This is a genomic window from Telluribacter roseus (assembly GCF_017355915.2).
GTDB lineage: Bacteria > Bacteroidota > Bacteroidia > Cytophagales > Spirosomataceae > Telluribacter.
The window spans coordinates 1-57,671 of the sequence record NZ_JAFEUV020000014.1; the positions used below are offsets into that span (position 1 = coordinate 1).

Below are 57,671 nucleotides of genomic sequence, written 5' to 3' on the forward strand. Positions count from 1 at the left end.
GATCAGATAAACTTGCTGGAGGAAGATCCAGCCTTAATTCAAGTATTCTTCCGCAAGAAGGAAGTTGCATTCTTTACGGATTAATTCACGCATCAATAATATAGTAGTGTAAGCAGCTTACATATAAAATAACGCCTTTGAAGCCGCCCTACAGAATCTATATGTATACAAGTATAAATCCCAATCTAAATTCACTAGGCGAAGGCTTTCCTACTCAACTGTCAAGGAAGAATCACCACCATTACACATCACTTCCATCTCTGCTAATGCAGATTGGAAGAGGCCCTAAATATAAAATAATTGCTGGAAATAAATTTAGCTTGGCTTTGATAAAAGATAATCTACTTACTCATCATGCAAAATAGCCCCCCTTTTTAATATACCGTTAAATAAGATAATGTACCATTTGATAAAATTCATGTAGGCAGAAGCGCTGAACAATATACGTTTACCCTTAGCTCATTGATATAATGGAAAATATTAAAAAAAAATTAAAATTATAAATAGGCTATATTGTATAATCATATATAGCTACATTTATATAAGCAGAGAGTGCTACTTAATGATGTACTTTGCGTATAAAAAGAATAAATGATAGTATATAAATATTAGAATCCATACGCTTGCGATGGCTGTTCAATTACCTCATTAATACAAATAGTAAAATTGAATTGTAGCATCTAAATGGCCTAGCTAATGAAGGGCATATATGTACATACAAAGGACAACTCTCACGATAGATTACTGCTTTACAGGCAACGCATGGCCATACCTGTTCCAAATAAGCTATATCATATATTATTCTCACTATGTCTGAGGATACTGAAGCTAATAGCCAGGCAAGTACAACTAGGAAACCCTAGTCTGAAGGCACCTTCTATAGTCAGTGTACCTGAAGAGCAACTGAATATATCTTCCAGAATAGAAGGACCAAAGGTTTGGTCGTTCCGGGAAGCCTTATGCAGTGGCCTATATGGAGGAGCCATCATCAACGAAAAAGATCAGGTATATGAGCAATTTCTCCATTTTCCGTGGGGAAGAGAACTGCACCCTAGCGTTACATCACCTTATCTGGGACTCGTAAAACATACCATCAACAAAGGAGTATTTCTTATTACACCAAACGCAAAAGGTAATTATTTTCACTGGATAACTGACCTTCTCCCCAGATTGATTAAAATCAAACAAGAGGTAAAGGATATGAACGATCGTATTCTGATACTACACCATCCTGCAACGTCTTATGAGATAAGCTCCCTTTCTGCCCTGGGATTCGATGCAAATAAAGTTATAAGGCTTCATCCTTTCGAACTAGCGCGAGTTAAAGATCTTGTAGTAGCTGAATATATAGATTGTGGTAGATCTTTTCCGATATGGAAGAAAAACCTACTTGATCAACTGTATCAGCTGCCTTTATACAAAGAGGATACAGGAGAAAGAAGTAAAATTTATTTAAAAAGGGGAAGAGAGGCTAAAAGGCAGCTCATCGGTGAGGAAATTCTTTGTGGTGAGCTACAAAGGCTCGGCTTTAAAATCATTAACCCAAGATACATATCTTTTACAGAACAAGCTAGTTTACTATCCAAGGCTAGCGTTGTTGTTGCTTTACACGGAGCAGCACTAACAAATATAATTTTTTGCAAGCCTGATACTACTATTATTGAGATTAGAAGCGAGTTAAGCCCTCCTGAACACTATTCGGCCATTGCCAAGGCCTACAACCTTAGATTTCAGACTATAAGTGCTCCCCCTCAAAAATCTAGTCAAGTACGACATTTGGCTAATAAACAGCATTTAGTCCTAACTGAACAAGCATTATCACGAATACTTAATCTTGTAAGGGAAATCGTACAGTAAACTTCATGATATATTCTCTCATGACTTAACGAACTCAAGCATGATGATAAATTGTAATAAAACTCATCATATTTGGACTGATCTAACCCCTTATTTCCTGGAATCAGATTCTACAAATTGATACAAATTAACATTCTTTGAATAATCTATTTTCACGGCGTTTTCCTATTAATGAGGGGGTATTTTCATGCCTAGTTTGAAAAAGTACTGGTTGGGGCTAAGATACCCAATACCAGAGTGCAGCCGCTCGCCATTGTAAAAATAAACGAACTGCCGGATGATCTCACTAGCCTGATGCAGGTCGAAAAACTCGTACACGTTGCAGACAGCCTTCTTGACAATGTGATGATAAGACTGCGCCGGCAGCCCGGTCAATATGGCCGTTATCCTGCGGGGTGGCCACATGGCTAAATCGCTCGGGCGCCCCCGTCTTGATGGATGTGCATTTCACTAAAGCATTCACGCACCATCCTGGCCTCAAACTGCGCGCCGTTGTCACTCCGGACGGTAACTTTCAAAGGCAGACAGTACCAGGCGGCGATGGCCCGCATCAGGCTGACCACATCGTTCTTGCGGATGCTGTGCTGCAAGATCCATCCCAGAATGGCCCGCGTCTTGATGTCGATCACCGACAACAGGTAGGCCATCCGTCGGCTCCCGTGAATCCAGATATACTTGATATCGACCTCCATGTGCTCCAAGGGTAGCTGCGGTTTGGGCACCCTGAACTTAATGAACGTCTTGCCCTTCTTGCCCCTACAGTGTTGACTGTAAGGCAGTTTATTCTCCTTCATGAGCCGGTAGACCGCGCGGCGGCCGCTTTCTTGAAGTTGATGATCACATTCAAGTTCTGGCGCAGCCATCGGAGCGCCGATGCGATGGGTGACCTTGATGTAGCCATAGTCCACGAAATCCTGCTGCAAGAGCTCCTCAATCCGCCTGACGATCTCCTGGTTGGGAAGCAGCCAGTCGTCCAATGTCCGGGTATGAGTACTGGGCCTTAGCCCCTGTCTGCCGCCGGTGCTCTGGTAATACCAGCTGCTGGTAGGAATCTGCAAGAGACTCAGAACCTGCTTGGTTTGATAGCCCTGGCTGATGAATCGGACCGCCGACGCGGTGGGAGGCTACCATTAGCCGGCCTTGTTTCTCGATTGCGTTTTTTTAACAATTCCTCCTTCACGGCAAGAGCTAGCTGCTTCGGCAGTCCGATCTTTTTCAGCAATTAGCTTCTTTGAAGCCAGATTTTCTAACTGTAGACGCCGCAGTTCGGGATCAACGCGCTGATAGGACTTAAGGCCTTCCCGGCCCCCGGTCTCCAACTGCTCCCGCCAGCAGTAGATCATCTTGGCGTAAATCCCGTGGCGGCGGATAGTCTGGGTAATCCCAGTGGCCTCGGCCTCTTTTAGGATCGCCAACTTCTCTTCGACTGAAACTTTCCTCCTAGACATAGTCCTACTAATTTAAGGGGTTTAATTAGTAGAATCCAGTTCCAGGTTTTTAGGGGGGCTAGTACAGGACTGAAGATCTATTCAAAATTCTCGGCGCTACTTTTTAAAGTCCTCTAAGTATACGTATACCTAACACTTTTAGCCCCGTATATACTTTTCTTCTAAATTATGTCATCAGCGTTACCAAGTTATGATAGCGCCCCCCTAAACGCCAGCTAAAGGCTGTTTTAACTGTTTTCAACAGAATCTACTGACATCTATTTAAGCCTTTCCTAAAACCATAATTAGGTACTGACCATTTGATAACATGCTGTACCACTTGATAATATTCAAGTGCCTTAAATCAGCTTATTAGGTTAATTTAACATCGATATCAAGGCATGACTTAAGGTCACCATTGTTTATTATGATTTATTGAAATCAAGACAACCTATTTGTCATATCAAATTGATCATAAGACGAGCTATTTACCAGTAGTCAGCCTAAATACTTTGTATTAGCATTCTACAATAAGTATTTAGAGGAATACGACGGAACAAAGATAATACAACTCTTACAAGAGAAGATTAAAAATAGCTTTTACATTGACCATCTCACGTTGAATGAGATGGAAGAGTTCTAATGTCCCCTTAGCAAAATTCGTCGCCAAAATGATAGACATATCCGTATTGATTTTAACAAAGAATGAGGAACAGGATTTACCTGCATGTTTAGATTCGGTTTCTTGGTGTGACGATTTACATGTCTTTGATTCATTTAGCCAGGATAGAACCGTGGAGATCGCTGTTAGAGCAGGCGCGAAGGTAACACAACGGGAGTTTGACTCTTATGCCTCCCAGCGAAACGCCGCACTTGATAACCTAGACTTTAAGTACCCCTGGATATTGATTCTGGACGCTGACGAAAGGATTCCTGAGTCTTTGCCGGTATTGTTGAATAAACATATCAGCAGAGCCTCTCTAAACGTCAGCGGCTTCAGAATTAGAAGGAGGGATTTTTTATACAATAGCTGGCTAAAACATGCACAAATCTCTCCTTTTTACATCCGGCTTGTAAGAAAGGGTAAAGCTCGGTATCATAGAGATATTAATGAAGTATTGGAAGTAGACGGAGTAGTAGAGGACATTGATGGCTTTTTCGACCACTACCCGTTTTCAAAAGGTATCAACCATTGGCTAAGCAAACATAATCAATATTCCACAATGGAAGCTAAGCGATGGTTAGAGGAGCAAAATGGACTGACTACATTCTCTTTGCAAAAAGCCCTCTTTAGCAAAGATTTTAATGAAAAGCGTTTTCATCAAAAGGGAATATTTTACAAACTACCCGGACGTCCAATTCTTAAATGGCTTTATATGATATTATATAGAAGAGCCTTTTTAGACGGCAGAGCAGGAATCATCTATGCAACATTGCAAGCTATTTATGAATATTTTATTGTATTGAAGGCAAAAGAGAAAATGCATTTTGACAGCCTGAACAATACTAACAAAGCGGTAAAACCTCTAAAATATAGTTAGACATAGTATACTTGTAAAGATCCTCCTCCTCAAACAATTTGTTGATGCCACGCTCCAAAACCGGCAACTAATTATAAAACTGTATTAGTCATATCTTGCAGCACACCTCCTGCTGAATCTCTAATTATACTATTTAGCTATTGAGCAATTGGTATGGTAAAGTTCTGGCATTTACATATAGTTTTATGATGTAGTACTATCGGCTTAGCTGATAGACTTTAAAAAAGTACTATCCAAACTTTTGATATATGAGAGTTCTTATTTACGGCATCAACTATGCTCCGGAGTTAACCGGAATAGGCAAATATACAGGAGAAATGGGCTGTTGGATGGCCCAGCAAGGACATGACATTTCTGCCATTACAGCCATGCCTTACTATCCGGAGTGGGAAGTTCATCCAATGTATAAAGGTAAAGCTTGGCATACAGAAGAAGTAGATGGGGTAAAAGTCCATCGCTGCCCGCTGTACGTTACCAATCCTACCTCAGCAGCCAAACGTATAATCCATGAGTTCTCCTTCGTATTCAGTTCGCTAGTATTCTGGCTACCTATTTTCTTCGGAAGGGGGTTTGATGTAGTTTTATGCATTAACCCTCCTTTTCACCTGGGCTTTTTGCCGCTCTTATACTCTAAACTCAGAGGCGTACCTTTTATATGCCACATTCAGGATCTACAGGTGGATGCAGCCCGGGACCTGGGAATGATCAAAAATCAGCGCTTCCTTAATCTGATGCTCAAAGCTGAAAGGTATCTGCTAAACCATGCAGAAGCTGTGTCTACCATTAGCATTGGTATGCAAATGAAGATCGAGAAGAAGGGTATACCTTTACCGAAAATCATTATGTTCCCCAATTGGGTAGATGTGCACACCATACGTCCACTTTACAGAGAAGAGTCTTTAAGGCATGAACTAGATATAGCTGATGACCAGAAAGTCGTACTTTACTCAGGAAATTTGGGAGAAAAACAGGGACTGGATTTGCTGATTCAAGCAGCACAACACTTGCAGGACGCCAGTATATGTTTTCTGATAGTAGGATCAGGAGGGGGCAAAATACGACTTGAGGAGTTGGTGAAGCAGTATGGTTTAACAAATGTTCGTTTCTTGCCCTTGCAGCCTTACGAAAAGCTATCGGCCCTACTGGCCACGGCGGATCTGCATCTGGTACTTCAAAAAAAATCCGCTGCTGACTTAGTCATGCCTTCCAAACTTACTAGTATACTGGCCGCTGGTGGTTGCCCCTTGGTTACTGCGCTTCCCGGTACCACACTATATGATATTGTAAATAAAAATGAGATGGGAATCCTTGTCGAGCCTGAGTCAGTAGGGGCTCTTGTGGAGGGAATCAATTACGCACTCCATACGGATTTAGATATGTATAAGGCCAATGCTCGCAGTTATGCTGATAAGAATATAGATAAGGCCGGTATTATGAGTGATTTCGAAACTAAGCTGTTACAACTTGTAACTCCAGAAGAAATTGAACGGCCTGTCGCGCAGGAGGTATAGTTACTGTAGAGTACAAACTGATTGGGTTATTTAATATACCTGCCATACTATAATTTAAGGTAAAAACGCAATAGCCTACCGCTGTTTCGTCCCAAATGTCAAAAGTAGTATTGTCATACACTATACCACACTATTTATGAAAAGTCGCTCAACTAGCCTACCTTCCAAAACTCATCTTTGGACGGACATTTTGCTACTTAATGCTTCCTTTCTGGCGGTACATCTGGTATGGTTTGATAACACATCAATAGAGTTAGACAATCGCTTCATCAATTTATTACTGGTAGGTAATCTGCTGTGGATACTTACTATCTACAGCTTAAAGACTTACCATTTTACCCGTTTGTCGTATAACTTCAATGATCAAACCGGCAATTTTCTAAAAGCAGCCTTATTGCATGCTTTTAGTCTGATGGCTTTTTTATACCTGATCAAGCAGGGTGAGGTATACTCGCGGCTCCAGATGGGGTTATCCTATACATTGTTTGTCCTAACTGCAACTGTAACCCGGGCTGGCCTACTGCTGTCACTCAAACTATACCGGCAGGCAGGCTACAATTTTCGTAGCTATGCTGTAATTGGTAGTGATGAACTCATCGATGTAATTAAAGATTTCTATACGCAGCGCCCAGAACTGGGTTACCGATACAGCGGATTATTTGAGTTCAGAAGCGACACGACCGACGAAGCGGCTTTAGAACAGTACATGGAACTGAACAAGCTCAATTACATCTACTGCTGCCTCTCCCAATTGACAGATGAGCAGGTACGCTGTATTATTAGAGTGGGCGAACGCCAGCGCACTCAGGTGCGGCTGGTGCCTGACTTCCGTGGCTTCATGACCAATCTGGCTACCATTGAGTATCATGATGTCTATCCCGTCATCGAAGTTTCTACTAAGCCTTTCTCCAATATGAGAGAACAGACGGTAAAGCGAGTCTTTGATCTGGCTTTTTCCTTGACAGTTATGATGGTAGGATTCCCGGTGTTTCTGCTAGTGATACTGGCCGTGAAGTTAACATCGAAGGGGCCGGTGTTCTTCCTGCAGGAGCGTTCAGGACAGTGGGGCCAGATCTTCAAGATCTACAAGTTCCGCTCTATGTACGTGGATGCTGATAAGATGGGAATGCAACACTCGCAGGGGGATCATGACCCACGCATTACACCAATAGGACACTTTCTGCGCCGCAGCCGTCTGGACGAGCTACCGCAGTTCCTGAACGTGATTAAGGGGGATATGTCCATCGTAGGCCCCCGGCCGCTATTCAAGTACGATGTGGACATGCTCATGCAGGCGGCACCACATGAGTTTAAGAAGATCCTGACCGTAAAACCAGGCATCACCTCCATCGGACAGATCAAAGTAGGTTATGCGACTAACATAACTGAGAACGTGAATCGGCTCAAGTACGACCTGCAGTACCTGAGCAAGTATAGCCTTCGACAGGACATCAGCTTAATCTTTCAGACGGTGATGGTGATGGTTCTGGGAAGAGGAAAGTAACATAGTTTTGAACGCACAAATCCTAGGTCTGCAACGCCTTATAAGCTATACTTTTATATACCAAGAGAGACGCTATATGTATATTTGTAGCGTCTCTCTTCTCTAAACTATTGTTTTTACCAATTACTTCACTTTATTAGCTGAGAACTCGTCACTAGTCACTGAAACTACTTTCCTCCTCCCTGGTTGTGGCAGGCGTTGATGATGGCGTTGGCAATGCCGGTGGCTTTGTCGGCTTCCTGCTTGTAGCCGGCCTCGATCTTCTGCTTGTTGTTGTTGAAGGCAGCCATGGCAGCGGCTTCACGCAGGGATACGGCCTGATTACAGGCGGCCAGCTCCTGCTGGTAGAGGGTATTGATGCCATCCAGCTCGGCGTAGAACAGCGCGTTGAGGGCCGCGGCACTGGTGGTGTTTTTCTTGTTCTTCTCCAGGTCGCTGTACAGCTTCTTGTACTTTTTGTCTAGTTCCTGTACGGCCGACTTGCGGTTCTTTTCGGCTTCGCACTTGTCTGCGGTGCGGGCTTCTTTCAGATCTTTCTGGTACTCGGCTTCGGCTTTAGCCAGCTGGTCTCCCTTTTTGTCCTGTAGTTTCTGGAGTACCTTCTGCAGGGCTTCCAACGCGGAGCTCTTACAACCGTCCTCTCCTTTAGTGACGGCCTCTACCGTAACGGGGGCGGCAGTTCCTTCAACCGCTCCGGTACGGGCGGCGGCGGGCTTACCCTGCACGACGGGTAGCGTGAGCTGAGGCAGGTACCCTGCAGCCTGGGCCGGCAGCTTTTTGAAAGAACTGATGAAGCCCTTCTGCGCTCCGGTATAGGCCTTCTGGTTCAGGATCTGGGCCAGGGTAGCGGAGGTTGTTTCGCGGATTACGGCACTGGCTTCGGCCTGAGGCGCCGTACGGACCACGGCATCCGCAAATTGCTGGGTAGAAGACGATAGGGTACCGGTACCCGATAGCTCGGTAACGGCCGCAGCCCCCAGAGCGGTTACTTTGAGTGCGCCGGGAGCCACCGTGATGGGAGCCGGACGCTCAAAGCTAACTTCGGGCAGGCTTACCTTTTCTAGGTCTTTGACCGAATAACCAAAGGGATCAACGGAGGATAAATCTTTGGTGGAGCAGCTATACAATAGCGCCACTACACCGGCTGTGTAGAGTAGAGATTTTCTCTTCATAAAGATACGAGGATAACGATGAGTAAAGCACAATAGGGTGCCTGCCACAAAGAACTAAAAGAAAATCCCGAAACCACGACCGTTCACGAAATCAATGACCGCTAGTCAATGACCAGTGACCAGTAACCAATGATCAAAGGAGGAAAGCAGGAAGGGAGGAAGGGTAAGAAAGGAGGAAGGGCGGTGTTTACGACTGATCATCGCAACAAATAAAACCCATACTCAGCAGCTGATAGCTAAGGGTATGGGCTTTATTCTTTTCTAGTTGGAAATGTTTGTCATTGTATTTATTCAATCGCAGCGTGAAAAGAGGCAGTATAGTCCAGGGTAACGCAGCATTTTACTTTCCTGCTTTCCTTCTTTCCTCCGCGCGGCGGCCGCCTTTCCTGCTCCCATTGGTCACTGGACACTGGTCATTGGTCATTAATTACCGCTCATTCAGCACCTCCGCTACTTCTTTGGCGAAGTAGGTCAGGATGGCTTTGGCGCCGGCACGGCGGATGCTCAGCAGGACTTCCAGCATGGCCCGTTGACCGTCGATCCAGCCGTTCTGTCCGGCGGCCTTGATCATGGCGTACTCACCCGATACGTTATACGCAGCGATGGGCAGGTCGAAGTTGTCGTGGAGCAGGCGGATGATATCCAGGTACGACAGGGCGGGCTTGACCATCAGGAAGTCAGCGCCTTCCTCCATATCGAGCTGGGCTTCGATCAGGGCCTCGCGGCGGTTGGCCGGATTCATCTGGTACGTCTTTTTGTCGCCGAAGCGGGGAGCCGACGCGAGCGCATCCCGGAAGGGGCCGTAGAACGCGCTGGCGTATTTGGCGGTATAAGACATGATGCTGACGTTGGAGTAGCCTTCGGCGTCGAGCAGGTCGCGGATGTAGCCCACGCGGCCGTCCATCATGTCACTGGGACCGAGGATATCGGCACCGGCTTTGGCCTGGGCCACGGCCATCCTGCCCAGTACCTCAAGGGTCAGGTCATTGACAATCTGCCCGTTCTCGACTACGCCGTCGTGGCCGTCGCTGCTGTACGGGTCCATGGCGATGTCGGTCATCAGGGCCAGGTCGGGGAAGCGGTCCTTAACGGCTTTGAGGGTGTCGAGGTAGAGGGTACCTTCTCGGTGGCTCTCGGTGGCGTACTTGTCCTTCTTGTCTTCGGGGTACATCGGAAACAGGCAGATGGCCTTGATGCCCAGGTCGGTCACTTCCTTCAGCTCTTCGAGCAGCGCGTCTTTGGAAAAACGGTAGATGCCAGGCAGGGATTTGATCTCGGTACGGAGGCCGGTGCCTTCCTGCACAAACATGGGGAATATCAGATCCGAAACCTGCAGGGTAGTTTCCTGCGCCAGCTCGCGAATGGCGGCGGACTTACGGTTGCGGCGGGGACGACGGGGTATATAGATCATTTTGTTAGAGCTTTGGGCTATATGCTGTATGCAATAAGCTTTTAGTAATAAGTACTAATAACAAAAACGGCTGAAAACCGATTCAGCCGTTGCAAAGATAGTTTGTAGGAATTCTGAATGCTGAATCAGGAATGCTGAATTTAGACTACGCGTCCTTTGCTCGTTTTACCACAGAGTAAAGAGAGTACCTCACAGAGGACCACAGAGTTTGATTATGCTGATTAGAAAAAACGAGAGTATCTCCTCCTTACCTTGCGGCCGCCGGAGGTTTGCCTCCCACAGCGGTCATTATTTACTTCCTCCATTCTTACCATTCCTCCGCGCAGCCGTCACTCAATCGCTCATTCACTCATTCACTCAATCACAATTAACTAGCTGCTCATCAGTTTAAAGCCTTCGCCGTGGAGGTTCATGAGCTGGACGTCGGGGTCGTCGCGGAGGTGCTTGCGGAGCTTGGTCACGTACACATCCATGCTACGGGCGTTGAAGTAGGAGTCGTCTCCCCAGATCATTTTGAGGGCGTAGCTGCGGCTGATGGGCTGGTTGAGGTTCTGGCAGAAGAGCTTGAGCAGCTCGGATTCTTTGCTGGTCAGGCGGGTGGTGTCGCCGTTGCGGCGAAGCTGCTGGTGGTCGTAGTCAAAGGTATAGGTACCTACCTGGTAGATGTGCGAGTCGGGCGTGCTGTCGGCCACGCCCCGGCCCGGTTGCCGGCGGTACCGGCGCAGGATCGCCTCGATGCGCAGGAGGAGTTCGTCCTGGTCGAAGGGCTTGGTAACGTAGTCGTCGGCGCCTACCCGGAAACCCTGGATGGTATCTTCCTTCATGGATTTGGCGGTCAGGAAGATGATAGGTACATCCCGACCGCTCATGCGTACCTCCTTAGCCAGCGAAAAACCATCTTTCCGGGGCATCATGACATCAAAAATACAGAGATCGTACTCCCTATCCACAAAAGCCTGCCACCCCTGCTGCCCATCGGTAGCCAGGTCGGTGGGGTAGCCTTTGTGGGTCAGGTACTCCTGCAGGAGCCCCCCCAGATTCGGATCGTCTTCAACGAGAAGTAAACGCATTGGTAGGTGTTAGTTATTAGGTGTTAGCTATTAGCTGTATATAGTAAGCCCTTCTGTCAAGTGTTGGGCTAAGAATATAGTTTTACATTGAAATTAGCACACGAATATAGTTAACCACAGAGGTCAATGAGTTATAGCACCGAGTAACATAGAGTTTTCCCTCCTACTGCGGTCATTATTCACCCTGGCAGCGGCTTATATAAACTACTATTTCCCACTGGCGGTCGGCCAGGTGGTTATCATTGATTGCATAGATTGTAGGCCTTTTGATGGTATCACCCCGCTGGGGTTACATTCATGAATAGGCCTATTTCTACTAAGGTTCTGCCCCTCCGGGGCTCTGCTCTTCACAAACTATTCAGTTAACACTAAGAGTACTGGTCATCGTAAACAGGTTACTAGCGGGCCGCTCTTTCACCGCATCGGCGCCCGCTCATTCACTCATTCACTCATTCACTCATTCACTCACTGGTCATTGAAGCCACTGGTAATTGAATACTAAACTGGCTTCCCAGCCCCGGGCGGCTTTCGACCTGGATGGTGCCTTCGTGTACCTCTACCATTTTCTTGACGTAGCTGAGGCCCAGCCCGAAGCCTTTGACGTTGTGCAGGTTTCCGGTAGGTACGCGGTAAAACTTGTCAAAGATGCGGCTCACCTGATCGCGCGTCATACCAATGCCCCGGTCGGCAACGTCAATCCGGATGCCGGGCCTCCCCTGGCCAGGGCCGATAGGTTCGTTGCGGGTGCGGATGGTCAGGTGCAGCTGGTCGGGAGAGTACTTAATGGCATTGTCCACGAGGTTGTAGAGTACGTTGGTCAGGTGCAGTTCGTCGCCCAATACCAGCTCCTGATCGGCCTCGAAGTCCAGCTCTACCTCGCCCTGCCGCTGCTCAATCTGAACACCCAGGTTGTCTAGTACCTTTTCGATGAGGTCGTGCAGGTTGACCTCGGTCTGCTTCAGCTTCACGTCGCCCCGGTCCAGCAGGGCCATCTGTAGTACTTTCTCGACGTGGGTACCCAGCCGCTTGTTCTCTTCGCGTATGATACCCAGGTAGCGGTTCAGGCGCACGGTCAGGTCGGGCGCGGGTACTGTGCCGACATTTTCCTGGGCCATATCGGTTGCCAGGGCAATGGTGGATATAGGCGTCTTGAACTCGTGCGTCATGTTGTTGATAAAGTCGTTCTTGATATCCGACAGCTTTTTCTGCCGCAGGATGGTGGTAACGGCCAGGTAGAAGCACGCCAGGATCACCAGCACCAGCACCGCCGAACCCGCCAGCATGGCGCTCATCTTGCTGAGGATGTACTGCTGCTGCTCCGGGAAGTACACGTACAGGAGGTTGTTGCCGCTGAGCATCTCGCTCGGAAACAGGGATGCCTTGTAGGCGTGCTGCTCCCAGTCGCCGGCCTTGAGCTCGGCCGTAGCCAGTACGGGACTACCTCCGGCCTGCGTACGTACCGCAAACTCGTAGGGTAGCGTGATGCCATTCTGCGCCAGTTCTTTCTTCAGGAGTGAGTCCAGCAGGAAACGGTTGACACGCTCCCGGATGGGGCGCTGGGTGTACATGAGGTCTTTCATCACGTCCCGGAGTAGCTCCGCCCGATCAAGGGGGGCTCTCTCCACGGGGGCTTTCTCTGCGGGTCGGGTGACTGCCGTAGATTTGGCGGGTATATCCTTCGCAGGCTTTTCGACGGCAGCCCGGCTGCCTGCCCGGCCCGCTGTACTGTCACGCGGGGAGCCGGATTTGGCCCGGCGTCCGGGTGCGGTTTCCTGAAGAAAAGCCCCCAGTCGTTTTTCCTCCTCCATCCGCCGCCGCACAAATTCATCCAGTCCCGCCAGTCCCAGCCGCTGGGCCTGAAAAAACTCTTCGATGATCCGCTGCTGGTGGTCGGCCATGACCCGGAAGTTGGGACTCAACACATCCGATGGCGCTACCTCGGTATAGAACTGGTAGTGTACCTCGCCCATGGGCCCCACCGTAATTTCAAGATTTTGCGGCGGCGCCATGGCTGCCATCTGCTGCTCCGGGAGCCGTCGCTCCGGGAGCCGTCGCTCCGGGAGCCGCTGATCCGGGAACCGTCGCTCAGAGGGATCGGGAGCGTTTGTAGCCCCGGCTCCTGCCGTAGTTGCTTTGGATGGCCTGGGTTTGCGTTTCTCGTTGACCTGCGTAATCCGGTCAAACCGGGCCTGCTGCTGTTCGGCCTCGATGCGTTGCTGCAGCAGGTACATCATCTCCTGCTTCTCGAGGCGGTGTACAACGGCCTGTACCGACTCCGCCACCTTATGGTTAAACTGTTCGTTACGAATGGCAATGGCTTCCCTGATCCAGTACCACTGAAACCCGATCAGCCCGACCAGGGCCAGGCACATCAAACCCACTATAATCTGTATCTTCCTTTTGGTCATTTTTCTGGTAAGCTATGCAACATCTGCCGTCGGCAGAGCGACTTTGGGGTACTCTACCTAACAAAAATAAGCCCTTTGGAGTGCCGGCTGACGGGCGCCTCCTTTTTTTAACATTCTTTAACAGAGCCCGCTAAGCAATGGGTGAGTGCTGGCCGTTATTTTTGGAGGTAAAGGATTAAACCCAGAGCGGGAAGGGAAGTCGTATAGATCAGATAACAGACTCAAAACTAAAAGCTAACAACTAAGTCCTAAAAACTAAAAACCATGAAAAACAGAGCCTATCGCACCCTGTTTGTGAGTGCCGTACTGCTGGGGGGCCTGAGCCTGAGCCCGGCCAGTTACGCGCAGTCGAAGGCAGGAACAAAGGATGAGAAGAAGACCACGATCCGGGTAAAGGTATCGGAGCGCAGGAACGGCAGGACCGAGGAGATTGAAAGAAGCTACCAGGTAGGTGCCCTGTCGGACCAGGAGCAGAAGGAGTTTGTGGACAAGGTGCTGGACTCGCTGGGTACTGATGCCAACCGGCGCGTAACCGTAACGGTGGACGAGGGGAACGGCAACGTAACCACCCGCGAGCGCCGCCGCGTGGAGGTACGCGAGCGGAACGATGACGAACCGGCGGTATTTAGTTGGAAGGGTAATGACGAAGAAATACACATTGACTTCGACTCGCGGGAGCTGAAGGATAAGATGCGTCGTATTGAGGAGGAAGTCCGTCCGCGCGTACAGGTACTCATGCGGGATCTGGAACATGCTGGAGAGCGCATGGGGGACATCTGGACCAATGAACCAGGTAAGGTGGCCAGTGTACGCTCGCTGAACGTGTACCCCAACAACCCCGACAACGGCATGCTGAACCTGCGCTTCAGCGTACCCGAAAAGGGCGACGTGACCATCATGGTAACCGATACCCGGGGTAAGGAAGTAGCCCGGAAAGAGATCAGGGATTTTAGCGGAGACTACGTGGGGCAAATCGAACTGAAGAAGAACACCAAAGGTACCCTGTTCGTGACCGTCGTACAGAAGGAAGACGGTGCCGTACGGCGGGTAGTAGTACCTTAGTAGCAGCTGGTCTTCCGGTTTGGCCCGAAGTACTTCCTGTGCTTCGGGCTTTTTTATGTCCTTCCACCCGCCTCGTCCCTACGTTCACAAGTGGACGAAAAATGTCCGATATCGGACAAGCCATTATTCCCAAAAGCCTCTCTACGACCTGTATTAGCCTATATGGAAGTGTGGCAAAGGATTTGTACGACAAAATAGAAACAAATAAATAGAATCCTATGCGTCGATCGTACCTGGGAGAATTTGAAGAGATTGTATTGCTGATGGTAGCCATTCTGGATGGAGAGGCCTATGGCGTGAGCGTCAGTCAGGAATTAGAGCAGCAGACAGGCCGGCTCGTTACTTTTGGCGCGATACACAACACGCTCATCCGCCTGGAAGAGAAAGGCTTTGTACGCTCTGAACTGGGCGGAGCTACCACCGAGCGGGGCGGCCGACGCAAGCGGCTATTCTCCATTACTGCCTACGGCAGCCGTACACTGCAGGATATACAGCAGCAACGAAGCCAACTGTGGCAACTGATACCTCCCACCTCCTTAAAAGTAAGCGGATCATGAACCCAACCAGTCCTACCCCACCCCGCTGGGCGCAGCGGCTGCTGACCTGGCTGCACCCGGACGATACCCTGGAAGAAGTAGAGGGAGACCTGCAGGAGCTATATACCTACTGGTACCAACGGTCAGGTAAGCGGCAGGCTACCCTCAGGTACCTGCTCAATGTAGTGTCGGTACTGCCGCCCCTGGTACGGCGGCGAAAGCAGAAAAAATCTTTATATGTACCTTTTAGCCTTAGCCCTGATATGATCCAAAACTACCTCAAGATTGCCTGGCGGAACTTGTCCAGACATAAAGCCAGCACCCTGATTAACCTCTCAGGCCTCACACTGGGCGTAACTGCCTGTCTGGTAATCTACCTCATCACGAGCTTTGAGCTCAGCTTCGACACCTTCCATCCCGATGGGGAGCGGATCTACCGCGTAGTAGGAAACGTTAGAATGGGGAAAACGATCGAAACGAAGCCCATAGGATTTATACCACGGGCGGCACCTCAGGCCATCCGGGCGGAGGTACCCGGCATAGAGACGGTAGCCGCTTTTCATAACCTGCATTCGAATGTTATTATCCCGGCCGAACACCAGGAGCCTAAGCATTTCGAAGCGGGTGAATTAGGTGCAGACGGGGCACAGATCATTATAGCGGAACCTGAGTACTTCGACATCTTTAGGTACGATTGGCTGGCCGGTAACCCTAAGACCTCGCTGAGTGAGCCGTATAAAGTAGTACTTTCGGAACAGAAGGCCCGCACGTATTTTGGTGATATTCCTCTTGAAAGTATACTCGGCCGGGAGGTTATCTACCGCGATTCTATCCGAACCACCGTCAGCGGCATCGTAAAAACATGGAATCATACGACGGATTTTGCCTTTACTGATTTTATCTCGGCTGCTACTATTCGGGCCAGTGCTCTGAAGCGGGAGATCAATCTGGACGAGTGGAACGACATATGGTCGGCTTCCCAAACCTTTGTAAAACTGGATAACAGTACCACTCCGGAGCAGGTAGAAGCCCGCTTTGCGACCTTTGCCCACAAGCACTTCGGTCCCAACCAGGGTACCGGCGACTTCTGGCTGGTGCCGGCGCTGCAACCCCTGTCGGATGTGCACTTTAATGAGCAGTACCAGGACAACTACGTGCGCAAAGCACACCTGCCTACGCTGTATGGCCTGATGGGCGTGGCGGTATTTATCCTGCTCATTGCCGCTATCAACTTTATAAACCTGGCTACCGCCCAATCCGTACAACGTACCCAGGAAATAGGAATACGTAAGGTACTGGGCAGCAATCGCCAGAGTATCATTGCTCAGTTTATGAGCGAAACCTTACTCCTTACTATAGTAGCGGTGATGCTGGCCCTGTTGCTTACCCAACCCGTTCTGGCCGCCTTTGAACAATTTATTCCTAAGGGGGTCGCGCTGGATGTGTTTAATCCCCGGATTCTGCTGTTTCTGCTGGCGCTCCTCGTTATGACTACTGTATTGGCAGGCTTATACCCCTCCTGGGTGCTGGCAGCGTACCAGCCCTCCCAGACGCTGAAAGGGCAGCGCGTACCGGTTGGCCACCGGCACGACTCTCTCCGTAAGGGACTGATCGTTTTCCAGTTTACCGTTTCGCTGGTATTCATCATAGGAATGCTTGTGATAGGGCGCCAGCTTACCTACATACGCGACAAGGACCTGGGCTTTTCGACGGATGCCATAGTCCTGATCAATACGCCCGACCTCGAAAAGAGCAAAGTACTGGCTCAGAAGATCAGGCAGCTCACCGGCGTAGAGCGGGTAACGAGGCAATGGTCGCCGCCCATGAGCGAAGGCTACATGCTCACCAGAATCAAGTACCGGGGCACTACCGAAATAGAAACGGAGGCGTCGGCCAAGGTCGGAGACGAACACTTTGTCCCGCTGTATGGGCTGAAGCTGGTGGCCGGACGCAACATCATGCCCACCGATACGCTACGCGAGCTGCTCATCAACCAGACCTACGCCCGGGCACTGGGCTTCAGGCAGCCCGCCGAAGCGGTGGGCAAGCGGCTCCACTTCAACGGGAATGATTACCCGGTAGCGGGTGTGGTCGCTGACTTTCACGAGGAGTCATTACGTAGCCCCATCAAGTCGACCTTCATTGCCTACATTCCCGGCTTGTCAAAGGATATGGCCGTAAAACTCGCTACCAACGGACAGCGTCTGAGTGAGGCGAAAGTAACGCTGGCAGCCATTGAGAAGGTCTGGCAGCAGGTGTTTCCCGGTGAGGAGTTTGCTTATACCTTTCTGGACGACTCCATTGCCAAACTCTACGAGAAGGAGCAAAGGACGGCTCAGCTGGTCAATACCGCAACGGCCATTGCGATCCTGATCTCGTGTATGGGCTTGTTTGGCCTGGCTACCTTCACCACCCAGCAGCGGACTCGTGAAATCGGGGTTCGGAAGGTGCTGGGCGCGTCGGTTGCCAGCCTGGTAGCCCTGCTGTCTTTGGATCTGATCAAACTGGTGGTAGCCGCGATCGTGACTGCCTCGCCCATTGCCTGGTACATGGCCAACCGGTGGCTACAGGACTTTGCCTATAAGGTAGACGTGGAGTGGTGGGTATTTGTGCTGGCGGGTCTACTCGCGACAGGGATTGCCCTGCTGACGGTCAGTTTCCAGAGTGTGAAGGCCGCCATGATGAATCCGGTCAGGAGCCTGCGCGGCGAATAAACAGATGAAAGCTACTGAACAAGGAGGCAGCTCCCCACCGCGCTGGGCGCAACGGTTGCTGACCTGGCTGCACCCGGACGATACGCTGGAAGAGGTAGAAGGTGACCTGCATGAGCTATACACCTACTGGTACCGGCGGGCGGGTAAGCGGCAGGCTACCCTCAGGTACCTGCTCAATGTACTGTCGGTACTACCACCCTTCGTGCGGCGACGCAAACGTAAAGAAGACTATTATCAACCCTTTTTCCTACATCCTGACATGCTACGTAACTATTTCAAGATCGCTCTAAGGAATCTGGTCAACAATAAGATGTATTCCTTTATCAACATCTTTGGCCTGGCTACTGGCATGGGGGTGGCTATCCTCATCGGCCTGTGGCTCTACGATGAGCTTTCCTACGACAGCTATCACCAGAACAGCGATCGCATTGCACTCGTCATGCAAAATCAGACCTTTGATGATGGAGTTCGTACCTGGGATAGTCAAGCCATGCAACTCGGCCCCGAACTTCGCAACACCTACGGCTCTAACTTCAAGTACGTTGTGATGGCAACCGGCACTATCAATCCAATCTTATCTGTGGGTGATAAAAAGTTCATCAAAAGTGGCCGGTACATGGAGCCCGAAGCGCCCGAAATGCTGACGCTGAAGATACTGAGCGGAACGCGGGATGGTCTGAAAGACCCCTCTTCTATCCTGCTCTCCAAATCGGTAGCTCACGCCTTCTTTGGCGATGCTGATCCGGTAGGGAAGCTTATGAAGATTGATAATAAGCTGACAGTGGAAGTGACCGGCGTGTACGAAGACCTGCCTCAAAACTCCTCCTTCGCCGAGCTGAAGTTCATTGCGCCCTGGCAATTGCTGGTTAACAGTGAGGGGTACGACACAAAGCTGACCTGGGGCAACAGTTGGTTTCAAGCGTTTGTCCAGATCGCCGATCATGTGGATATGGACAAGGTTTCTTCGGCCATAAAGCTGGCCAAGTGGGAACGAGTCAAGAATCTGGACTATGAAGCTCCTTACAGGTCGGAATTATTCCTCCATCCTATGAAGCGCTGGCACCTATACGAAGAGTTTAAGAACGGCGTGAACGTAGGCGGGCGCATTCAGTACGTCTGGATGTACGGCATCATCGGCGCCTTTGTGCTCTTGCTGGCCTGCATTAATTTTATGAACCTTTCAACAGCCCGCTCCGAAAAACGAGCCAGGGAAGTTGGTATTCGCAAAGCCATTGGCTCAGTACGTACCCAGTTGATCACCCAGTTCTACAGCGAATCGCTTTTAGTTGCCTTCTTTGCATTTGTGCTGTCGCTGCTGTTGGTTCTGCTCGCACTACCTTTCTTCAATGAGGTAGCGGGCAAAACAATTGAGATCCTCTGGGTCAATCCCTGGTTTTGGGTAGCCTGTGTTGGGTTCAGTTTTTTAACGGGCCTGATTGCCGGTAGCTATCCGGCCTTGTACCTGTCTTCATTCATCCCGATCAAAGTACTTAAAGGTACGTTCAGAGTAGGTCGGCTGGCGGCCATACCCCGCAAAGCCCTCGTAGTAGTACAGTTTACGGTTTCTGTCACGCTGATCATTGGTACTATTATCATTTTCCGCCAGATTCAATATAGTAAGAATCGTCCGATTGGCTACAGCCGTAGCGGCTTATTGAGCATTCCGATGAAGACGGACGAGGTGCGCCAGGGGTACGACGTGCTGCGGAACGATTTGCTGGCTACCGGAGCCGCCGTAGAACTCTCCAAATCAGAAAGTCAGGTTACCAACGCGGGCATAACAAACGGTGGCTTTAACTGGCGGGGCAAAGCACCGGGCATGCAGGACGAACAAGTTACAGTAGGCGTTAACCATGAATTTGGTAAAACTATCGATTGGAAAATAAAGGAAGGACGGGATTTTTCACGGGCATTCGCCACCGATTCATCCGGGTTTATCCTCAATGAAGCCGCCGTTACCTATATGGGCTTTAAAAAACCGCTGGGGGAGCGGATTAAGGCCTTTGGACGAACGTATACAGTAATTGGCGTGGTCAAAAACATGGTGATGGACTCTCCTTACGAGCCCATACGCCCCACCATCTTCTACATTGACAGCTTTGACAGGGTATTCTGGATTAACGTTAAAATTAACCCGCAGCTAAGTGCCAGCGAGGCGCTCTTCACGATCGAAACAGTTTTTAAGAAACATAACCCTACTACACCCTTTGAATTTAAGTTTGCTGATGAGCAGTACGATGCCAAGTTTCGGTCGGAGGAACGCATTGGCAAACTGGCCAGTTTCTTCGCGGTGCTCGCCATCTTCATCTCCTGCCTGGGCTTGTTTGGTCTGGCTTCGTTTGTGGCCGAACAGCGTACCAAGGAGATTGGTATCCGTAAGGTGCTGGGGGCCTCGGTTGCTAACCTTTGGCAGATGCTCTCGAAAGACTTCGTGGTGCTGGTGGTTGTTTCGCTATTTATTGCTACACCTCTTGCTTACTACTTCATGAATGGGTGGATTCAGAACTACACCTACCGAACCGAGATTTCGTGGTGGATCTTTGCTTTGACGGCCGTAGGAGCCCTAGTCATTACGCTCCTGACGGTTAGTTTTCAGGCTCTTAAAGCAGCCCTCTTGGATCCGGTGAGGAGCCTACGGAGTGAGTAGGCTGGTGGAAATGGGTCAATCTATATTCATTACCTCACTAAATCAATAATCTGGAATCGGACAAAAGGGTACTATGGCAGACAAAATAACGGAACTTGCAGAATAGCTTTTAAGGAGCCAACAGGATGAAGCAATTTTGAGACAACAACTAACCAAACTCGTTGCTCCATGAAAAACGTACTGATGCTACTTGGCTTGCTCTGCTGGTTTCCAGCCATTGGACAAAGTGTCGGGCGCCAACCTAACGAATCCATTAAGGACAAAAGCTATTTAACCGCCATTCGGCGAGCTGAAAAATACATTGATTCGCTCCGGGCAGTTCAGGATATTCCGGGTATCTCGGTCTGTGTAGGTACCAGCCAGAAAATTTTGTGGGCGGAAGGCTTTGGCTACGCCGATCTGGAAACTCACCAGCCGGTCACTATCCATTCCAAATTTCGGATTGGCTCGGTATCCAAATCACTTACCTCCTTAGCCATAGGCAAGCTGGTAGAGCAAAAAAAGCTTGACCTGGATGCGGCCATTCAGCAGTATGTACCCCAATTTCCGGTAAAAAAATATCCGGTTACTGCCCGGCAGCTGGCTACCCATACCGCCGGTATCCGCCATTACCGGGACAGTGATCCGCTGGCTTGCCCCCGACGTTTTACCTCGGTGCAGGAGGGTCTGACCATTTTCAATCAGGACAGCCTCCTGTTCAAACCGGGGACGGCTTATAATTACTCTACTTACGGGTATACCTTGTTAAGTGCCGTTATAGAAGGAGCGAGCTACCAGGACTACCCATCCTATATGCAGCAGGCCGTGTTTACTCCTTTGGGGATGTATGATACAGGTGTAGATGCTAGTGACAGCATCGTTATTAACCGGGTCAGGTTTTATGAACACCGGCAGGGCAGACTGGTCAACGCCGCCCAGGTAGACAATAGTTATAAGTGGGCGGGTGGTGGCCTGTTGTCCACTCCCGTGGATCTAGTCAAACTGGGTCGCGGGCTCCTGACCTATTCGCTATTACGGAAAGAAACGGTAGATTTACTATTCACTCCCCAGCTTCTGCCGGACGGAACCAATACTTACTATGGCCTGGGGTGGCGCCTGGGTACCAGCCCTCAGAACCGGAAGATTATCCACCACGGTGGGACAATCGACGGTGGCAGAACCTTTTTGTTGCTGTACCCCGAGCATGACCTGGTGGTGGCGATTACGGCTAACATGAGCGGCGTTAACATCAATTTGCCGGAGGTAGAAACCATTGCCAGTTACTTTTTTGAGGTGAAACGATGAAAAAAGCAACCGTCATTCTGCTGCATCTGAGCTATTGGCTCCTGTACTGCTTTTTGGTCAGTTTTCTGTTTCTCCTGTCCCAGGCCACCGAAGATTCCGCGGTGGAGGACTGGGAGGATTGGATCGCTATTCTTCTCTTTGCCTTACTGACCGGAATCATTAGCTTCTATGCTTTTTATGGCTGGCTGGTTCCGCGTTACCTGACCACCCGGCGCGTCAGACTCTTTGTTGGCGTAGGGCTGCTGATAAGTAGTGGCATCGGCCTGTTTTCTACCTTTATGGTGTCAATGGCAACGACGATCATTATTTACATAGCCCTGCATCAGACTGAATTCCTTTTCTTTCAGCCGAAGGATCAACTGGTACTGATGACCGGATTCACCCTGCTGGCCGTCGTGAATGGTATGATGGGCACGGTCATCAGGGGGTTCATTACCTGGTACACGGATATTCACATGAAAGAGATGGTGGCCGGCAAAGCCCTGCGCACCGAAATGGAACTTTTGAAAGCGCAGCTCAATCCTCATTTTCTGTTCAATACGCTGAACAATATCGACATCCTTATCGAGCTGGATGCGCCCCGGGCTTCGCAGTACCTGAACAAGCTATCGGACTTGCTGCGCTTTACCCTGTACGAAACGCAGGCCGATCAGATCCCCCTAACCCACGAGTTGGCCTACATTAAAAAGTACATCGAGTTGCAGAAAGTCCGGACTCCGAACGAACAGTACGTGACCCTGCACATGGAGGGGCCGGTCGAGGGAGTACAGATTGCCCCCATGCTCTTTATACCCTACATCGAAAATGCCTTCAAGTATGCGACCAACAAGAAGGTACCGGAAGCGATCCGCATCAACTTTTCGGTGGTAGAAAATCAGATCCAATTCCGGTGTATCAACGTCATTGACAAAAGCAGCACCAGGCCGAAAGAGCAGGGGGGCCTGGGCCAGAGGCTGCTCCGGCAACGATTAACCCTTTTATACCAGGAGACGTATACTCTGGATATTCAGGCTACTGACGATACCTACTCCGTCCACCTGATTTTACCTGTACATGCCTATGAGATGTCTACTCATTGAAGATGAACCCTTAGCCATGCTGCGGCTGAAAGAGTACGTACAGCGGGTTCCTTTTCTGACGCTCAGTTACGCGGTTGATAACGGACTGGAAGCCATTCCTTTGCTGCAGCGGGAGCCGATTGACCTGGTGTTCCTGGATATCGAAATGGATGGCTTTTCGGGCCTGCAGCTGCTGGAAGCCTTACCGGTGCGGCCCGCCGTGATACTAACAACGGCTTATGATCAGTATGCCCTGAAAGCTTTTGACCTGCAGGTAGCTGATTACTTACTGAAGCCTTACACCTTCGACCGCTTTCTGCAGGCCGTCACCCGCGCCCGGCAAAGGCAGGTAGCTGTCCCGGAGGAGACGCGACAGTCGTTTTTATTTGTAAAAACGGAGTACCGGCTCCAGAAAGTAGCCTTTGACCAGATCCTGTACATTGAAGGAATGCGTGATTACCGGCGTATTCATATGGCAACTGAAAAAATCATGACCCTGGAAACGTTCGGTGAACTGGAGCGTCAACTGCCACGCCAGCAGTTTTGCCGGGTTCACAAGTCTTACCTGGTAGCTTTGGATAAGATCGACTCCATTGAACGGGACCGGTTAAAGATACAACAGGCCCTTATCCCCCTATCAGGTACCTACCGGAACCACTTCTACCAGTTGATCGGCCGCTCCTCGATGAAGTAATGGACTTACAAATCAGCAGGTACCTGTCATATGATTGTCTAACGCCACCGCCTCCCGCACTAACTACCTGTGCAGGGACTTTTTATGTTAAAATCAGGTGAAAGTAGCCAAGCATGGCCGAAGTGTTGTAAATTTGCCGGGTCAAACTATTACTACTAAGGTAAATAATCAATCTGCCATCATGCTTAATCTTGTTCTGTTTGGCCCTCCGGGGGCTGGAAAAGGTACCCAAAGCGAGAAAATCATTGATAAACACAAGCTCGTACACCTTTCCACGGGCGACTTGCTGCGCTCTGAAATAAAAGCAGGCACCGAACTCGGACTCCAGGCCAAAACACTCATGGACCAGGGAATGCTGGTTCCGGATGAAGTAGTGATCGGCATGATCGACAATAAACTGAGGGAAAACCGGGAAGCTGCCGGTTTTATATTCGACGGATTTCCGCGTACGGTGAAGCAGGCCGAAGCCCTCGATAACCTGCTGCGCACCTACAACGAAGAGATCACCGTGATGGTAGCCCTGGTCGTGGAAGAGGAAGAACTGGTGAAGCGCCTGCTGCTGCGGGGTGCCACCTCCGGCCGCCCCGACGACCAGAACGTAGACCTGATCCGGAAGCGCATCCAGGAATACAACGAAAAAACAACTCCCGTGGCGGACTACTACCGCCAGCAGGGCAAGTACGTAGGCGTAGACGGCATCGGTGAGATTGACGAAATCTTTACCGCTATCTGTAACGCCATCGAAACAGCGGCCTAAGTACTGGCTGTTCCGACGCCTCCCCTCGCAGGTATTGAATACCGCGGAGGGAGGCGTTATAGTTGCTATAGGAAGCCACGGCCCCTGCCCTCCTAGAAGGGGCGTAGCAGCCGAAGAAACCAAGTAGGCTCAGGTCTGGTTTATACATTAAAATTATACTTATTTACTATATAGCTTACGGCACGGCCGAAGCTTGACATCATTGACCGTTTACGGCTGCACTCGATCCTGAATACCCATACTATGGAGGATAACCAGCAGTAACTGGTCACTGGTCACTGATCATTAAAACATGGCTTCATCAAATTTTATCGATTACGTAAAGATCAACGTACGCTCCGGAGCCGGAGGGGCTGGCTCAGTCCATTTCCGCCGGGAAAAGTATGTAGACAAGGGTGGTCCGGACGGAGGAGACGGCGGACGCGGCGGGCACATTATCCTGAAAGGGAACGCCCAGCACTGGACCCTGCTTCACCTCAAATACACCAAGCACGTTAAAGCCGACCCGGGAAAGGCCGGAGAAGGCGGGCGGCGCAAGGGAGCGCAGGGCAGGGATGTGATTCTGGAGGTACCGCTGGGTACCGTAGCGCGCAATGCCGAAACGGGAGAACAGATCCTGGAAATAACCGAAGACGGACAGGAGGCCATTCTGCTTCCCGGCGGACGGGGTGGATTGGGTAACGACCATTTTAAGTCATCTACCAACCAGACTCCTCAGCACGCCCAGACCGGTGAGCCCGGCGGAGAAGCCTGGGTGATTCTGGAGCTGAAGGTACTGGCTGACGTAGGTCTGGTCGGATTTCCGAACGCGGGCAAGTCGACGCTCCTGTCGGTGATATCGGCCGCCCGTCCCGAAATAGCCGATTATGCCTTCACCACTCTGGTGCCTAATCTGGGGGTAGTGTCCTACCGCGACTTCCGCTCATTTGTCGTGGCCGATATACCTGGTATTATCGAAGGCGCCTCGCAGGGCAAAGGGCTGGGGCTGCGGTTCCTCCGGCATATCGAGCGCAACTCGATCCTGCTGTTCATGATTCCGGCCGATTCCGAAGACATCAAAGCGGAGTACGAGACCTTACTCAACGAACTGCGACAATACAACCCCAGCCTGCTGGACAAGCAGCGCCTGCTCGCTATTTCCAAAGTAGACCTGCTGGACGAAGAAGAACGAGCCGGTATTCAGGATAAGCTACCTGAGCATGTGCCTCATATCCTTATTTCGGCCATTACGCAGGAAGGAATAGATAATTTGAAAGACATGCTCTGGAAAACTCTGAACGAAGAACAACCCGTTCAATAACTTCATGGAATAAAAGTTGCTTTCCGATCGTTGTAACCCGAGATTTGCAGGGTGAAAACGGTTGGAAAGTCATCTATTAGCATGAAATATACTTTACGTCTATTAGTGGTTACACTTATTGGGAGTGTAGCTTTTATTTTGCCGGAAGTACTTGGTCAGGTAAGCATCAACTACCCCAAAAACCGAGAGGTCTTTCAGCGGGACAAAAACAATTCAGCTACTATCTACATAGCGGGTAGCTATTCCGAAGCGGCCGACCGGGTGGAAGCCCAGCTGGTACCTGTACAAGGGGGTAATCATTCCGGCTGGATCACCATCCAGAATAACCCGCAGGGAGGGCAGTTTTACGGCAGCCTCGACTGGTCGGGCGGCTGGTATACCCTGGAAGTACGTATGTGGCGCGGCGGCCAGCAGGTCGGCAGCGCGTCCCTGTCGCGCGTAGGGATCGGGGAGGTATTTCTGATCGCGGGTCAGTCCAATGCGCAGGGGTACCAGGGCTACGGCGCCCGCGGTGCAGGCGACGACCGCGTCAATACCATCAACTACTACAACAACGACGGACCCAACGATAATCTTCCCGAGCCGGAGTTCAGCCATCTGAATGACAATTCTTTTATCTCCCCCCGTGGTAATTCAGCCTGGTCGTGGGGAAGGCTAGGTGACCAACTGGCCAACCGGCTGGGCGTCCCGATCCTGTTCTACAATGCGGCCTGGTACGGTACCTCCATCAAGAACTGGCGGGACAGCATCCACGGCACGGCCTACGGCGTGTTTGACGGGAGTCCTTATCCGCAGGGCATGCCTTATGCCAACCTGCGGCTGGCCATGCAGTACTACGTGCCTCTGACGGGTGTCAGGGGTGTACTCTGGCACCAGGGTGAGTCGGACACCTACACCAACACCAGCGCATCCACCTATGCCAACGACCTGCGGACCGTGATCGAGCAGAGCCGTAACGAATCCGGCAAGAACCTTTCGTGGGTAATAGCCCGGGTTTCCTACTTTCCGCTGGGAGGCGGTACCAGCGGTCAGGTGATACAGGGGCAAAATAATGTAGCATCGTCGGTACCCAATACCTTCTACGGCCCCGAGACGGACAACATCCCCAACCATCACCGCAGCGACGGCATCCACTTTGCCAACGAGGGACTGGTGATCCTGGGGGATATGTGGAACAATGCCCTGAATGATGATTTCTTCAACCGTTCGGAGCCCTACAAAGCCCAGCCTCTCCCCCGGGTGACTGTAAATAACTGCTCCAACGAAAACAATACCCTAACGCTTACCGTCGAAGGCAACTACTCCGCCGTCAACTGGAACAACGGCGCCGGCGACCGCACCATTACCGTAGGGCCGGGTACCTTCAAGGCCCGGGTACGGGATGGCGCCGGAAACGTCATGTATACGCCTGAGATCAGAATACCGGATAATGTACGGGCCTCTTCTCCCAATGTGACCATAGAAGGCCGTAACCCGATCTGCCAGAACGGTACGACGGTACTGTCCGCCAACAGCTCCGGCAAGGTAACGTGGAATAACGGCCAAAACGAGGAGCGCATTACGGTAAGCGCGGCCGGAGAGTTTTTTGCTACCGTCCAGAACGCCTACGGGTGTCAGGCCACTTCATCGCGTGTGGCCGTTACGGTACTCCCTACCCCACCTCCGGCTACTCCCAGCATTACCGTAACCGCCCCTACTACCTTCTGCGAGGGAGGAGAAGTAAAGCTCGTATCCAGCGCTCCCAGAAACGCCTGGTCCAACGGGATGGAGGGCAAGGAAGTAGCCATACGTACCTCGGGTGAGTACCGGGTGAGAGCCGTGGATGAGCAGGGTTGTTTTTCGTCTGAGTCGGCTCCCGTAGCCGTAGTGGTCAATCCGCTACCGGCCCAGCCCGTTATTTCGGCCAGCAGCAATACGACCTTCTGCCAGGGCGGTAACGTGACGCTCACCTCCAGCTACTCCAGCGGGAATATGTGGTCTACCCAGGCTACCGCACAGGCCATCACCGTAGCGCAGACGGGCTCCTATACCGTACGCGTACGCGATGCCAACGGTTGCGAGAATACCTCCCGCCCCGTAGATGTAAAGGTCAATCCGCTGCCGGCCGCTCCCTCTATTACGCCCCTGCGCCCTACTACCTTCTGCGACCGGGACTACACAGTGTTGCAGTCCAGCCCGGAACACATGTACCGGTGGAGTACCGGCCATACGGGACGCGAGCACGAAATACGTACCCCCGGCGACTACTCGCTTACCGTTACGGATATCAACGGCTGTACGTCGCCGGCCTCTTCAGTGGTGAAAGTGGTAGTGAACCCACTGCCCGCGAGCCCTACCATTACGGCGGCTGGCCCTACGACCTTCTGCGCGGATGATAACGTGCTGCTGCAGTCGACTCCGGCCCTGGGCTACCTGTGGAGCCACGGCGAAAGCAGCAAGGATGTATCGGTCAATAAAACGGCCGAATACAGCGTGCAGGCCCGTAACGAGTTTGGCTGTCTGTCGGACCCTTCCAACCGGATTCGGGTCAATGCCCTGCCTTTGCCCCCTATGCCTACTGTGACGGCACAGGGACCCACCAGCTTTTGTGATGGGGACGAGGTAATCCTTTCGGCTACCGGTATTGGTCCTGTTTCGTGGAATACCGGCGTAGCGGCGCCTACTATTACCGTTACCCAGACCGGCAACTACGCGGCCCGGGTACAGGGGACCAATGGTTGCTTTTCGCCCTATACTTCCTCCCTGCGTGTAGTAGCTCATCCCATTCCCGAGAAGCCCGTGATCCGGCAGGCGGGCACTTTTACACTTGAGGCAGAAAACGCCGTGGAAGCCGAGCGCTACGAATGGAAACGCGACGGAGCTACCATCCAGGACGAGGGGCTGTCGCTGATCAAAGCCGGTCAGTCGGGTACCTACTCCGTGAGGGGCTTTGTAGTCCACAGCCCTACCCTTACCTGCAGCTCCGTAGAGTCAGAGCTGTTCCGCTTCGAAGTAGATATGAGCACCGGCGGGTTCAGCATCTACCCCAACCCGAGCATAGACGGACTGGTTACGTTCGAGACCCTGCAGGACCTGCAGAATGCGACCGTTCAACTGTACGACCTGAGAGGAAATCTGGTTCATACCTTTACTTCGCTGTCCTTTGAGGAGCGCAAGGTAGTGGACTTGTCTACTCTGCCCGATGGGGTGTATATTGTCCGTATCGAGGCGGGTACTTTCACCGCTGTACGTAAAGTTATTCTGGCCCGCTGACGCGTAGAAGTAACTCTTTGCCGCAAAAATAAAATTGGTGTATTGTAGCAAAAATAATATTATAAATTTGTAGTCGATTCAAGTAGGTCCACGCTTCTCTGGGGCGTGGACTTACCTTGATAGGTACTACCTCGTATATAGTTGTAATGGAGTCGGAAGTTGAGTCATTTTTATATAATTTGCCAATGCGTAAATCCTCTACTTGTCATTTATTTATTAAGATCTGGTTACTGATTGTGTGTATTCCCGTAGTGGCTAGTGCCCAGATCAAGATTACCTCCCCTACTGACAGAGCCATATACCAGCGGGATATTACCGGCCAGACTACCCTCTCGATCACAGGTACGTACTCTCAACCTATTGATAAGGTGGAAGTAAGGGCGGTACCGGTCGTACCGGGCCAGGGTATTGGCACGGACTGGGCTACTCTTCAGAATAATCCTACCGGAGGTACTTTCCTGGGTACACTTCGCCTGCAGGGCGGATGGTACACGCTGGAAGTCCGGGGCCTTCAGAACCAAACGGTAGTAGGCCGCGATGTGGTACCTCGTATGGGAGTGGGAGAAGTGTTTCTGATCGCGGGTCAATCCAACGCGCAGGGGCTTAGAAACTACCCCGGCCCCAGTGCCAAGGACGACCGGGTCAACTACATAGCCTACGACAATATTGTTAACTCTCTCTTTGATCCTCCTGCTCCTACCTTTGCTCAGCTTACTTCCAACGCGATGGTAGGCCCCCATGGCCAGTCGGCCTGGAACTGGGGACTACTGGGCGACATGCTGGCCCGCAAGCTGAACGTACCCATCCTGTTTATCAACACAGCCTGGGAAGGTACCTCCATCCGTAACTGGACCCAGAGCGCTAAAGGTGAAACTACCTATAACGTATACGGAGGATTTGTGTATCCGCCTCAGATGCCTTACGCCAACCTGGCCATTGCCGCCCGCCACTATGTCAATACACTGGGGGCACGGGCCGTCCTGTGGATGCAGGGCGAAACCGACACGCACCCCCTCAACATGAGCAAGAGCGAGTACCAGGAGCACCTGCAGTTTCTGATCAACCGGCTGAGCGGAGATATCAACAAGCGGATCACCTGGGTGATTGCCCGTACCTCCCGCACCGCCACCGCTGATAACCGGCAGCAGTTTACGAGTCAGGCTATCATAGATGCACAGAACGCCGTCATCAACACACCTTTTAACAGTACTTATCCGGGTCCCGAAACGGATAAGATCAATGTGACACGTCCGGATGGTATCCACTTTATAGGCGATGAGGCGCTTACAGCCCTCGCCAACGCCTGGGACAATACCCTGAATACTACCTTTTTCTCTACGATCACTCCGCTGACACCGGCGGCGATTCCGGTGGTAACTACCGCCTGCGCCTCGGACAACAACGCCGTGAGCCTTACGCTGCCTGCCGGCTACTCATCGTATAGCTGGAGCACCGGACAGTCGGGACGTACCATCAACGTATCTTCGCCGGGTACCTACCGGGCTACACTGAAAGATGCCAACGGTAATGCCTACCTGAGCCAGGCCGTAACCGTAGAAAACTCCGTGAAACCCATCACCCCTACCGTAATTCCGGGAGGCCAGCAGCAGGCGTGTGCTGATTCAGGATTGGTCCTGTCGGCCTCGGGCGGCACTGACCAGTTTCTATGGAGTAACGGTACCACCGGCCGGGCCACCCGCGCCCTGCAAAGTGGCAACTACACCGTACGGGCTCAGAATGTGTTTGGATGCTTATCGGACGTATCGGCGCCGGTCGGCCTGACGATCCGGCCCGCGGTACCACAGCCTACAGTAGTACAGTCGGGACCTTTCAGTATGCAGGCTACACTCCCCAGTCAGGATCTGTCGGTAACCTACGACTGGAAACGCAACGATCAGGTCCTGAGCTCGGGATCAAGTGTGATCAAAGCCGTAGAGACCGGCGACTATACAGCCCGGGCCAAAGCCGTGTACAACCTGGGCAATAATAACCAGCTTACCTGCTACTCGCCTTTTTCGTCTCCGATCGCCTACATTCCTTCTGAGGGTGAAACCGTTGTGATATTCCCTAATCCGGCCCGCGGTGGTGTACTATCCATCGAAACCCGGGAGGACCTGACGGATGCCCAGGTGACCTTCTTCGGGGTAAACGGTGTAATGCTACGCACCCAGACTATCCCGACCCTGAGCGAGCGCCGTACCATTGATGCCAGTACACTGCCTCCCGGCATGTACATCATAAAGGTAAAGGCAGCCGGAACGGATGTATCCAAAAAGATAATAATAGACTAATTATATAACCAATATAACGAAAGGCATAACGAAAGGCTCCTGGTATCAGGAGCCTTTTTTGTACTTTTTCTGTAGGCTAGACTAGTGACCTTATTTGGTTGATAAATTTGCAAATTGTAATTTTACAGCAATACTATACTTGCCCGAACAATCGTTAGTAAACGTTTCTTATCTAAAATATGTTAAGAAACCAAGAAGAACTATGAATACGACTTATCTCCCTTCTGATTTTTTACCCATCGTGGTACAGCTTGGTCTGGCGCTGGCATTTATTGTCGGTACGATGATTGTTACCCACCTCATTGGACCCAGCCGCAAGAGTGGCCTCAAGGATGACCCCTTTGAGTGTGGGATAGAAGTAAAGGGTAATGCCCGTACGCCTATATCCGTCAAGTACTTTCTGGTTGCGATCCTGTTCGTACTGTTTGACGTGGAAGTAATTTTTATGTACCCGTGGGCGGTTAATTTCAGACAGCTGGGCTTGCTCGGCTTTATCGAGATGCTACTGTTCATGGCCTTATTGCTGGCTGGCTTCTACTATATTATCCGCAAGGGCGTTCTTAAGTGGGAGGAGTAAGCCATTAGTTCAATTAGTTGATTACTATAAAATCTATATTACTATGAGCTCTGTAAAGATGGTGGAGGCCCCGGATGGATACAGTGGAGCTGGTTTTTTTGCTACCTCACTAGACCAGGTGATAGGAATGGCACGTAGTCACTCGTTGTGGCCACTGCCTTTTGCCACATCCTGCTGTGGTATTGAATTCATGGCAACTATGGGTGCCCATTATGATATATCGCGCTTCGGTTCGGAGCGTCCCAGCTTTTCGCCCCGCCAGGCTGACCTGCTGATGGTGATGGGTACTATTGCCAAAAAGATGGCGCCCGTTGTAAAGCAGGTATACCTGCAGATGGCCGAACCCCGCTGGGTAATGGCCGTGGGAGCCTGTGCGTCCAGTGGTGGTATATTTGATACTTATAGTGTACTGCAGGGGATAGACCGTATCATTCCTGTGGACGTGTACGTACCAGGCTGTCCACCCCGTCCCGAGCAGATCCTGGAAGGTCTGATGCAGGTGCAGGAGCTGACACGCAACGAATCATTGCGTCGTCGAAACTCGGAAGAGTATCAACACCTGCTGGAATCTTATAAAATACAATAAACCATCCTATGCTTAGCAATCAGGAAGTAGCCGAAGAGTTGGTCAAGAAGTTCGGCGACGATGTATATGATTTTGAAGAACCGTATGGACTGTTAACCCTTACTACTACCCGGGAGCAGATCATACCCATACTAGAGTACCTGTTTCACCATGACCGGTTTAAGATTAACTTCCTGACGGATATCACCGGCATTCACTATCCGGACAGTCCGGGACAGGAGTTTGCGGTCGTGTACCACATCCATAGCCTTACCCAGAACTTCCGGGTAAGGATCAAGGTGTTTCTGGCCGAAGCAGATATTCATATTCCAACGGCTACTCCCCTGTATGCCTCCGCTAACTGGATGGAGCGGGAAACGTACGACTTCTTCGGGATCATCTTTGACGGTCATCCCGACCTGAGACGTATCCTGAACATCGAGGAGATGGATTACTTCCCGATGCGGAAGCAGTACCCGATGGAGGATGCTACGCGTCAGGATAAGACCGATGCGTTGTTTGGCCGTTAACCCTTACTATCTAACAGAGCAAGTACAATGGCAGATATAGAATTAGTACCTAATAAAAACTTTCCGGCCCGGAAAGACCACCCCGAGCTGGTAGGTGAGCTCACTACGCTTAACCTGGGTCCTACCCACCCGGCTACCCACGGTATCTTTCAGAACATCCTGCAGATGGATGGCGAAAAGATCGTGTCGGGCGAGCAGACCATTGGGTACATCCACCGGGCATTTGAAAAAATAGCCGAGCGTCGTCCGTTCTATCAGATCACGACCCTGACCGACCGCATGAACTACTGTTCGTCACCAATCAACAACTTCGGCTGGCACATGACGGTAGAAAAGCTGCTGGGCATAGAAGTACCTAAGCGGGCGCAGTACATCCGGGTAATCCTGATGGAGCTGGCTCGTATCAGTGATCACCTGATCTGTAACGGGATCCTCGGGGTGGATAGCGGAGCCTATTCCGGCTTCCTGTACCTGATGGAGAAGCGGGAAGAGATCTACGAAATATACGAAGAGATATGCGGAGCCCGTCTGACGACTAACATGGGTCGTATAGGCGGTATGGAAAGAGACTTCTCTAACGAGGCTCTGCGGAAGATCCGGGAGATGCTTAAAACGCTGCCACCGGTTCTGAAAGAGTTTGAGAACCTCTTCAACCGTAACCGTATATTCATGGACCGTACGATCAACGTAGGTCCTATTTCGGCCGAGCGGGCACTTAGCTACGGATTTACCGGACCTAACCTGCGTGCTGCCGGGGTTGACTACGATGTACGGGTGATGAATCCTTACTCTTCTTACGAAGATTTTGATTTTATTATTCCGGTAGGCCAGAGCGGCGATACCTACGACCGGTTTATGGTACGTAATGAGGAGATGTGGCAGAGTATGAGGATTATTGAGCAGGCTATGAACAACCTGCCCGAAGGTCCGTTCTTCGCCGATGCTCCTGAGTACTACCTGCCTCCCAAGCAGGAGGTATACCGCAGTATGGAGGCTCTCATCTACCACTTCAAGATTGTAATGGGTGAGATAGACGCTCCGGTAGGTGAAGTATACCACTCGGTAGAAGGTGGCAACGGTGAGTTGGGCTTCTACCTGATCAGTGACGGAGGCCGGACCCCTTACCGTCTGCACTTCCGACGTCCCAGCTTTATCTATTACCAGGCGTTTCCTGAGATGTGCAAAGGCACGACCCTGTCGGATGCCATCCTGATCATGAGTAGTCTGAACGTAATTGCCGGAGAGCTGGACGCGTAAATTAACCATTGGAATCCTTCCTGTAGAAAGATAATGACCGAAGCACCTAATACAGTAGCATTCACGCCGGAACGCCTGGCAAAAGCAAAGGAAATCATAGCCCGCTATCCCGAAGGCCGTCAGAAGTCGGCGCTTCTGCCCCTCCTGCACTTGGCTCAGGAACAGTGGGGATGGGTAAGCCCGGAGGTAATGGACTACGTAGCTGACCTACTGAGCATACTACCTATTGAGGTATACGAGGTAGCTACCTTCTATACCATGTTCCACCTGGATCCTGTCGGAAAACACGTCATTGAGTACTGCCGTACCGGCCCCTGCTGCCTGATGGGTGGTGAGGATGTGTATGGTTACCTGCGCGAAAAGCTGGGTGTGGAAGCCGGACAGACTACGGCCGACGGCAAGTTTACCGTAAAGGAGGTAGAGTGCCTGGCCGCCTGTGGCTGGGGACCTGTGTTCCAGATCCGGGAGAAGTACTACATGAATCTCACCCGGGAGCGGGTTGATGAGATCATTGACGAGTTAAGCAAATAAGCTGCTGTAAGCTGCTATACTATATAGAATAATGGCAAAGAAGATCTTAACCGAATATATAAACGTCCCCGGCATCGACACCTTTGAGGTGTACCGCAAGCACGGGGGCTATACGGCTGTAGAGAAAGCGCTCAAAACCATGACGCCCGAAGAGGTAGTGGAAGAGGCGAAGAAATCAGGCGTACGCGGACGAGGCGGCGCCGGATTCCCGATGGGAATGAAGTGGAGCTTTCTGGCCAAGCCGGAAGGAGTACCCCGCTACCTGGTATGTAATGCGGACGAATCAGAGCCCGGTACCTTCAAGGACCACTACCTGATGAAGATGATCCCCCACCTGCTTATAGAGGGGATGATCGTGTCAAGCTTTGCGCTGGGTGCTAATAAGTCGTTCATCTACGTACGGGGCGAGCTCATGTACGTGATCCGCATCCTGGAAAGAGCCATCGAAGAGGCCAAAGAAAAAGGCTTCCTGGGTAAGAACATCCTGGGTACAGGCTACGACCTGGAACTGGTAGTACAGCCCGGAGGTGGAGCTTATATCTGCGGTGAAGAAACGGCCCTGCTGGAATCGCTGGAAGGAAAGCGCGGTAACCCTCGCAACAAGCCTCCTTTCCCGGCTATCAAGGGTCTGTACCAGAGCCCAACGGTAGTGAACAACGTGGAGTCCATCTCTAACATGCCCTGGATCATCAACAACGGGGGTGATGCCTATGCCGCCATCGGAGTGGGACGCAGTACCGGTACCAAGCTAATCTCGGCCTCAGGTCACATCCGGAAGCCCGGTGTGTATGAGATTGAGCTAGGTGTATCGGTAGATGAGTTCCTGAACTCAGATGAATACTGCGGCGGCGTACGCGACGGCCACTACCTTAAGGCATTAGTAGCGGGAGGATCGTCAGTACCCATACTGCCGGCTCACCTGATTACCAAGACCGCCAACGGTGAAGATCGTCTGATGACGTACGAGTCACTCTCCGACGGTGGCTTTGCCACCGGTACCATGCTGGGATCGGGTGGATTCATCGTATTTGACGAGACATCCTGTATTGTACGTAATACCTGGAACTTCTCCCGCTTCTACCACCACGAGTCGTGCGGGCAGTGCAGCCCCTGCCGTGAAGGTACCGGCTGGATGGAGAAGGTACTCCACCGTCTTGAGCACGGCCACGGTAGCATGCACGACATTGACCTGCTGGTAGATATATCAAAGAAAATAGAAGGAAATACGATCTGTCCGCTCGGGGATGCGGCAGCCTGGCCGGTAGCCAGTGCCATTCGTCATTTCCGTGAAGAGTTTGAATGGCACGTGACCCATCCGCAGGAGGCTACCCGCCCCGGCGCGGTATACATGGGTTCAGCGGCCTTAGTGTAATTTTGAATGAGTGATTGAGAGAGTTAGAGAATTTTCATTCACTTATTCACTCATTCACTCAATCCTCATTGAAGAACAATGGAAGAGACCAAACCAACTTTATTCAAAATAACCTTCGACGGTATTGAAGTCGAAGTGGAGCCGGGTACTACCATTATGCAGGCTGCCCGTAAGATCGCCGAAGCGGACCGATCAAACGATGCCCTGGTACCACCGGCCATGTGCTACTACGAGCCTTTGAAAGGAACGGGCGGTAAGTGCCGCGCCTGTCTGGTAAAGGTAACCCAGGGCTCCGCCAAGGATACGCGCCCTATGCCTAAGCTGGTACCCTCGTGTATCACACAGGTACAGGACGGTATGGTAGTAGAGAACACCACCAATCCGGCCGTACTGGAAGCCCGCAAAGGCGTAGTGGAGTTCCTGCTCATCAACCACCCGCTGGACTGCCCCGTGTGCGACCAGGCTGGTGAGTGCCACCTGCAGGACTTTGCTTATGAGCACGGAGCGGCCAAAACCCGCTACGAGGAAGAGCGCCGTACCTTTGACCGGCACGACTTGGGTCCGTACATCCAGCTGCACATGACGCGTTGTATCCTGTGCTACCGCTGCGTATTCACGGCTGATCAGATTACAAATAAGCGGGTGCACGGTGTAATGCACCGGGGCGATGCTGCCGAAATCAGTACCTACATTGAGAAAGCCATTGATAACGACTTCTCCGGAAACGTCATTGATGTATGTCCCGTAGGAGCTCTGACCGACAAAACCTATCGCTTCAAGAACCGTGTATGGTTTACCAAACCCGTGGATGCCCACCGCGACTGCCCTACCTGTAGTGGTAACGTGACGCTGTGGTACCGGGGTGAAGAGGTAATCCGGGTGACGGCTCGCAAGAACGAGTGGGGTGAGGTAAAAGAGTTTATCTGTAACACCTGCCGTTTCGAGAAGAAGAATACAAGCGACTGGACCATCGAAGGACCTACCAAGGTACTGCGCAGCTCGGTAATCTCGGCGAATAAGTACCGTGCGGACCTGGTAAAGAAGCCTGATTTTGCTCTGAAGCTGGCTGATTCGCAGTACAAGCCCATTGAGGACAGCCGCGAGTTCGTGACAGATCAGGACAAGATTCGTCAGCTGAGTATTGAAAATAATGACAAAGCCAACCACCGTTCACAGTTGGCCGAAAAGAACTGATCCATCTAATAACAATCTATTCCGGAGGCGCACCAGCTCCTCCGGCTGTATACTACCATGGAACTAACTGAGTTCATCATTAAGGCCATTATTATACTGGTGATCTTTGGACTAACCCTCCTGATCGCTATGTACTCTACCTACGGCGAACGTAAAGTAGCTGCCTTTATCCAGGATCGTATCGGTCCCAACCGGGCGGGGCCGTTTGGAATGCTGCAGCCCTTGGCCGATGCCGGTAAGATGTTTTTTAAGGAAGACTTCATCCCTGCCCAGGCTAACAAGTGGCTGTTTATTGCTGGTCCTGCGCTGGCTATGCTTACTGCTCTGATGGCGAGTGCCGTTATCCCCTTTGGAGATACGATTCGTTACGATGGCGTGGAAGTAGCCGTACAGGCCGTAGAAGCCAACATTGGTATTCTGTACATCTTCGGTGTGGTATCGCTGGGAGTATACGGAATCATGGTGGGAGGCTGGGCTTCCAATAACAAGTTCTCTCTGCTGGGTGCTATCCGGGCAGCTTCTCAGAACATCAGCTACGAAATAGCCATGGGTATGGCCATTGTAGCCATTCTGATGATGACTGGTTCGCTGTCACTGCGGGCGATTGTAGAGCAGCAGCACGGAGGCAACTGGAACATCTGGTACCAGCCACTCGGATTTATCATATTCATCACCTGTGCCTTTGCGGAGTGTAACCGTACGCCCTTTGACCTCCCTGAGTGTGAAACGGAGCTGGTAGGTGGATACCACACGGAGTATAGCAGTATGAAGCTGGGTTTCTACCTGTTTGCTGAGTACATCAACATGTTTATCTCTTCGGCTGTAATCTCAGCGCTGTACTTTGGTGGCTACAACTACCCCGGTATGGACTGGGTATACACCCAACTAACCGGAGCTTTCGGTGAGGTAGCGGGTCACAATGCCGCTACGCTGATCGGTACGGCCGTGTTCTTTGGCAAGGCGTTGTTCTTCGTATTCTTCTACATGTGGGTACGCTGGACACTGCCACGCTTCCGCTACGACCAGCTCATGAACCTGGGCTGGAAGGGACTGATCCCTCTGGCTATTCTTAATATAATTATCACAGGTACTGGAGTACTGTTTCTGGAGCCTTATTTCTCGGCTCTGCTTAAGTAACCCCGTACCCTGCAACCATACATGCCATGCAGTTGACCAATCGCTCTAAGCAAGTTAGCAATAAAGAAATGACTCTGGCCGAACGCGCCTACCTGCCCGCTATTGCGCAGGGTATGGCCATTACGCTCAAGCATTTCTTCAAAAAGAAAGTAACCATACAGTACCCTGAGGTAAAGCGCTACCTCGGCCCCGTGTTCCGCGGGCGTCACATCCTGAAGCGCGACGATCAGGGACGCGAGCGCTGTACCGCCTGTGGTCTGTGCGCCGTTGCCTGTCCGGCCGAAGCTATCCAGATGGTAGCTGCCGAGCGTGAGAAGGGTGAAGAGCATCTGTACCGTGAAGAGAAATACGCCGCTGTATACGAAGTAAACATGCTGCGCTGCATCTTCTGCGGACTGTGCGAGGAAGCATGCCCCAAGCAGGCCGTATACCTGCGTCACGACGAGATGGTACCCGTCTTTGTCGAGCGCGATCAGGTGATCTGGGGTAAGGATATGCTGGTAGAGGATATGAACAACCGCTACAAGCGTGAAGCCTGGACCAAAGAAGAAGCCCGTCAGCTGGACGAGAAGAAAGCCAGAGGCGAAGTTTCGAACGTAGAGCCCCGTGCTATTCCCTGAATCTAACTAATTTTATACCTTTGCCGCGCGGTAGTCGCCGCTCCGGAAAGTGACCATTACCTGTTTATGAATCCGACGTTATCGATTTTTTATTTCCTGTCTTTCCTGACAGTACTCAGTGCCCTCATGGTGGTTTTCTCGCGTAGCCCCATTCACAGTGTGCTCTACCTGATCCTGACATTCTTCTGTCTGACAGGCCATTACATCCTGCTGAATGCGCAGTTTCTGGCGGCGGTAAATATCATTGTGTACGCCGGAGCTATCATGGTACTCTTTCTCTTCGTGATCATGTTCCTGAACATGAAGAAAGAAGACGAGGAAGCAAAAACCAATCTGACCAAGATAGCAGCCATGATCGTAGCGGGTACTCTGTTCGTGATCTTGTTCGGAGCGTACCGTAAGACCATCGTTGGCTCGTACAACCCTTACGAGTACAACTCGCAGGTAGGTATGGTAGAGAGCCTGGGAGCCGTGCTGTTCAGAGATTATCTGCTGCCATTCGAGCTGGCGTCGGTGCTGTTCCTGATTGCGATGACTGGTGCTGTCATGTTGGGTAGACGCGAAGTAGGAGAGCGTCATTTCTAAATTTGACCCTGTATCTGTTTGCATAGTTTGCGGGGCTGGCCACTAGGCCGGTCCCGCTTTTCTTTAGCCCTCCGGGGTTAGCAGCAGGCATTGGTTAGAGATGCAAAATAGTGCGTTTCTACATATAGCAAAACTCCGCTTTTCACTCTACACTTTTCACTTCTCACTTACTTTCTCCCTTCCTCCACGCGGCCGCCGCCTTCACCAATATGTATAGGGTATATTACCTGCTTTCCCTTTAATTTACTGGTACTTCATAGGTAGTACCTATAAAATTCCGGTTTTTAGAGGAGTAATAAAAACTGCTTTTCATTTGTCAGGTTTCTGAAATGAGGAGGCCTCTAAAAGCGTTTACTTTATTAAGTAGTACCTGTACTACCTGAGGAAGTAGTAAATAAGTAGCCGTAACTGATGAAGCAACGACATCTCTGGTATATCCTGCTGGCCAATGGATTATTTGCAACAGTAGCTAACCTGCTGTTCCTGATCGACGGCATCCAGCAACTGTGGAAAGTACTGTGGCAAAGTCTGCTGTATGGAATGGTCGTATACGCTTTTCAGATCGCCCTGACGTACTACCTCATTCAGAAATATGCCTCCCGCTCCTGGTTGTATCAGCCTTTTAGGGCCCGAGCCTGGGCAGTCGGGTTGGGCGTTGGCATAGGGCTCTGGCTGCTTTTTACCGGTATCTATACCTTGCAGCGTTCTTCCAGCCTCCTGTTTCCCAACTCGTCCGAAAGCTTCGTCCGTTTCCTCTCGATATTTCTTTTCAACTCGCTACCCGGTGCTCTGATCGAGGAATATCTTTTCAGGTACCTTCCGGTACGGTACGCCGAAAGCAGAAAGCTGGAGAAGCCCAGGGCGTGGCTGCTGTACGTGGGCGTGCTGCTTCTGTTTACGGTGGTACATATACCTGCCTATCTCCTCCGAGACCAGGTACCTCTCTCATCGTTATGGAGTCCATTCTCGATGGGGATTGCCTTTTTCTTTGTCTACCATACTACCCGTAACCTTCCCTTTGCGGCCCTTTTTCACGCTTTTACGAATAACCACTGGTTTCTTTACGGCACCCGCGACAGTAACGACTACTCCATCGTGATCCTGGCGAGTGTCATCTGGCTCATGCTGCGTATCCGGCAGAAGCAGCGCGCATACAAGCTAAAGCTACAGAAGGATATCTACAGTACCAGTACTGAGCATCATCGGGAGTAGAGCCTTTGATCCTTTACAAAATCGTAACAACCTCTTCTTTCATTTTATAGTAAATTGCGTTCCTAACCTACCCTTTACCCTACTAATGAAAAGAGCCTTACTATTTACCGCACTTTTTCTGACTTCGCTTACCTTCCAGAGTATGACCGTCACCAAAAAGAAAGCCAACAAGGTAATAGCCCACCGAGGAGCCTGGAAAAACACTGGCGCCCCCCAAAACTCAATTGCTGCCCTGGAGCATGCCATCAAGCTGGGATGCTACGGCAGCGAATTTGACGTACACATGTCGGCTGATTCGGTACTGGTTATCAACCATGACCATACCATTCAGGGGGTAGCTCTGGAGACTACTCCGGCCGCTCAGCTCTCGGCTATCAAACTGAGCAACGGCGAGTCGCTACCTACGCTGGAAGCTTACCTGAACGCAGGTAAAAAGCAGAAGCGTACGCGGCTCGTTCTGGAAATCAAGGCTTCGCAGCTCGGAAAGGAGCGCTCGCTGGCGCTGGCTCAGAAGTGTGTGGAGATGGTTCGCAAGACCAAAACGCGCAGCCTGGTCGACTACATCAGCTTTGACTACGACGTATGTAAAAAAGTAAAGGAGCTGGATCCGTCCGCGCAGGTAGCCTACCTGAACGGCGATAAGACACCGGAGCAGGTAGCAGCGGATGGCTTATACGGCCTCGACTACCACCACACCGTTTACAAGAAGAATGAGAACTGGATCAAGGAAGCGCAGCAGAAGGGCCTGACCCTAAACGTTTGGACTGTCAACGACCGGAGCCTGATGGATTGGTTCCTGGAACGGAACGTTGACTTCATCACGACAGATCAGCCGGAGCTATTACTGGAGATAACTCAGTAACAGGCTACTGCTACTCGTTTTTACCCCTCATCGTCCTGAGTAAGGATACGACGGATCGCCATAAAGCGGTTGCGGTAGTACTGGGACTGGAGCAGGTCGTAGCGAATACCTCCTTTGAACGCCGAGTGAATAAAGCGTACGTAATCGGGAGTAACCTCAGTGATAATACCTACGTGGCCGACCTGCGTACTTTTAGTATTACTTCCCTTAAAAAAGATCAGATCGCCGGGGCGCGCCTCGGCGATATCTACTTCCTGGCCTTTGTTGGCCTGCGCGGCGCTGGAGTGGGGTAATGAGAGGCCCCAGTTGGAGAAGATATAGCGAACAAAACCTGAGCAATCAAAACCTTTCCTGGATTCGCCCCCTGAGCGGTAGGGGATATGCAGATGGCGCTCGGCGAAATCAATCAGTGACTCAATGGTACTGGTACTTTCGGGAGCAGGAGCGTCGGTCTTAATCTGAGCCTGTACCGGCTCAACAAGGGCTGTTCCTACCCAGGCCGCAAGGCCCAGGAGCACTACTTTTACGGACATTTTCATTACGTAACAGGAGGGTTTAGTATCAACCAGTTCTCAAAAAAAGGCAATTACTGTTACAATCCCACACTTTTCGTACCATTTCTGTGTCTTCCCTCTTTATCACAAAAGCAATATAGCTGCTTTTCACAGCTACTATTTATCCGCTTACAGAAAGTATCTAATGGGTACAAATATCCTTTACTATCAGAGGTAGCAGGACATTTTATCCTCTTACAATCAGCAGATTATCTACTCCCCGTTCCACAAGCCCGGACCATAGAAGTAGTACTTTTTGAAGCCTTATAGTAGGAGTGAAATAAAACTGATTTTGCACCCGGAAATAGAACAGAAGAAAAATACAATATAGTTGTCAGAGTACCTGTTACCATCGGAGAGGCACCAGGTACCATGTTTAGTAAAGGCCGATAGCAATAATGTAGCCAGGTATCATAAAGCTTACAGAGCTATTTGATTTACTTTTTTGACAAAAAAGTAAGACCTTGCGGCCTTTGTACCCTCTTTTTTCAACTGTTTTAGGGACTTAGCCAAGTCTTTTTTAACTTTATTGCTTTAACAAGTACAAATCATGTCTGAATTTCAAGCGTACCTCCAACTAGGATTTGAACATATCACTGACCCCAATGGCTATGATCATATACTCTTTGTGATAGCGCTCTGTGCGATCTATACCCTACGCGACTGGAAGAAAGTACTCATTCTTGTCACGGCTTTTACCATAGGGCATTCGGTAACTCTGGCGCTGGCGACGCTCAATATCATCAATGTACGGTCAGATGTGATCGAGCTGCTGATCCCGATTACAATCCTGTTTACGGCCTGCATGAACTTTACCCACCAGACACCCAAGACTACCCTCTCTATTAGAGAGAAGAGTTCGCCCCTGCGGTACCCGATGGCTCTGTTGTTTGGCCTTATCCACGGGCTGGGGTTCTCGACCTACCTGAGGAGCCTGCTGGGGAGCGAAGCCAGTATTGTGGAGCCACTGCTGGCATTTAACGTAGGTCTTGAGCTGGGGCAGATTCTGATCGTGTTTGTTGTTCTGATCATAGCCTTTGCCATAGTAGAGCTTTTCCGCTCCTCCAAGCACAACTGGAATTACATCCTTTCGGGTATAATTGCCGGTATGGCTATATCGTTGATTATCAATAATGAGCTGTTTAGAGAGCTGACGGGCCTGCCTGTTGAATAAAATACTAGTTTAAAAAAGACCTAGCCTAATCCAATCCATTCATCACAGTAAACCAAACCATGAGAAAACTCTTTGCTTTTGTGGTAGCGTGTCTGCTGGTAACGGGTGCCCAGGCACAGCGGCTTCCAACCTCCGAGAGGTTCAACGCCAATGATAGCTTTGAGCAACTGGGTACCACCCTCCCTACCCCCAACACCTACCGCACGGCCTCCGGAGCGCCGGGCCGCGACTACTGGCAGATGCGCGCCGACTACGACATCAAAGCCGAACTGGACGACCAGAACCAGCGTATCACCGGTACCGAAACCATTACGTTCTTCAATAATTCGCCCGACGAGCTTCGCTACCTGTGGCTGCAGCTGGACCAGAATATATTTGAGAAAGGATCGATCTCGGGCGTGACCAACACGGGCGCTATCGGTCCCAATGGTGCTTCGGCCCGTCAGCTCCAGAGCCTCAGCTCCAATGGCAGCCACGGCAACAAGCCCAACAGTGAGTACGGGTACAGGATTACGGCCGTCAGAGACAAAGCCGGTAAGCCGCTCCCCTACTCCATCAACAACACCATGATGCGCATTGACCTGCCTACCCCGCTGAAGCCGGGTGCTAACGTGGTCTTTGGCGTCGACTGGAACTACAACATTACTGAGTACTACGGCCGCAGTGGCTACGAGTTCTTTGAGAAAGACGGCAACTACAACTACTTCATCGCGCACTGGTTCCCCCGGATGGCTCCCTACGACGATGTCAACGGCTGGCAGAACAAGCAGTTCCTGGGTCAGGGCGAGTTTGCGCTGATCTTTGGTAACTACAAAGTAGCCATCACGGTACCCAACGACCATGTGGTAGCCGCTACCGGCGAATGTCAGAACTACGCGCAGGTACTTACCACTACGCAGCGTCAGCGCATGAAGAAGGCGGAGACCTCGAAGGTACCCGTAGTGATTGTAACGCAGCAGGAAGCGGAGCAGGCCGAAAAAGGCAAGCCTACCGGCAAGAAGACCTGGGTATACAAAGCTGACAACGTACGTGACTTCGCCTTTGCCAGCAGCCGCAAGTTTATCTGGGATGCCATGCAGACCGACGTGTACGGCAACGGCCGCAAGATCTGGTCTATGTCGTACTACCCCAAGGAAGGTAACCCGCTGTGGGGGCAGTACTCTACCCGCGCCGTTGAGCATACCTTGAAGTCGTACGGTAACCGTACCTTCGAGTACCCCTACCCGGTAGCAATCTCCTGCCACGCGGTACCCGGTGGTGGTATGGAGTACCCCATGATCAGCTTTAACGGCGGCCGTCCTGAGGCGGATGGCACCTATACCGAGCAGGTCAAGTACGGCATGATCGGGGTGATCATCCACGAGGTTGGTCACAACTTCTTCCCCATGATCGTGAACTCCGACGAGCGTCAGTGGACCTGGATGGACGAAGGCCTGAACACCTTCTGCCAGTACCTGGCCGAGAAGGAGTGGGATTATAACTACCCTACCCGCCGTGGCGAGCCCCTGCAGATTGTAGAGTACATGTCGTCGGACAAGTCAGTACTATCACCCATCATGAGCTCATCGGACAATGTGATTGGTCTGGGACCTAACGCGTACGCCAAGCCCGCTACCGCGCTGAACATTCTGCGCGAGACGGTAATGGGCCGTGAACTGTTTGACTACGCCTTCAAGGAGTACGCCAACCGCTGGCGCTTCAAGAGCCCGACTCCGGCTGATTTCTTCCGTACCATGGAAGACGCCTCGGGGGTAGATCTGGACTGGTTCTGGAAGGGTTGGTTTTACGGAGTAGAGCCGGTAGACCAGGCAGTGGTGAATGTGGAGTGGTACAATCTGAATACGCAGAACCCAGAAGTTGAGAAAGCCCTCGCCCGCGAAGAAGCGGCTCGCCGCTCACAAACCATGAGCAAGATCCGTGATGCTCAGGCCAAGGATAAGACAGTAGTCGCACAGGATTCGACCATGCGTGACTTCTACAACAGCTACGATCCGTATAAGGTAACTCCGGCTGATCGTCAGAGATACGAAGAGTACCTGGCTACGCTGACGCCCGAAGAGCGTGAGCTGATACAGACCAACCAGAACTTCTATACCCTCACCTTGAAAAACCAGGGGGGCGTGGTGATGCCGGTAATCATCAGGATGGAGTTTGAAGACGGAACCGACTCGGTAGCCCGCTACCCGGCGGAGATCTGGCGCTTTAACAACCAGCAGATCGTCAAGGTAATCTCTACGAAGAAAAAGGTGGTACAGTGGACGCTCGATCCATTTAATGAGATTGCTGATATCGAAACCAGTAATAACTCATTCCCGCCGGTGCAGAAGCCAACCCGCTTCCAGCTCTATAAGCAGCAGCAGCGCCGCACTCCCAACCCTATGCAGCAGGAACAGCAGCAAGGCGGCGGGGCCGGTAGGTTGGGCACCGGAAGCCCCGGTAATAATAGATAAGCCCGAACCACAAGGGGTCTGAAATCGTTAAAAGAGTCTGTACGTGAGTGTACAGACTCTTTTTATTTTTATCAGTATCACACCATAAGCAGTCCATCCCATGCCTGTTTTACGTCACTCTTCCTACCCCGGCCCTCCTCGCTACCTGTACAACGAACACCTGCAGACCATCGTACCCAGCGCTTTTCGTAAGGTAAAGGGCCTGGTATACGAGCGCGAGCGGCTGGACCTCTCGGATGGTGATTTTCTGGATCTGGACTGGGTGGATAAAGGAAGCAAGCGGCTCGTTATTTTGACCCACGGCCTCGAAGGCGACTCCCGCCGCCCCTACATCATGGGCACCGCTAAGCTGTTCGCGCAGAATGGCTGGGATGTACTGGCCTGGAACTGCCGTTCGTGCAGTGGGGAGATGAATCGTGCTTTCCGTCTCTACAACCACGGGGAGATCGGCGATATCCACGAGGTGATCCAGCACGCGCTGCGCACCAAACAGTACGAAGAGGTAGCGCTGGTAGGCTACAGCATGGGCGGTAACATTACGCTGAAGTACCTGGGCGTACACGGCAAGGGGGCTCCGGATGTAATACGTCAAGGGGTAGCCGTGTCGGCGCCCGTTGACCTGGGCTCGAGTGCCCGCATCCTCGACAATCCCTCCAACCGTTTTTACAAAAAGCGTTTTCTTAGCAAGCTCACCAGGAAGGTACTGATGAAGGCGGAACTGCACCCGGGGCTGCTGGATATTACCAAGCTCAAATCGGTACAGGTGTGGCAGGACTTTGACGAGGCGTTTTCGGCTCCGCTGGGAGGCTACCGCGACGCCACCGACTTTTATACCCAGGCCTCCGCACTCAACTACATGCCGGGCATAGAAGTACCCGTGCTCCTTGTCAACGCGCAGAATGATCCTATACTTACCCCCCAGTGCGCACCGGCTGCCCTGGCTCAGCAGCATTCCCACATTTATCTGGAGACGCCCCGCCTGGGCGGGCACGTGGGCTTCATGGTCGCTCGTGATGAGTTTACCTGGGCCGAAAGGCGGGCGCTGGAATTTGTAAGTAGCTAGAAAAAATACAGATCTTTGCCCTTGTCCATTTCTGTACCTCCTAATCTTTACAGACCAACCCGAGGTACCTGATACCTCCTGACCTACTACCACTACCTATGAACATTGTTATCCTCGACGGTTATACCCTTAATCCCGGCGATCAGAGCTGGGAGCCCATGGAAGCGCTGGGCACTCTTACCATCTATGATCGTACTCCCACGGAGCAAATCGTAGAAAGAGCCAAAGAGGCCGACATAGTACTGGTCAATAAGTTAGAGCTGCGTGAGGAGCATCTGGCCCAGCTACCCAGACTCAAGTACATCGGCGTAACGGCCACGGGATATAACAACGTAGATCTGGAAGCAGCCCGTAAACAGGGAATTGTGGTAACGAACGTTAAAGGTTACAGCTCCCCCTCCGTAGCCCAGCATACCTTTGCGCTCCTGCTGGCCCTCACCAACCACGTGGAGCTGCACAGCCAGAGCGTACACAGCGGCGACTGGACCCGGGCCTCCGATTTCTGTTACTGGAAAACACCTCTGGTAGAGCTAAGCGGTAAAACTATGGGACTGATCGGGCTGGGTGATATTGGCACGCAGGTAGCTCAGATAGCGCTGGCTTTTGGCATGAAGGTACTGGTATACCGCAAGCACCCCTCCCAGACCGACCATGAGCAGCTCAAAAACGTGAGTCTGGAAGAGCTTTTCCGCAGCAGCGATGTGGTAAGTCTGCACTGCCCGCTTACGGAGGAAACGCGTGAAATTGTAAATGCTGATTCGCTGGCGTTGATGAAACCATCGGCGTACCTGCTCAACACCGGCAGAGGGCCGCTGATCAACGAGGCAGATCTGGCCGCTGCCTTACAAGGGGGACAGATAGCCGGTGCCGGGTTGGATGTGCTATCTTCGGAGCCGCCTCAAGCAGACAACCCACTGCTATCGGCTCCTAACTGCATTATTACTCCCCATATAGCGTGGGCTTTCTTTGAATCGCGGCAGCGACTACTCCAGCTGGCAGCTGAAAATATAAGATTATTTCAGGCAGGAACACCACAGAACGTAGTGAGCTAAGACTCCACAATTCTGATCAGATCTTCTATCTTATTGATGATAAGGGTATTGTCAGCCGTGTCAATACCCTGCCCTACTATCTGGTAGCCTGTAAGCAGAATGGTGGACTCGGAGAAGCGTGCCGCAAGACTATCCACGTAGGGCTGTACATCACTATTGGCCGGAGCGGACGTAATGGCTGTAAAGATATAGTCGGGCTTGTGGATGTCGTAGGCAAACTCGAGTTCGCTGAATGGCAGGCTTTGCCCCAGGTATACTACCTTATTGTGGCGGGCACGGATGATGTAGTTGGCAAAGAGCAGGCTTATCTCGTGTAGCTCGCCTTCGGGCAGGTACAGCAGGTATTTTTTTGACGCAGGCCCCAGCTTCACCACCTGTCCGTCTATGGCTACGATAATCTTCTGCCGGACCAGATTCGTGATGAAGTGTTCCTGAGCCGGCCCAATCGAGCCGGTCACCCATAAGGTACCAATGCGGCTTAGAAACGGGTAGATGATATGAGCCATCGTACTCTCAAACCCAAACTGCAGGATATTGGTACTGATTACTTTTTCGAACCGATCCTCATCTAGGTCGATCATGGATATGGTAAGCGCGTGGATCTGATCGGGGTAGTTGAGCTTTTGATCAGAGATAGCTATTACTTCATTGCTCATCTCCTCGAAACTCATCTTCGCAATTTCGGAGATCTTGTAGCCGTGGTCCTTCAGCAGCGAAATATTCAGAACCAGTTTCAGGTCCTGGTCGTCGTACAGGCGGATATTAGTATCGGTACGTTTAGGGGTAATGATATTGTACCGCTGCTCCCAGATACGTAACGTATGAGCTTTTATTCCCGAAAGTTGTTCAAGATCACGTATAGAATAGTTGCTCATAGTCTGCTGAAAGAGGGGCTGAAAAAGATTAACTTATTTGCTGTTGCCGGTAATGTCTAAAAAAGCTATTGCTCCTTCTCACAAATGTATAGTGGTACCTTTTGCCCTTAAACTACCCAACGCCAAGGCTTTGCGTCTACCGCGCTTCTTCAAAAGGCCGTTGCTCCTTTATCGGCTATATAGCTGTTCTGACAGTTATATACCTAACTACCTGCCCCCAAATTTGTTTAATTTCTGTTTACCAAAAAATAAACAAGGTACTTAACCCGAAGAAAAAGAACTGTAACAGGAGCAGCAGAGGAGCGAGCTTGTTTGTCTTGATGAAAGGGAGGCGATAAAACAACAGGAGGAGTAAAGCAGAAACTACGTACCAGGCTACATAGTTTTGAAGTGGAATAGCTGGCGTGTTCCAGCTCCAGAAGTCCAGGTGGATTGCTACCGGCTCAATCAGGATATCCAGCCCCACCATAAGGGCAGCGCCCACGATAGCCTTAGTCCAGGCCGGTGCGGGCAGGCGGTCGCATACACTCCCACAGGCGTAGGTCAGCATGAGCCAGTTGTTTCCGATTACCAGAGGTACTTCCCAAAGTTTCCAGCCCAGAGCCGGACCGTACTGATACGAGCCAAAAATAAGGCCGGTATGGACGCCCGCTACTTCTACAAAAAAGCCAACCAGAAAGGCCGTGAGGCAGTACAGCAGGAAAGAGCGGTTCCAGTCGGTATGAAAAAGCAGCAGCAGTCCCAGTGAACTGAGCAGGTTGAGAGGAATGAGCGGACGGAAAAACGGCTGAAGCACCTCTACCTGCAGACCGATGACTCCCGCCAGGTACATTAGTGATAATACGACGTAGATGATCCGCTGGGTAGCGGGAGCTACCAGCGATGCTCGGACGGGAATGGATTGCTGCGTAATCAAGATGGTACGTTACTGCTGAATTGGACAGACGTTACGAGTTGCATACAGGTCAGTCGACCTGACACATAAACAAGCAAAACCAGCAAAGGTTGTAAAGGAACTACCAAGTGATAAGGACAGATACTGGTGGACAGACTCCATAGGTACCTAAAAGAAAAGCCCCGACTAGCGGGGCTTTATGAGAGGGAGAAAGACGGGTCTCGAACCCGCGACCTCCAGAACCACAATCTGGCGCTCTAACCAACTGAGCTACAATCTCCGTTTTTGAGAGTACAAAACTATATAAAAGGATTATGGCTTGCAATACAAACAAGCATTTTTTTTACAAGTCATAATCCTTTTATACCTCTGTATTATGCCTGACGGGCGGATTTATAGTTTTCTTCAGCGGCATTCCAGTCTACTACACTCCAGTAAGCATCCACATAATCAGGACGTTTGTTCTGGTATTTGAGGTAGTAGGCGTGCTCCCACACATCCAGTCCGATTACAGGAGTACCCTTAGCCTCGGCTACACCCATCAGCGGGTTGTCCTGGTTGGGAGTGGAAGTAATAGCCAGATCACCACCATCCGTTACGATCAGCCATGCCCATCCCGAACCAAAACGGGTAGCGGCAGCTTTCTTGAACTCATCTTTAAACGCATCGAACGAACCAAACTTAGACTCAATGGCCTGGGCTAGCTCTCCCTGGGGGCTACCACCTCCATTAGGTGAAAGCGTCTTCCAGAAGAAAGTGTGGTTCCAGTGTCCACCCCCATTATTACGAACCGCCGCAGGCAGGTTTGATCCCGAAAGGATTTCCTCTATGCTTTTACCTTCCAGGTCTGTACCGGCTATGGCGTTGTTGAGGTTAGTAACATAAGCCTGGTGGTGGCGATCATGGTGGATTTCCATGGTTTGAGCGTCGATATGAGGCTCAAGGGCATCATTAGCGTAGGGTAGTGGATCGAGTGTAAATGCCATTGTAAATTATAGTTTATAGGTTACCAAGATTTAGATTTCGTTTTAAGTAACAGAGGAAATCTTTTTTATGTTCTTAGTCGGCGAAAAAAGTTGAGGAGCAGCTGGCGGCACTCCTCTTCTCTAACACCCCCATCCAGGCTGGTTTTGGGGTGAAGTACTGACTTCCCCAGCCGCCTGAACCCTCGCTTGTCATCACCGGCTCCGTACACGACCCGCCCCAGCTGCGCCCAGTACAGTGCCCCGGCACACATGACACAAGGCTCCAGCGTAACGTACAGGGTACAGTCCTGCAGGTACTTGGCACCCAGGTATTCCGACGCCGCTGTAATGGCCAGTATTTCGGCATGGGCTGTGACGTCGTGCAGCAGTTCAGTCTGGTTATAAGCGCGGGCTATGATACGCTGTTTACACACCACTACCGCCCCAACGGGTATCTCACCTGCTTCATCCGCCCGGTGTGCCTGGTAGAGCGCTTCACCCATAAAATAATTGTCCGTGTATAAATCCATGGCGCAAAAGTAAGGACATATAAAAAGCGAGAAGGCTCCCCTCCTCGCTTTTTATATCGTCAGGTATATTTATCAATCCTGCTTGACAATCCGTCGAACGGCCACCCGGCCTCCGTTTTCGACCTGGATAAAGTACACGCCCGGGTTCATTTGAGTAAAGTCTACTTCGGTTTTGGTCGTGCTCACCGGCTTTTCCAGCACCAGCCGACCGTTTGCATCGTACACCCGTAGCTGGGCTGCTCCCGCTACCAGTGATGCCTCAATATCTACTACACATAGGGTCTGTACCGGGCTTGGATATACTGTAAGCCACTGGGCGTTCAGTACCGGCTCTACACCCAGGATGGGATCTACCTGCACACGGGCCGTACCGCTGGCCCTGCCCGTACCGCATTGGTTAGATACCGCTGCAATAGAGTAGGTTGTGGTAGTCTGGGGCCGTACCGTCACGATATGCGAAGCGACACTGGTGGTAATAAGGGAGTCACGCTGCCCGGTATTGAAGGTAAACGTCCAGGGACCGTCGCCGGTGAGGTTGACACTCAGGTTGGCGGTTTCACCAATCAGGATCGTAGTAGTTCCGGTCAGAGTAGCCGTAGGAAGCGGACGTACCGTGACATTCACCGGGCTTATACTTCCACGCAGTATGAACTGGGGGCTCTCTCCTACTACGCGTACGAAGTAGTTGCCGCCCCTGGTACTATCGGGTACAGTAGCTACGGCTTCATTTCCATTCTGTACAGTAGGGATAGTGTAGAAATTCCGGTCGGTGGTATCCAGAGATATCTGAACGTTGAACTTGTTGCTGGCTACAAACTCACCCGATGCCTGGAAGGGTATCGTAAAGGTACGACCGGCACACAGGCTGGCTGTAGTAGGGTTACCGGTACTGATGGTCGGAATCAATACAGTCACCATGGCACTTCCGTTGGGAGTACCCTTGCCACATTCGTTGGATACCTCCGTTACCAGGTAGGTAGTGGTACGTTGCGGAGACACCTGAATCCGGAGGGGATTCTGCGTAGTGCGGCCGGACAAACCATTGGAAAGTACATAGTTCCAGGGCCCATCGCCGGTGAAGTTTACCAGTATCTCGGCCGACTGACCCAGACTAACGGCTTTATCTCCACTGATTGTAGCCGATGGTAGTGGCTTAATACGTACCCTGATCTCTTCCTTAGGGCTTTCACATCGGTTACTACCCGTCTGTGTTACGTAGAAAGAGTAAGTACCTACATTAGCCGTGAATGGAGTAAAAGGATTACTCTGTGACTCTGTGGCTGCGGCATCACGGTACCATTTGAGATTTTCCCCCTGAGCAGCGAGCGGACTAGCCGTAGTATTCTGACAGTACTCTACCGGTGTGGTAACAGCTGGCTTAGGCGTTGTATTGATACGTACCTTAATCTCAGCCCGATCTCCCACGCAGCCTCTCAGCGTCTGGCTTACGTAATAGGAGGTAGTACCACCTTCCTGTGTAGAGGGTACCGGTGCAGTAGCTGAAGCCGTACCTCCAATGGCGTTGGTACCATACCAGTTAATGGTAGCCCCTGTTTCCGGGGTAGCCGTTAGCGGAGAAGCCGTAACAAACTGACAGTATTCTATCAGAGGCTGCACAGTGGGTAGCGCAGGCAGACGCTTTATCTCTACCTGAAGCCTAGCCCTTGGCCCTTCGCAGTCCTTAGCAGTTACTTGGCTTACATAGTAAGAGGTAGTATCCGCATTGAGCAGATTGACGGTGGGAGCAGTGTTATTACCCGTGCCGCCACTGGCGGTAGTATACCAGCGGAAGGAGTTACCTGTAGTACCGGTAGCCGCTAGGGTGATGTTTTGTGCCTGGCGCGTCTGACACTCTTCTACCGAAGTAACAGTAGGTCGTACAGGCAACGGATTGACAACAACCGTAATTTTGGCCCGGGGGCTTTCGCAATTCAGACTTGTAGTGCCTACGGTGAAGGGTTTTGTCTGGGTTACGTAGAAAGTAATACTATCTGCTCTTGTAGTGGAAGGTGTAGGAGCGATAAGGCTTGCCGTTCCACCCGTAGCGACTGTATACCATTTCAGATTATCGCCCTGAGCCGCAAGAGGTGTGGCCGTGGCATTCTGGCAGTACTCTTCCCGGGTACTCACCGTTGGCAGTGGAGTAGTATTAATACGAACTTTGATCTCGACACGGTCACTTTCGCACCCATTCACCGTCTGGCTCACATAGTATGAAGTAACGCCACCTTCCTGTGTAGATGGTACCGGAGCAGTAGAGGAGCGGGTTCCGCCGGTGGCATTGGTTCCATACCAATTAGCGGTAGCTCCATTCAAAAAAGTAGGCTTTAAAGCTGTAGCCGTAGCAAACTGACAGTATACAACCTCTTGCGTTCCTGTTGGCGAAGCAGGTAAAGGGTTTACCTGAACGCTTATCGCTGCTCTGGGACTTTCGCAGCCCTCGGGTGTTACCTGACTTACGTAGTAGGTGCGACTAGAAGTATTTATCTGGTCTATGACCGGAGCTGAGCCCGCCGTACCACCGGTGGCTGCCTGATACCAGCGCAGGGTATTCCCCTCAGCAGCAGAAGCCGTTAAGGTAAAAGTCTGGGATACTTTCGTCTGGCAGTATACCTGTGTTCCTACTACCGTAGGAGCAGCAGGAATAGCGTTTATGGTTACTTTTATTTCGGTGGAAGAACTTTCGCAGCCCAGGGCGTTTCTCTGCGTAACTTTATATACCTGCTCACCCACTGTAGTAGTACTTGGAACAGGAGCAGTAGCCTGAAAAGTACCATTGGGCAGGTACCATCTTAGGGTATTACCCGTAGTGGCCGTAGCCGACAGAGCCTGCGCCGGAGCTCCCTGACAGTACCCTATAGTAGCCTGGGCTACCGCCGGGGCAGCCGGAGCAGGGCTGATCGTAACAACAATGGCTTTCTTTACACTCTCACATCCACCACTGGTCTGCGTCACATAGTACGTACCCGCGCTGGTAGGTTTAGGCGCTTCAGTTAACAAGTTATTGGCTGAGTCATACCAGCGTAGGTTACTACCCGTAGCTGTCAGAGTGGTGCCGGCACATACTTCGATAGGGCTGGTAGCCGTAGGTGCCGCTGGTACAGTACCTACTGTAATCGTGATAGTAACCTTAGGGCTTTCACAATTGCCAGAGTTAACCTGTGATACTTTATAGGTAATCGTGCCTGCTGATGCAGTAGAAGGCGTAGGAGCCTCAGCTAGAGGCGTATCATTAGCCTGATACCATTTCAGGGTATTTCCTGAAGTAGCGGTAGCACTTAGAGTAGTAGCCGTTTGGCCTACACAGTAGCTATAGCTGGCCTGTGATACGGCAGGAGCCGCCGGGGCGGATTTGATGGTAACATCTATCTGGGCACGGGGGCTTTCACACCCCCCGCTGGTTGATTGAGTTACATAGTACGAAGTAACACCCGATGCAGCAGAGCTGGGAGTAGGAGCTATTGCTGTGCTAGTTCCCCCCGTGGCGGTAGTATACCATTTCAGGTCTGTGCCTGCTGCCACAAGTGGAGATGTTGCTGCATTCTGGCAATATTCTACATTTGATGATACTACCGGAGCCGCGGGGGCTGTCTGAATAGTAAGGACCGCAGTACTGGCCGTGCCTACTCTAAGAGGCTCCTTGGATACCACCCGCACTTTGTAGGCAGTACCGGCTTCTATGCCCAGCCCAGTGGGTATGGTCACTACCAGCGGAGTGGTTGCACCACTGGGCGTTAGATTATATACGTGATCAAAGCTACCGGTCGCATCCGAAAGCTGTACCGTGAATTCATTGCCTGTATTGAAGGTACCCGTAGTGGTAAAAGGCACTGAAATGGTTCCACCCAGACATACTACCGTCTTGTCCGGCACTCCGGTAGTAATGGTGGGTGTTGTTGTTTGTGCCAGCGACTGACCTGCCCACAACCAACTGACAAAAAGCACTAACAGCCAACTAGTAAAAGTTTTTCCTTGCATATACCTGATTTTGATGAGAAGGGTAATTTTCCGTTAAAAAATTGCCCTTAAAGTTAGGTATATTTTTCCAAAGAAAGATGACTGCTGAGCAAGTGGTGACTTAGATCTTGACGATGGAATCGTACACCAGATCATGCACTTTGCGGCGTGTGCGGTGCCGGTTGATTCCGTTGTTTTCCATGTCGGGGTGGATACGGTTTGACAGGAACACAAATATCAGTTCTTCGTCCGGATCTACCCATACTACTGCTCCCGTAAAGCCGGTATGGCCGAAGGAGTTAATAGACGCTTTGGATGATACGTACGAGCTGTTGCCACTGATAGGAGCCTTGTCCCAGCCGAGTCCGCGGTGGTGAATGTTGTCCTGCATGCTGGAGAAGAAAGGTACCGTACCTGTCTGGAGAAACTGCTTACCCGCGTATAGTCCCTTCCATAGGTTCATCTGCATAAGAGTAGCCACATCAAGAGCCGTACCGAACAATCCGGCATGCCCTGATACCCCACCCTGAATAGCCGCCATCTGGTCATGAGCTGTACCCTGAATCAGCTGGCTACGGAACCGGACATCCTGCTCGGTAGGAGCAATAAGGTTCTGTGGGAAGCGACGAAGCGGATTATAGCCCAGCCTTGCCAGTCCAAGTGGTTCGTAGATATTCTGGTATACAAACAGGTCCAGGGGCTGAGCGGTTACGCGCTCCACAATCTTCTGCAGGGTCAGGAAGCCCAGGTCACTGTATACGTAGGAATACTGGCCCGAACGCTCGCGGCGGTTGTGCAGCGGTGACTCCACCACCCACTTCCATACCGAGTCGCGCAGTGTAGGCTTGGCATGTAAGCGGGGAGCTACCTGCAGCTGGAACATACTATCGGCCGAAGCACTGTAGTACTCGGGGAGAAGTCCGCCGCCTCTGGTCATGGTACGCTCCCACAACTTAGGATAAAAGGCCACCAGCCCCGAGCGGTGCATCAAAAGATCACGAACGGTAAAGTACTGCTTGTTGGTAAAGCGAAGCTCGGGAAGGTACTCCGAAGCTTTTTTATCCAGATCAATCAGCTTCCGGTCGTAGAGGAGCATCACCGCCTGCAGTGTAGAAGCTACCTTGGTTACCGAGGCCAGATCATAGATCGTCTCATCATTGACGCGCTCAGCTGAACGGTAGTTAAGAGTACCGTACGATTTATCAAATACTACCTTGCCTTTCCGGGCTACCAGTACCTGACAACCTGGAAACACATGCTCATTGATTGCTTCTGCCACTACATGATCAATATTCTGAAGTACACGGCTCTTCATGCCTACGCTCTCAGCCGATCCGTAGCTTATGCGACCAATGGCGGGGGTTTCGTGCCCGTGCCCAGGCCGGTACGACAAGACCGATACGGGCAATACGCCCTGACCGGGCAGCGCCCCGAACAGGACCTGTGCGGCGGCCATCTGTGAATCCGTCCCATCCTGATTCGCGCAGATGAGTGCGTCGGTCTCGGGGAAGAACTGGATGCTATAAGGTGTACCGAACAGGACCAGGACTACGCGCTTGCCCTGCTGCTTCAGCCGGTTGATAAAGTTGATGGTACCTGCCGTAACACCATGGTTGCGACGGGCTGATGAGCTGATACCATGCACACCTACTATGATTGCATCATATGCCTCCAGATGGGTCATCATCTGAGCAATCTCCTCGTCGTTACTGGGCTTATCCGCGAATATATGGTGGCGCATGGGCGCGTAGTGACCGAGCATCTTCTGGAACGGAGTCCCGTTACCAGCCCCTACCGTTACCGAAGCTACCTTCATGCCTTCCACACTACGGATAGGCAGGAGGCTGTTTTCGTTACGAACTACCGTTACTGCAGCTTCGCTCAACTCACGGATCAGCTCCTTGCTTTCCACATTATTCAGGTCCTGGTACAGGTTTGGCAGCTCCACAGGCTTGTACTCATGCAGCCCCGCCCAGTACTTCGCCTGCAGGATACGCTTAACTTTATTATCTATAAACTCCTGCGTAATAGTACCCTGATTTAGCGCTTCTTTAATACGAGCTACCGTTTCGCCTACTTTCTCCGGATAAAGCAGTACGTCGTTACCGGCCATAAGGGCTCTTAGGTTGACATCCGCAGCCTTGCCTGTCTTAAGTACTCCCTGCATATTCATAGCATCCGTGAATACCAGCCCACGGAATCCCATCTCGTTGCGCAG

The 57,671-nt window shown here is 51.2% G+C and carries 45 protein-coding genes and 1 tRNA gene (1 of these 46 running past the window's edge); 31 read left to right on the top strand and 15 right to left on the bottom strand.

Annotation, left to right across the window (positions count from 1 at the left end; all coding sequences use genetic code 11):
* Window positions 1-762 precede the first annotated feature (762 nt).
* Window positions 763-1,857, top strand: a complete 1,095-nt coding sequence (locus JTN23_RS20730) for a glycosyltransferase family 61 protein (RefSeq protein WP_247236978.1) — start codon at window positions 763-765, stop codon at window positions 1,855-1,857.
* 168 nt (window positions 1,858-2,025) lie between these two features.
* Here the strand turns inward: JTN23_RS20730 and JTN23_RS20735 are convergent, their stop codons facing one another.
* The 3 genes from JTN23_RS20735 to JTN23_RS20745 form a co-directional block, all read right to left on the bottom strand.
* A complete protein-coding gene (locus tag JTN23_RS20735; protein WP_247236979.1) occupies window positions 2,026-2,262 on the bottom strand; it encodes an integrase core domain-containing protein in 237 nt (78 codons plus the stop codon).
* A gap of 2 nt (window positions 2,263-2,264) precedes the next feature.
* Window positions 2,265-2,834, bottom strand: coding sequence for a DDE-type integrase/transposase/recombinase (locus JTN23_RS20740; protein ID WP_247236980.1), 570 nt, complete (start codon window positions 2,832-2,834; stop codon window positions 2,265-2,267).
* Window positions 2,835-2,987: 153 nt separating this feature from the next.
* Entirely contained in the window at window positions 2,988-3,305 is a 318-nt protein-coding gene (locus JTN23_RS20745; RefSeq protein WP_247236981.1) for a transposase, read from the bottom strand.
* A gap of 650 nt (window positions 3,306-3,955) precedes the next feature.
* On the opposite strand from JTN23_RS20745, the gene JTN23_RS20750 reads away from it, so the two are divergent.
* From JTN23_RS20750 to JTN23_RS20760, 3 genes are all read left to right on the top strand, one after another.
* Window positions 3,956-4,825 (top strand): glycosyltransferase family 2 protein, encoded by an 870-nt coding sequence (locus tag JTN23_RS20750; protein ID WP_247236982.1) that lies wholly within the window; start codon window positions 3,956-3,958, stop codon window positions 4,823-4,825.
* A 248-nt stretch (window positions 4,826-5,073) separates the two neighbouring features.
* Window positions 5,074-6,336: a WcaI family glycosyltransferase gene (locus JTN23_RS20755; RefSeq protein ID WP_247236983.1), complete on the top strand. Its 1,263-nt coding sequence runs from the start codon at window positions 5,074-5,076 to the stop codon at window positions 6,334-6,336.
* 136 nt (window positions 6,337-6,472) lie between these two features.
* Window positions 6,473-7,840 (top strand): sugar transferase, encoded by a 1,368-nt coding sequence (locus JTN23_RS20760; protein WP_247236984.1) that lies wholly within the window; start codon window positions 6,473-6,475, stop codon window positions 7,838-7,840.
* A 167-nt stretch (window positions 7,841-8,007) separates the two neighbouring features.
* On the opposite strand, the gene JTN23_RS20765 is transcribed toward JTN23_RS20760, so the two are convergent.
* From JTN23_RS20765 to JTN23_RS20780, 4 genes are all read right to left on the bottom strand, one after another.
* Window positions 8,008-9,012 (bottom strand): hypothetical protein, encoded by a 1,005-nt coding sequence (locus JTN23_RS20765; RefSeq protein WP_247236985.1) that lies wholly within the window; start codon window positions 9,010-9,012, stop codon window positions 8,008-8,010.
* 427 nt (window positions 9,013-9,439) lie between these two features.
* Window positions 9,440-10,423: a porphobilinogen synthase gene (gene hemB, locus JTN23_RS20770; protein ID WP_247236986.1), complete on the bottom strand. Its 984-nt coding sequence runs from the start codon at window positions 10,421-10,423 to the stop codon at window positions 9,440-9,442.
* 371 nt (window positions 10,424-10,794) lie between these two features.
* Window positions 10,795-11,493: a response regulator transcription factor gene (locus tag JTN23_RS20775; RefSeq protein WP_247236987.1), complete on the bottom strand. Its 699-nt coding sequence runs from the start codon at window positions 11,491-11,493 to the stop codon at window positions 10,795-10,797.
* A gap of 461 nt (window positions 11,494-11,954) precedes the next feature.
* A complete protein-coding gene (locus JTN23_RS20780) occupies window positions 11,955-13,901 on the bottom strand; it encodes a sensor histidine kinase (protein ID WP_247236988.1) in 1,947 nt (648 codons plus the stop codon).
* A 264-nt stretch (window positions 13,902-14,165) separates the two neighbouring features.
* On the opposite strand from JTN23_RS20780, the gene JTN23_RS20785 reads away from it, so the two are divergent.
* The 23 genes from JTN23_RS20785 (at window position 14,166) to JTN23_RS20895 (ending at window position 41,938) form a co-directional block, all read left to right on the top strand.
* A complete protein-coding gene (locus JTN23_RS20785; RefSeq protein ID WP_247236989.1) occupies window positions 14,166-14,963 on the top strand; it encodes a T9SS type A sorting domain-containing protein in 798 nt (265 codons plus the stop codon).
* Window positions 14,964-15,181: 218 nt separating this feature from the next.
* A complete protein-coding gene (locus JTN23_RS20790; protein ID WP_247236990.1) occupies window positions 15,182-15,520 on the top strand; it encodes a PadR family transcriptional regulator in 339 nt (112 codons plus the stop codon).
* Window positions 15,517-18,213: an ABC transporter permease gene (locus tag JTN23_RS20795; RefSeq protein WP_247236991.1), complete on the top strand. Its 2,697-nt coding sequence runs from the start codon at window positions 15,517-15,519 to the stop codon at window positions 18,211-18,213. Before JTN23_RS20790 ends, JTN23_RS20795 begins: the two co-directional genes overlap by 4 nt.
* Window positions 18,214-18,217: 4 nt before the next feature.
* Complete coding sequence (locus JTN23_RS20800; protein ID WP_247236992.1) at window positions 18,218-20,860, top strand: ABC transporter permease; 2,643 nt, start codon at window positions 18,218-18,220, stop codon at window positions 20,858-20,860.
* Between the two features lie 168 nt (window positions 20,861-21,028).
* On the top strand, window positions 21,029-22,144 hold the full coding sequence (locus JTN23_RS20805; protein ID WP_247236993.1) for a serine hydrolase domain-containing protein: 1,116 nt from the start codon (window positions 21,029-21,031) through the stop codon (window positions 22,142-22,144).
* A complete protein-coding gene (locus JTN23_RS20810; protein ID WP_247236994.1) occupies window positions 22,141-23,223 on the top strand; it encodes a sensor histidine kinase in 1,083 nt (360 codons plus the stop codon). Before JTN23_RS20805 ends, JTN23_RS20810 begins: the two co-directional genes overlap by 4 nt.
* On the top strand, window positions 23,204-23,896 hold the full coding sequence (locus JTN23_RS20815) for a LytR/AlgR family response regulator transcription factor (RefSeq protein WP_247236995.1): 693 nt from the start codon (window positions 23,204-23,206) through the stop codon (window positions 23,894-23,896). The genes JTN23_RS20810 and JTN23_RS20815 overlap by 20 nt, the downstream gene beginning before the upstream one ends.
* 181 nt (window positions 23,897-24,077) lie before the next feature.
* Window positions 24,078-24,653, top strand: a complete 576-nt coding sequence (locus tag JTN23_RS20820; protein WP_247236996.1) for an adenylate kinase — start codon at window positions 24,078-24,080, stop codon at window positions 24,651-24,653.
* A 292-nt stretch (window positions 24,654-24,945) separates the two neighbouring features.
* The gene (gene obgE, locus JTN23_RS20825; protein ID WP_247236997.1) at window positions 24,946-25,953 is read left to right on the top strand and encodes a GTPase ObgE; all 1,008 of its coding nucleotides are present in this window, start codon (window positions 24,946-24,948) and stop codon (window positions 25,951-25,953) included.
* 81 nt (window positions 25,954-26,034) lie between these two features.
* Window positions 26,035-29,205: a sialate O-acetylesterase gene (locus JTN23_RS20830; protein WP_247236998.1), complete on the top strand. Its 3,171-nt coding sequence runs from the start codon at window positions 26,035-26,037 to the stop codon at window positions 29,203-29,205.
* A 185-nt stretch (window positions 29,206-29,390) separates the two neighbouring features.
* Window positions 29,391-31,496 (top strand): T9SS type A sorting domain-containing protein, encoded by a 2,106-nt coding sequence (locus JTN23_RS20835; protein WP_247236999.1) that lies wholly within the window; start codon window positions 29,391-29,393, stop codon window positions 31,494-31,496.
* A gap of 202 nt (window positions 31,497-31,698) precedes the next feature.
* Window positions 31,699-32,073, top strand: a complete 375-nt coding sequence (locus JTN23_RS20840) for an NADH-quinone oxidoreductase subunit A (protein ID WP_247237000.1) — start codon at window positions 31,699-31,701, stop codon at window positions 32,071-32,073.
* Window positions 32,074-32,116: 43 nt separating this feature from the next.
* Window positions 32,117-32,659: an NADH-quinone oxidoreductase subunit B gene (locus JTN23_RS20845; protein WP_247237001.1), complete on the top strand. Its 543-nt coding sequence runs from the start codon at window positions 32,117-32,119 to the stop codon at window positions 32,657-32,659.
* Between the two features lie 8 nt (window positions 32,660-32,667).
* Window positions 32,668-33,168, top strand: coding sequence for an NADH-quinone oxidoreductase subunit C (locus JTN23_RS20850; protein ID WP_247237002.1), 501 nt, complete (start codon window positions 32,668-32,670; stop codon window positions 33,166-33,168).
* A gap of 27 nt (window positions 33,169-33,195) precedes the next feature.
* Complete coding sequence (nuoD, locus tag JTN23_RS20855; protein ID WP_247237003.1) at window positions 33,196-34,425, top strand: NADH dehydrogenase (quinone) subunit D; 1,230 nt, start codon at window positions 33,196-33,198, stop codon at window positions 34,423-34,425.
* Window positions 34,426-34,455: 30 nt separating this feature from the next.
* Window positions 34,456-34,956 (top strand): NADH-quinone oxidoreductase subunit NuoE family protein, encoded by a 501-nt coding sequence (locus JTN23_RS20860; RefSeq protein ID WP_409049467.1) that lies wholly within the window; start codon window positions 34,456-34,458, stop codon window positions 34,954-34,956.
* Between the two features lie 31 nt (window positions 34,957-34,987).
* The gene (gene nuoF, locus JTN23_RS20865; protein WP_247237005.1) at window positions 34,988-36,328 is read left to right on the top strand and encodes an NADH-quinone oxidoreductase subunit NuoF; all 1,341 of its coding nucleotides are present in this window, start codon (window positions 34,988-34,990) and stop codon (window positions 36,326-36,328) included.
* Between the two features lie 78 nt (window positions 36,329-36,406).
* Complete coding sequence (locus JTN23_RS20870) at window positions 36,407-37,522, top strand: NADH-quinone oxidoreductase subunit G (protein WP_247237006.1); 1,116 nt, start codon at window positions 36,407-36,409, stop codon at window positions 37,520-37,522.
* A 57-nt stretch (window positions 37,523-37,579) separates the two neighbouring features.
* Window positions 37,580-38,659 (top strand): NADH-quinone oxidoreductase subunit NuoH, encoded by a 1,080-nt coding sequence (gene nuoH, locus JTN23_RS20875; RefSeq protein WP_247237007.1) that lies wholly within the window; start codon window positions 37,580-37,582, stop codon window positions 38,657-38,659.
* Window positions 38,660-38,685: 26 nt separating this feature from the next.
* Window positions 38,686-39,279, top strand: coding sequence for a NuoI/complex I 23 kDa subunit family protein (locus JTN23_RS20880; protein ID WP_247237008.1), 594 nt, complete (start codon window positions 38,686-38,688; stop codon window positions 39,277-39,279).
* Between the two features lie 66 nt (window positions 39,280-39,345).
* Window positions 39,346-39,864, top strand: coding sequence for an NADH-quinone oxidoreductase subunit J family protein (locus tag JTN23_RS20885; RefSeq protein WP_247237009.1), 519 nt, complete (start codon window positions 39,346-39,348; stop codon window positions 39,862-39,864).
* 411 nt (window positions 39,865-40,275) lie between these two features.
* Window positions 40,276-41,076 carry a CPBP family intramembrane glutamic endopeptidase gene (locus JTN23_RS20890; protein ID WP_247237010.1) on the top strand — a complete coding sequence of 267 codons (801 nt, stop codon included), beginning with the start codon at window positions 40,276-40,278 and terminating at the stop codon, window positions 41,074-41,076.
* Window positions 41,077-41,161: 85 nt separating this feature from the next.
* Window positions 41,162-41,938: a glycerophosphodiester phosphodiesterase gene (locus JTN23_RS20895; RefSeq protein ID WP_247237011.1), complete on the top strand. Its 777-nt coding sequence runs from the start codon at window positions 41,162-41,164 to the stop codon at window positions 41,936-41,938.
* A gap of 20 nt (window positions 41,939-41,958) precedes the next feature.
* On the opposite strand, the gene JTN23_RS20900 is transcribed toward JTN23_RS20895, so the two are convergent.
* Window positions 41,959-42,477 (bottom strand): C40 family peptidase, encoded by a 519-nt coding sequence (locus tag JTN23_RS20900; protein ID WP_247237012.1) that lies wholly within the window; start codon window positions 42,475-42,477, stop codon window positions 41,959-41,961.
* A 565-nt stretch (window positions 42,478-43,042) separates the two neighbouring features.
* Between JTN23_RS20900 and JTN23_RS20905 the strand changes: the two genes are divergently transcribed.
* The 4 genes from JTN23_RS20905 to JTN23_RS20920 all read left to right on the top strand — a co-directional run bounded on the left by JTN23_RS20905 (window position 43,043) and on the right by JTN23_RS20920 (window position 48,231).
* Window positions 43,043-43,666: a HupE/UreJ family protein gene (locus JTN23_RS20905; RefSeq protein ID WP_247237013.1), complete on the top strand. Its 624-nt coding sequence runs from the start codon at window positions 43,043-43,045 to the stop codon at window positions 43,664-43,666.
* A 59-nt stretch (window positions 43,667-43,725) separates the two neighbouring features.
* Window positions 43,726-46,116 (top strand): M1 family metallopeptidase, encoded by a 2,391-nt coding sequence (locus JTN23_RS20910; protein WP_247237014.1) that lies wholly within the window; start codon window positions 43,726-43,728, stop codon window positions 46,114-46,116.
* Window positions 46,117-46,216: 100 nt separating this feature from the next.
* Window positions 46,217-47,179 (top strand): YheT family hydrolase, encoded by a 963-nt coding sequence (locus JTN23_RS20915; protein WP_247237015.1) that lies wholly within the window; start codon window positions 46,217-46,219, stop codon window positions 47,177-47,179.
* Between the two features lie 98 nt (window positions 47,180-47,277).
* The gene (locus JTN23_RS20920; RefSeq protein ID WP_247237016.1) at window positions 47,278-48,231 is read left to right on the top strand and encodes a D-2-hydroxyacid dehydrogenase; all 954 of its coding nucleotides are present in this window, start codon (window positions 47,278-47,280) and stop codon (window positions 48,229-48,231) included.
* Here the strand turns inward: JTN23_RS20920 and JTN23_RS20925 are convergent.
* The 7 genes from JTN23_RS20925 to JTN23_RS20955 form a co-directional block, all read right to left on the bottom strand.
* A complete protein-coding gene (locus JTN23_RS20925) occupies window positions 48,228-49,106 on the bottom strand; it encodes a MerR family transcriptional regulator (protein WP_247237017.1) in 879 nt (292 codons plus the stop codon). The two genes, JTN23_RS20920 and JTN23_RS20925, sit on opposite strands and share 4 nt — an antisense overlap.
* A 238-nt stretch (window positions 49,107-49,344) precedes the next feature.
* Window positions 49,345-50,022, bottom strand: a complete 678-nt coding sequence (locus JTN23_RS20930; RefSeq protein ID WP_247237018.1) for a carotenoid biosynthesis protein — start codon at window positions 50,020-50,022, stop codon at window positions 49,345-49,347.
* A gap of 184 nt (window positions 50,023-50,206) precedes the next feature.
* Window positions 50,207-50,282, bottom strand: a tRNA-His gene (locus JTN23_RS20935).
* Window positions 50,283-50,375: 93 nt separating this feature from the next.
* Window positions 50,376-50,987: a superoxide dismutase gene (locus JTN23_RS20940; protein WP_247237019.1), complete on the bottom strand. Its 612-nt coding sequence runs from the start codon at window positions 50,985-50,987 to the stop codon at window positions 50,376-50,378.
* A 65-nt stretch (window positions 50,988-51,052) separates the two neighbouring features.
* Window positions 51,053-51,496, bottom strand: coding sequence for a nucleoside deaminase (locus tag JTN23_RS20945; RefSeq protein WP_247237020.1), 444 nt, complete (start codon window positions 51,494-51,496; stop codon window positions 51,053-51,055).
* Window positions 51,497-51,568: 72 nt separating this feature from the next.
* Window positions 51,569-55,441: an Ig-like domain-containing protein gene (locus JTN23_RS20950; protein ID WP_247237021.1), complete on the bottom strand. Its 3,873-nt coding sequence runs from the start codon at window positions 55,439-55,441 to the stop codon at window positions 51,569-51,571.
* A gap of 133 nt (window positions 55,442-55,574) precedes the next feature.
* Window positions 55,575-57,671: the 3' portion of a serine hydrolase domain-containing protein gene (locus JTN23_RS20955; protein ID WP_247237022.1), read on the bottom strand. 966 nt of this gene lie beyond the right edge of the window; the window shows 2,097 of its 3,063 coding nt (coding positions 967-3,063); the start codon falls outside the window, past its right edge; the stop codon is at window positions 55,575-55,577.

What these genes read in the sequence shown, in the direction of transcription:
- JTN23_RS20730 (WP_247236978.1), top strand. Translation starts at nt 763, where the DNA reads ATGGCCATACCTGTTCCAAATAAGCTATATCATATATTATTCTCACTA.
- JTN23_RS20735 (WP_247236979.1), bottom strand. Translation starts at nt 2,262, where the DNA reads ATGTGGCCACCCCGCAGGATAACGGCCATATTGACCGGGCTGCCGGCG.
- JTN23_RS20745 (WP_247236981.1), bottom strand. Translation starts at nt 3,305, where the DNA reads ATGTCTAGGAGGAAAGTTTCAGTCGAAGAGAAGTTGGCGATCCTAAAA.
- JTN23_RS20750 (WP_247236982.1), top strand. Translation starts at nt 3,956, where the DNA reads ATGATAGACATATCCGTATTGATTTTAACAAAGAATGAGGAACAGGAT.
- JTN23_RS20755 (WP_247236983.1), top strand. Translation starts at nt 5,074, where the DNA reads ATGAGAGTTCTTATTTACGGCATCAACTATGCTCCGGAGTTAACCGGA.
- JTN23_RS20760 (WP_247236984.1), top strand. Translation starts at nt 6,473, where the DNA reads ATGAAAAGTCGCTCAACTAGCCTACCTTCCAAAACTCATCTTTGGACG.
- JTN23_RS20765 (WP_247236985.1), bottom strand. Translation starts at nt 9,012, where the DNA reads ATGAAGAGAAAATCTCTACTCTACACAGCCGGTGTAGTGGCGCTATTG.
- hemB (WP_247236986.1), bottom strand. Translation starts at nt 10,423, where the DNA reads ATGATCTATATACCCCGTCGTCCCCGCCGCAACCGTAAGTCCGCCGCC.
- JTN23_RS20775 (WP_247236987.1), bottom strand. Translation starts at nt 11,493, where the DNA reads ATGCGTTTACTTCTCGTTGAAGACGATCCGAATCTGGGGGGGCTCCTG.
- JTN23_RS20780 (WP_247236988.1), bottom strand. Translation starts at nt 13,901, where the DNA reads ATGACCAAAAGGAAGATACAGATTATAGTGGGTTTGATGTGCCTGGCC.
- JTN23_RS20785 (WP_247236989.1), top strand. Translation starts at nt 14,166, where the DNA reads ATGAAAAACAGAGCCTATCGCACCCTGTTTGTGAGTGCCGTACTGCTG.
- JTN23_RS20790 (WP_247236990.1), top strand. Translation starts at nt 15,182, where the DNA reads ATGCGTCGATCGTACCTGGGAGAATTTGAAGAGATTGTATTGCTGATG.
- JTN23_RS20795 (WP_247236991.1), top strand. Translation starts at nt 15,517, where the DNA reads ATGAACCCAACCAGTCCTACCCCACCCCGCTGGGCGCAGCGGCTGCTG.
- JTN23_RS20800 (WP_247236992.1), top strand. Translation starts at nt 18,218, where the DNA reads ATGAAAGCTACTGAACAAGGAGGCAGCTCCCCACCGCGCTGGGCGCAA.
- JTN23_RS20805 (WP_247236993.1), top strand. Translation starts at nt 21,029, where the DNA reads ATGAAAAACGTACTGATGCTACTTGGCTTGCTCTGCTGGTTTCCAGCC.
- JTN23_RS20810 (WP_247236994.1), top strand. Translation starts at nt 22,141, where the DNA reads ATGAAAAAAGCAACCGTCATTCTGCTGCATCTGAGCTATTGGCTCCTG.
- JTN23_RS20815 (WP_247236995.1), top strand. Translation starts at nt 23,204, where the DNA reads ATGAGATGTCTACTCATTGAAGATGAACCCTTAGCCATGCTGCGGCTG.
- JTN23_RS20820 (WP_247236996.1), top strand. Translation starts at nt 24,078, where the DNA reads ATGCTTAATCTTGTTCTGTTTGGCCCTCCGGGGGCTGGAAAAGGTACC.
- obgE (WP_247236997.1), top strand. Translation starts at nt 24,946, where the DNA reads ATGGCTTCATCAAATTTTATCGATTACGTAAAGATCAACGTACGCTCC.
- JTN23_RS20830 (WP_247236998.1), top strand. Translation starts at nt 26,035, where the DNA reads ATGAAATATACTTTACGTCTATTAGTGGTTACACTTATTGGGAGTGTA.
- JTN23_RS20835 (WP_247236999.1), top strand. Translation starts at nt 29,391, where the DNA reads ATGCGTAAATCCTCTACTTGTCATTTATTTATTAAGATCTGGTTACTG.
- JTN23_RS20840 (WP_247237000.1), top strand. Translation starts at nt 31,699, where the DNA reads ATGAATACGACTTATCTCCCTTCTGATTTTTTACCCATCGTGGTACAG.
- JTN23_RS20845 (WP_247237001.1), top strand. Translation starts at nt 32,117, where the DNA reads ATGAGCTCTGTAAAGATGGTGGAGGCCCCGGATGGATACAGTGGAGCT.
- JTN23_RS20850 (WP_247237002.1), top strand. Translation starts at nt 32,668, where the DNA reads ATGCTTAGCAATCAGGAAGTAGCCGAAGAGTTGGTCAAGAAGTTCGGC.
- nuoD (WP_247237003.1), top strand. Translation starts at nt 33,196, where the DNA reads ATGGCAGATATAGAATTAGTACCTAATAAAAACTTTCCGGCCCGGAAA.
- nuoF (WP_247237005.1), top strand. Translation starts at nt 34,988, where the DNA reads ATGGCAAAGAAGATCTTAACCGAATATATAAACGTCCCCGGCATCGAC.
- JTN23_RS20870 (WP_247237006.1), top strand. Translation starts at nt 36,407, where the DNA reads ATGGAAGAGACCAAACCAACTTTATTCAAAATAACCTTCGACGGTATT.
- nuoH (WP_247237007.1), top strand. Translation starts at nt 37,580, where the DNA reads ATGGAACTAACTGAGTTCATCATTAAGGCCATTATTATACTGGTGATC.
- JTN23_RS20880 (WP_247237008.1), top strand. Translation starts at nt 38,686, where the DNA reads ATGCAGTTGACCAATCGCTCTAAGCAAGTTAGCAATAAAGAAATGACT.
- JTN23_RS20885 (WP_247237009.1), top strand. Translation starts at nt 39,346, where the DNA reads ATGAATCCGACGTTATCGATTTTTTATTTCCTGTCTTTCCTGACAGTA.
- JTN23_RS20890 (WP_247237010.1), top strand. Translation starts at nt 40,276, where the DNA reads ATGAAGCAACGACATCTCTGGTATATCCTGCTGGCCAATGGATTATTT.
- JTN23_RS20895 (WP_247237011.1), top strand. Translation starts at nt 41,162, where the DNA reads ATGAAAAGAGCCTTACTATTTACCGCACTTTTTCTGACTTCGCTTACC.
- JTN23_RS20900 (WP_247237012.1), bottom strand. Translation starts at nt 42,477, where the DNA reads ATGAAAATGTCCGTAAAAGTAGTGCTCCTGGGCCTTGCGGCCTGGGTA.
- JTN23_RS20905 (WP_247237013.1), top strand. Translation starts at nt 43,043, where the DNA reads ATGTCTGAATTTCAAGCGTACCTCCAACTAGGATTTGAACATATCACT.
- JTN23_RS20910 (WP_247237014.1), top strand. Translation starts at nt 43,726, where the DNA reads ATGAGAAAACTCTTTGCTTTTGTGGTAGCGTGTCTGCTGGTAACGGGT.
- JTN23_RS20915 (WP_247237015.1), top strand. Translation starts at nt 46,217, where the DNA reads ATGCCTGTTTTACGTCACTCTTCCTACCCCGGCCCTCCTCGCTACCTG.
- JTN23_RS20920 (WP_247237016.1), top strand. Translation starts at nt 47,278, where the DNA reads ATGAACATTGTTATCCTCGACGGTTATACCCTTAATCCCGGCGATCAG.
- JTN23_RS20925 (WP_247237017.1), bottom strand. Translation starts at nt 49,106, where the DNA reads ATGAGCAACTATTCTATACGTGATCTTGAACAACTTTCGGGAATAAAA.
- JTN23_RS20940 (WP_247237019.1), bottom strand. Translation starts at nt 50,987, where the DNA reads ATGGCATTTACACTCGATCCACTACCCTACGCTAATGATGCCCTTGAG.
- JTN23_RS20945 (WP_247237020.1), bottom strand. Translation starts at nt 51,496, where the DNA reads ATGGATTTATACACGGACAATTATTTTATGGGTGAAGCGCTCTACCAG.